Origin of the sequence: Acutalibacter sp. LFL-21 (genome assembly GCF_025630755.1) — a bacterium.
GTDB classification, from domain to species: domain Bacteria; phylum Bacillota; class Clostridia; order Oscillospirales; family Acutalibacteraceae; genus Acutalibacter; species Acutalibacter stercoravium.
The window spans coordinates 1-55832 of record NZ_JAOTNT010000012.1 but is presented as its reverse complement, the minus strand read 5'-3'; the positions used below and the strand labels follow the sequence as shown (position 1 = coordinate 55832).

The following is a 55832-nucleotide window of genomic DNA, read 5'->3' as shown; positions in this document are numbered from 1 at the left end:
ACCGGGTTACAAGGTCATAGAATACCTGTAAACTCGGCTGTTGTCCCTTGTTCTCGATATTCGCAAGGTAGCGCGGGGAAATATATAACTCGTCGCTTACCTTTTTGCGGCTCTCGCCGTATTCATTTCTCGCGGCTTTTATAGCTGCCCCGAAAGCCTTAAAGTCGTACAATGGTACGGGTCTTTTTGCCATTTTCATTCACCCTGTTACATTTTACAGTTCACCTTTCTTTTTGGATATGTCCACACAATTCATATCATTAGGTTAAATACTTCCTGTTGTGTATTGACAGTAGACTGATTTTCTGATAAAATAAAATTTATGTAAAAGGAGGCGGCGTTTATGTTGCATAGCATGCGTATTAGATAAGCATTGAAAAAAAGGATTTTCCCATTTTCAACATGGGCTTTTTTGTCATGCTTATTTTGCGGATGCTATACAAAAAACTAACGACGTATAGATATAGTATAGACATAGTGCAAGCTATGCCTTAGTTTTGTTGTACTGCTCTGTGCATTATAAATGCAGGTCAATGCTCATGTTGAGGATTGACCTGCATTTTTTTGTGTAAAAAGGACGAGTGAAATATAATGCTTAAAAAATATTGGATAAAATGTCCGATTTGTAACGGAAAGACGAGAGTTCAAGTATTTCATAATACTGTATTAAAAGATTTTCCTCTTTTCTGCCCTAAATGCAAATTGACGCATATCATTGATGTAGAAAAATTAGAGATTGTAATCAAAAATACAGAAAAACAAACTTTTATTATTTAGAAGAAAGGATATAAAAATGAAACGTTTACCTAAATATACGCCTGCGGAAGTACGGAATGATCCATACGGATTTACTTACAAAGAAATGTCGGAAGTTATTGGCGAGAATGAAGCAAAAGCCTTATATGAAGAATTATATAAGCAATTACCACGCAAAAAAAATCTATCAATGTTGGTAAAAAATATTTGCAAAAGCAGTGATACTGAAAAGTATGTTTACGAACTGAAAGACAACAAATACATTGAAACGGTTTTTATCAAGCGGCGAGATGGTGGAACTGTTTGCGTGAGCACACAAGTCGGTTGTCCTGTTGGTTGTATTTTTTGTGAGTCCGGGCGAAATGGCTTTGTTCGTAATCTAACATCGTCAGAAATCGTACAACAGATTATATTGTTGCGTCGAAAAGTAAACCGTATCGTTTTTATGGGTATGGGAGAGCCTTTATTCAATTATGACAACTTGATAAAAGCAATCCATATTCTCCGAGATAGATATGGGCTCAACTTTCCAACCGACGGCATTACCATATCAACAGTTGGTCCGGTCGATCAATTAAAAAAATTGCGCGAGGAACATCTTAAAATTCAGTTGACAATATCTTTACACGCAGCAACACAATCTGCAAGAAATCGTATTATTCCTCACATGCGCATATATGCTATTGAAGATGTTGTTAAGCAAGCCTTATCCTATTCTGAAAGGCATAATCGCAAAATTGTCTTTGCGTATTTGCTTTTACCGGGTATAAATGACCGGCCCTCAGATGTAAGACAACTTGCAAAATGGTTTCGGGGCAAAAAAGTTATGATTAACGTGTTACAATACAACCCAACAAGCAATTCAAGAATTAAAGCACCACAGAAACGGGAAATAGTTGCATTCAAACATCAATTAGAGCAAGCAGGACTTGAAGTTACTATGAGAGTTTCTCATGGCAGAGAGATTAACGCGGCTTGTGGACAGTTAGCTAACACATATAATAAATTCAAAAAAAAATGATTAAAAGTGCCAGACGCATAGACGCAGAGCCGATAACGCATTAGGTCAAAAAACCTATGTGTTATCGGCTTTTTTATTTAATATTGCGCAAAAGCCGCTGTTCCCTATTATAGAATGGATTGCGGGTAGTGTATTAAAGTCGCCCTTTTTTAAGGATACGGCGGTATCGGGGAGGTATCGCCGTGTCCATTTTTATTTACTGTAACCCGCCTAATGCTTTGCGGTCAAAAAAAGCTATGCTCCGCAAGCGGGATATTCCGGCTATGAATGTGAACTGTCAATACATTTAGCTACTGCTTACATTTCCTTTGCGCCCGTCCGCGTCTTGCGGACGGGCGCATTTTGCTTTTTTCAACTTTTTTCTGAAAAGCGCACTCAAGAGCCATCTCCCGAACGGGTACGGAGCGAAAGGGGCAGAGAGGACAAGCCCTTAACTCCCGTCCTCTACTCCACGCGGGAAGGAGGTGAACTCTATGGAGCTATCTTCTTCCGACAAGGAAAGAATACAACATCAGTACGACGCATTAGCAAAGAAAACTTTGGTCGGCGAAGCGAAAAGCCACCGCCGCACTCTTGCGAAACGCGCAGCACGCGAAGTTACTTTTTCGGATTTGAGCGAAAGCGAACTCGCGCAGCTTTTCACAACGGACGAATACGAAAGCGATTATTTCCGTTTTCAAGTGTCCGGCTTTGATGTACTCGTCAAAAATGAACTGCTTGCCGAAGCCCTTAACGCTTTGCCCGAAAGGAAACGCGACATTATCCTTTTGTCCTACTTCTTGGATATGAGCGACGCGGAAATTGGCGAACTGCTGAATGTTGTACGCACGACGGTTTTCCGGCACAGGAAATCCGCGCTTGCGAAAATCAAACAGTATTTGGAGGGAAAAGCAGATGATGAATACCGTTAGGAAGTCTGAAAATCTGTTGCCGTTCCCTGTCATTTCCGCAGCGGCAAACGGCGACACAACCGCCATGTGCGCGATCTTGAAGCACTACGAGGGTTACATAGCGAAACTTTGTACCCGCACGCTGAAAGACGACGCGGGCAATACCTATTCCTATGTGGACGAGGAAATGCGTAACAGGCTGCAAGTGCGCCTTATTACCCGCACCCTTGCTTTTCATGTAGGATAATCTTTTAGCCCATGCGGGGAGCGTGTCCCCTTTCCACGCTTCCCGTTATGGGCTATTTGTCGTTCCGCAAAAGCATATCCGCTGTTGATGTGCTTTTGCAGGCCGACAAAGCCTATTGTTATTTGACAAAGAAAGCGGCCTTTGGTGCGCAGCATAACAGGCAAACGGGTACATTCCGTCTGTACCGAGCCAGTCGGCGGGTACGCCATGACAGCTTTTCCCCATAGGGGAAAAGCCGAGCGAGAACTACCGCGCCGTAAAACAGGTTTAGCAGCTTGTGGGCGACGACATACAAGGCGGCACAATGATACTCCCGCGTTGAACACCCTCAAAGTATTGCGCGGCGCACCCATAAGCATGGGCCGGGGTGAAACTCCCGTGAGGTTGCAGCTAACAACCGCCCGTTTTTGCCTTTTGACGAATATAGTTTATCCATACAGGAAAAGGAGGTTTTTCTAATGGATAAAAAACAGACAATTACAACCGAACGCAAAATAGGGAAAATCACCTATCTTGTTCAAGCGTTGCCGAGTGAAAAGGCAACCGATACAATCCATAAAAAGATTGAGAAACTCATTGTAAAGGATTTGCAGAAAAAGCCCGGAAATCCGGGATTTTTAGCGTCCGAGTAGTGCATTAGGCGGCGGGATATGGTATAATGATAGCAACACATTATACCTGTTTATTCGGCTGTCGGAAAGGAGGACTAATGTTACAGTCGAATAAAATCACCGCCCTTTACTGCCGTTTAAGTCAAGAGGATATGCAAGCCGGAGAAAGCGGAAGCATACAGCACCAAAAAATGATACTTCAACGCTATGCGGACGAACACCATTTTTTGAACACAAAGTTTTTTGTGGACGACGGATTTTCCGGCGTGAGTTTTGAGCGCGAGGGGCTGCAAGCGATGTTGCAGGAAGTGGAAGCCGGACGAGTGGCGACGGTCATTACCAAAGACCTTTCCCGTCTTGGCAGAAACTATCTGAAAACGGGCGAACTCATAGAGATTGTATTTCCCGAAAACGGAGTACGCTATATCGCGATCAACGACGGAGTTGACACAGCGCGGGAGGATAACGAGTTTACCCCCTTGCGGAACTGGTTTAACGAGTTTTACGCCCGCGACACAAGCAAGAAAATCCGCGCAGTTAAACAGGCACAGGCGCAAAAAGGCGAGCGCGTCAACGGGGAATATCCATACGGCTATATCCCAGACCCGAACAACCGCCACCACCTTATACCCGACCCGGAAACCGCGCCGATTGTCAAACAGGTTTTCGCTATGTTTGTTAGCGGCGTGCGTATGTGCGAAATCCAAAAATGGCTTGCGGAAAACAAAGTCTTGACGATTGGAGCGTTGCGCTATCAGCGTACAGGACAGGCGCGGTATCAGCGGGCAATGATCGCCCCCTATACTTGGCCGGACAAAACGCTCTATGACATATTAGCAAGGCAGGAATATTTAGGGCATACCATAACCGCGAAAACTCACAAGGTATCCTACAAGTCGAAAAAGACCCGGAAGAACGAAGAAGAACAACGCTATTTCTTCCCAAACACCCATGAGCCGCTTGTTGACGAGGAAACCTTTGAACTTGCGCAAAAGCGGATTGCTACCCGCCACCGCCCGACAAAAGCAGCGGAGATTGATATTTTTTCCGGCTTGCTGTTTTGCGCTGGTTGCAGACATAAGATGTATTACCAACAGGGCGTAAATATCGAGCCGCGCAAGTTTTCCTATTCTTGCGGCGCATGGCGCAACAGGGCAAGGACAGGCAGCGAGTGTACCTCTCATTATATCCGCAAAAACGTACTTCTTGATTTAGTGCTGGAAGATATGCGGCGGGTTTTGCGGTATGTTAAGGAACACGAACAGGACTTTATCTGTAAAGCTACCGAGTACGGCGACATGGAAGCGAGAAAGGCATTAGCGCAGCAGCAAAAGGAACTTTTCAAAGCACAGGCGCGTATGACCGAACTTGACACGCTTTTCCGCAAGCTGTATGAGGACAACGCATTAGGCAGACTGACAGATGAACGGTTTGTGTTTCTAACTTCCGGCTATGAGGACGAAAAGAAATCCCTTGCCGCAAGGATAGACGAGTTACAACAGCAGATCGCAACCGTTACCGAGCGAAAAAGGGATATATCAAGGTTTATTCAGATTGTCGGGAAATACAGCGACATACAGGAATTGACCTATGAAAACGTCCATGAGTTTATCGACCGTATTTTGATACATGAATTAGACCGGGAAACCAACACCCGGAAAATCGAAATCCATTATAGCTTTGTCGGACAGGTTGATACCGAGCAGGAGCCGACGCAAGTTGTCAACCATGACCGCCGCAACATGGTAGATGTAAAAAGTATCGCTATCTAACCCCAGCAAAATTAGTGCCGCTCCAACCATCATCGCAGTAGCAATCCACAATCTCCATGTGGTGTTCTTGACAGTACTGGGTGAGAAGTGCCTTCTGCGTCTGGATGCTGCCGGAATCTCCCAGGCTACCATCATCCTGGCTAAGCCTGCAGTAAATGGCGGCCTGTGTTTTCTCCATGGGAACCGCCTCCTTTCCTTCACACACCATACTCCTACTCCTCCTTTTTATCCATACCGTAACCCAACGAATGTTCTTCCTCATCTTTGTGGAAATGGGACAGAGACTCGTCCCCGATGATGAGTTCTCCCACCTTTTCAAATACGCTTTTCTCCCCGTGGAAGGAGCTCAGTGTGATGTACCGCACACCTCGAATCACCGTGTTGTGGCTGGTATACATCGTTGGCATGAAATAGTCCGTAGTGTCCTCCTTTCTCCGCTACATTCCCATGGAAAAACCATGAGTCTGTTCATATTCTTCTTCCTCGTCCACTGTGTACTGGGCGTGATCCAGTTTACCGCCCCGGGCTAGGATATGTTCCAGCTCTTCCCGGCTGTGGTGAACCGTCTCCAAGTGGTACCCAGCTTCCTCTTCTTCAAAATCCTGCAGAAGAGAAGAAAGATTCCACACCGCATCGTCCAAGCCCAGCTCGCTTTCCGCCGAAGGCATCTGATAGGTATCCAAATATGCCGCCCCGCCCATGGTAAAGTAGAGCTCCATATTCTCCCGGAGTAGGGTGGAGTCAAAGAGCTTGCTGTCCCGGCAGCGAACATTGTCCTCTGTGGTGTAAGTGATATATTTCTGCCCAGGCTCCCATTTCACCCGGTACCCCATGGTTTCCATCTTGCGGATGAATTCCTCTCGGGTACGGGAGTTTTCCATAGCAAAACGGATATCCTGCCGCAGTTTTCGCTTCCATCGTGGAATGCGGAAGGGGTCTGCTTTCACCTCTGTGACGGAGAGCCCGTGCTCCCTGCACAGCTGGTTGGAATATTCCTTGGCCTGGCGCATCTCCCCAGCACTCTGGTGGAACTTCTTTCCCGTCTCAAAACTCACCGAGTTGAGAATGATATGGTTGTGGATATGAGCTGTATTTTGGTGGGTGGCCACCAGGCATTGATACCCCTGAAAGTACTGGGCAAAGGCCACACCAATCTCATGGGCTGTGGCAAAATCCAGGGGGTCATCGGGAGAGAAGGCCTGAACGATGTGGTAGTAACTCCTGCCCTCTGTCTTATGAAAACGCAGCTTCACCGCCTGAAATTCCTCCACAACGGTCTGGGGCAGGCAGTTCACCCCGGAAATCAGGGACTCGTTTGTTTTCTCTCGGTTGGTCACATAGTCCACGATGCCTCTCAGCCCACGCGAGACAGCAACGAATTTAACGCTTGCCATGTCCTTTGGTACACCTCCAGGAACGGTCGTAGATCCACTAGCCGGATGCGGCCCTGCCGGGCCATCACCGTCAGCTGGTTCAGATTGTTGCCCTGGTAGCGGAGCTCCCGAACCAGCTCGTCCACTCCGGGAAGGATGGTCACGTCCTTATCCATAGCAGCCCGGCGGACGAATTCGCTCTCTGAAATGCCCGCCTCCTTCACCTTTGAATCGATGAAATGTTTCTCCCAATCCGCCACACGGGCGCGGACAAAGAGGTTCCGAGCCACGGTTATTCCTCCTCCCTATTGGGGTAACATTGCTCCAAAAACTCATCCAAGGAGCGGACAATCCCTGCCTGTTTCATCATCTTATAGCGGAGAAGATCTGAGGTCACCCGGACGTTGATCTCGTTCCACTCCAGCAGCTTATCCATAAGAACCAGCTGCTGAAGGTCTGTCAGCCGCGTCTCTCCATCCGGGTCATCCAGGAAAGAAATTACCGCTTCGGCGGCAGGCATCTGCTCTCCCAAGGTCCTCTCCATCTCGGTTAAAATGTAATCCAGTGTCTCCTGTCTTGCTTGGAATACGGAAAAATCCTCCATGTTTCTTTTCTCTCCTTTTCTGAAAATAGGGGTGCGGGCCTAGCCCGCTCTGCCGCAGAGTGGGCGGGGCAGGGCCCCGGCCGTACCACAGCGGCGAAACTTGCCATGCCCTAACGGGCATTTTTTACTGGGGCCTCATTTTCGCTCTTCTCCTGTGACAGCTGCGACGGCTGTGACAAGAAATCTGACACAGAGGCTGTAGAACTTTTCCCGTCATTGCCGTCACTCCCGTCACAGCAGAGGGACAAACGGATACGGCGGGCCTCTCTTGTCCGGCTGGTTTCTAAATGGACACCCTGTTCCTCCACCTGATTTCTATGTCGAATCAAGCGCTTCATCAGTACGTTGGGCAGGATTGTCTCCCCTGTGAAGGGCTCCAGCGCCTGGGAAAGCTCTGTGGCCGTCCCGATAAACTCCCCCTTGGTTCGGAGAAATTCCGCAAGGTGAATCACTAAGGGGGCTGTGGGGACAGGTTCTTCTTGGGTGTCATCGGCCAGCAGCAACCAGAGGTGAGCCTGGGAATCGAAGGAGAGCTTCAGCTCCCGATAGGCGATGTCCCTCCCGGTACAGTAGAGAGTGGCGGTCTGAGAGCTGCGCTTGTCCTTGCGAAGAACAAAGTTGGAATCGGTGGCCCCACTGATTCCCATGGTGCCGGAAATCATATTCATGGGGTCCTCATCCTCCCGCTTCCGAAGGTGATGAATCAGCAGGATGGCCAGGTGATTGCCATCGGCCAAGGCCTTCAATGCTTCCAAATCCCGGTAATCGTTGGCGTAGGCATTAGTGTCCCCGCCTGCTCCCCGAACCCGCTGAAGAGTGTCTATTACCACCAGCACGGTGTGGGGATGCCCTGCAAGGAACTGCTGGATCTGCTGCTCCAACCCGCACCGCAGCTTCTCAGATGCCGTGGCAAAGTGCAGATTTCCCGGGGCGGTATCGGCAATGTCCAGTAGGCGGCTCTGGATACGGGAGTAGTTATCCTCCAAACAGAGGTAGAGCACATCCCCGCTCCGGGAAGGGAAATTCCAGACCTTCTCCCCCTTAGCCACCTGCAAGCACAGCCAAAGAGCCAGCCATGACTTGCCGATCTTGGATGCCCCTGCCAGCAGATGCAATCCCTGGGGAAGGAAGTCCTCCACCACAAACCGCACCGGCGGCAGCAGAGTGGTGGTCAGCGTTTCGCCGTCTACCGTAAACAATGGCTTCTGCTTCATGGTTTACCTCCTTTCTCAAGTTTTTTGGGGCTCTTTTAAAGCCCCTCATCTATAAGGACACTTGGAAAGGATTTGTAAACCCAAAATTGAAAGAACGCAAAAAAAGAGAAGCCGGGAGTGGCTTCTCTTAAAAAGAGGGGATTCAACATTGAGGAAAATATCACGAACAAAAAGGCAAACTAGCTTCCATGTTACAACGCATACTGCTTGTTAAGTATCTCTTTTCTTTCTTTCCAATCCGGCATCATCATCGTTAAGAAATCATAGAAGTGTTTGGAGTGGTTGGGGTGGATAAAATGGCATAATTCATGAGTCACCACATATTCAATACAGCTTCTGGGAACTTCTATAAGTCGTTTGTTCAGAGTAATCAGGCCGCGCTGATAAGAACAGGACCCCCAGCGGGTTTCCATACTTCGGATCGACAATTTCGGCGAGGACACTCCGTATTTTTGAAACCGTGGATAGAGCTCGGAAAGAATTTCAGAAAAGACCCTCCTACATTGCTCTTCCATAAAACGGGTCACTATGCGTCTCTTTTGCTCAGTATCGCTGGGGTCTTTTACCCGGAGCAACAAAAACACCCCATCAGAAGTGACCCCATTTGTCTTTCCCATCTCTACCTTTAATCGAAGCCCATGACCTAGATAAGCAAAAGACTCCCCACTTATGTACCGCTTGGGCCGAGGCATATAAAGAGCCATCCGAGAAAAGTCTCTTTGCGCGGAAAGGATAAATGCCCCTTTCCTACATACGAAAGCATCCACCTCTTCCAAAGGAACCAGCGGATCAGCAGAGACAAACACATTTCCGTCTTTATGTACACGGAGATTCAGGTTCTTGACCTCTTTCTGCTCCAAGGTGAAATCAATGGTTTTCCCTTCGAAGACAACAGAACGGTGATGTGCTTCCATACTCAAAACCTCCGCAGGGCGACAGTTTTGACGTTCTCGATGACTTTATCGATGGTGTCAAAGGAAAGCTTTAGCCCCTGTTCTTTCTCGTATCGATAAAAGAGATCGTCAATATCCTGTGCAATCCTGTCGTGGATTGTTTGGTTATTGGACCAATCCACCTGGCTATGCGCAGCAATGATATTCTTGATTTCCAGAGAGATCTCTGCGGCGAAGTCCGGGGACACTTCCGCTTCTGGAGCGCTGCTGAAAACAGCGGAGAGCACCCCATAAAATGCCTGGGCATGAACATCCTCTTGAATGGCCTTTGGATAAGTGACTGTGCTTTTCCCCGTATGGTAATCTTCCATGATTTCCCGCATTTTACTCAGATACTCAGATTCAGAAATAACCCGTTCTTTATACTGATCCAGAGCTGCCCGAATCCGCTGAGAGAAGCTGTCATAATAGGCCGGATTCTCTCGATACTTCTCGCTGATGCTTTTTGTCAGCTTGCTGTTGATAGCATCCGCCTTGGCCCGGAGGGAACCCAACTCCTCCAGTTCTCTCTCGAAGTCGTCCTTATTGAGAATATCCACGGGGCTAGTAATCTGTTTCAATTCCGCCACTGATAAATGGGTATCCAGCAAATTCTGCATCAGCGGTTCATATTCCCTGTTATCTATGGCATCGCAATATCGGATCTTCACACTGCGGCGCACCTTGGAAAAGAAAACAAAGGCGCTTTGATATTTTTCGCGCTCCGATTTGGCTAAAACATCGTAGGCCGGCTCCGCATTGAGAACCACGTTCAAAGCCTTTCCAAAAGCACAGAGAAGATTATAAAACGATTCCCTGCGCTTAGGATCCGCCAGAAAAACCTCCACCTCTTCCGCATCGTTGGGATGGCTCACCGGCTGCAAAAGGTCCACCAGGCGAGAGTAGGCGTCCCGCAGATGGCCCAGAACAGACATCACGTCCACCACAACACCCTTGAGATCACGACCCTCAAAGTTTTCTAAGCCAGCACCGCTGTAAATATCCATAGCGGTGTCCAGCTTTTCAATCAATCCTCGATAGTCAACAATAAGACCGTAGTCTTTTCCTTCGGACAGACGATTGGTGCGGGCAATGGCCTGCAAAAGCCCATGTTCTTTCAATTCTTTGTCAATGTAGAGAACTTGGCAGATCGGTGCATCAAAGCCCGTTAGAAATTTGCTGCAGACAATCAAAATGTCGATGTCGCCCGCTTTGAACTGGCTCTTCATGGTTTCCTCGTAGGTATCCGCATCTCCGTATTGGCTCATCATACGGTTCCAATAGGCAACCACCTTGTCATCCGTTCCCTCATCGCGGTCGTCAACACTTTCCCGCAAGTCGGGCGGAGAGATCACCACAGCGCAATTTAGGTCGCCAAACTGTTCAAAACATTCCAGATAACGCACGGCGTCCCGTTTATAGTTCGTTGCCAACATAGCTTTGAATCCTGTATGCTGGAAGCCCTCCACAAAATGGTTGTTGATGTCCAGTGCGATACGCTTAATACGAGCATCGGTGGAAGTCAAACGGCGGATGCTGCTCCACTTTCGAGAAAGGTCATTTCGTTGAGCATCCGTAAGCCGCTTCGTGGTCTGTTGAAACCATAGGTCAATATTATTCTCATCTACATTCTGCTCCACAAACCGTCCCTCGTAAATCAGAGGAACAATAGCGCCATCGGCAACGCCATCCGCAATGGTATATTTGTGGATCAGCTTGCCAAACTTTGCCATAGTATTCTTCTCTTTCTTCATGAGAGGAGTTCCGGTGAACCCAATATAGCAGGCGTTGGGAAATACTGCCCGCATTTTTGTGGCCAATAAACCATAATTGGAACGGTGGCTTTCATCCACCAACAAAAAAACATCTCGGGAAAGATCCTTATGCTCCAATTTTTCTGCTGTGTTGAACTTATTGATGATCGTAGTGACCACATCGGCCTTGCCGCTTTGGAGAAGTTTTACCAGATTCCGTCCACTGGAAGCTGTAGCAGGATTCAATCTGGTGTGGGCGAATGTGGTGGAAATCTGCCGGTCCAGCTCTTTTCGGTCAGTGACAACAACAACTTTCGGGTTGCAGGGGGCCAGCTCCATCAGGAGATATTTCGCCAGCATCACCATGGTCAAGCTTTTGCCGCTGCCCTGGGTGTGCCAGATTACACCGCTCTGGCGATTCCCTCGTTCATCCGCTTTCTGGACGGTCTTACTAATCTCTTTGATGGCAAAATATTGCTGGTAACGGCAAATCTTCTTCACATTGGCGTCAAAGAGGATAAAATAGCGAATCAGCTCCAAAACTCGGCTGGGATGGAAGAGAGAGACCATGCAGCGATCCTGCTCGGTGGGTGTTTTCCCAAACAGATAACGCTCCAGCGCCTGCCCAAGGAAAGCGGTATCCTGCTCTTTCCAAACTGTCCAGAACTTCTTTGGCGTGCCGGTGGTGGCGTATTTTACGGCGTTCTTATTGGTGGCCATCACGATTTGAGCAAACTTGTAAAGCTGGGGAATATAGTCCCGTTGCTGGTTGCGCACGGTCTGTTCTACAGCCTGCTCCACACTGATCTGGGGCGCTTTACATTCGATTACTCCAAAGGGGATGCCGTTGAGGAACACAACCAGGTCCGGTCGAGCGTTGTGGAGTTTATCCCGGCTTTCTACAGGGAATTCCTCCGTCACATGGAAAACATTGTTCTCCGGGTGATCCCAATCCACATACTTTAGGTTGAAACTGAGGACTTTCCCCTCCCCCACTGTTTCGGGGTAGCTCCTGCCCAGAAGCAAGGCATCGTAGATCTTTTCGCTGGCGTGGATCAGCCCTTCGGCCAAAGGTTCGTCCAGGTCCTCCATGGCCCGCTCGATGTTGGCGGCGGAGAACTCGTTTTCCGCTCCGGAAAAGCTATAACGGTTGAGCCGCCGTAGCTGCCCGCGGAGAATATCCTTTAGCAGCACCTGATAACGGCTCCCCCGCTGGGCTGCGCAGTCCGCCGGCGCTATGTAGGTATATCCCATGGCTTGCAGTAGCTCTAGGGCTGGCTGCTGGCTGATATTCTTTTCTAAGTACAGGGATTTGTCCATGGTTGCCTCCTTTCGGAAATATCAGTAAAAGCAGGAATAGCGGGGCGGGAAATCCCGCCTCGCTCTCCTGTCTATGGATTTACTTTTCTTTGCGGACACCCTTAAACTTTCCACCGGTAGTCTTAACATCCATGAACTGCCCGTTTTCGGTGTTCCGTTTTGTATACAGACCGGTTTTGGGGTTTAGAATTTGGGAACGGCCTTTTACTGCTCCGTTTCTATGTCCGTCGCCACTGGGGGGATTGGTTGCCATGCGTTTTCACCTCCTTTCAATACCACGTGTGCATGGCAAAATAGGCAAGGGTTGCCTCACAAATCTCCTCAGGAGACTTGCCGTGGTCAATAATTTCTTTCAGGTCAGACTTCATCTTTTCCGTGTAATTCTGCCCATTGTCCACAACCTTCTTTAGCAGTTCTTTGAAGGTATGTTCCTGCATTTCTTTTTCCGTCATGTTTTTACCCTCACAATGCCCGTCAGCAACAACTGCATCAGGGCTTTTTTCTTTTGTTTTTCTTGCTCAATGTCCCGCTGGAGCAGGTCAATTTCATGGTCAGTAGTGGAAAAAACTTTAACAATAGCGGTTTGTTCCTCAATAGGCGGCACCAATATATGTGTCTTCACAATATTACCTTTAGATATTGACATTACTTTAACTCCAGCTATATATGGAACAAGCTGCTTGTGATAGGTTTCAGAATTCATATAATAGCCTAACCACCCTGGCGCAAAACAACCTTTTATAGGTTTACACAACATAGTATGCAGTCCAGCTGCAACCTTTTTCCCATGCGTTTCCTGTACCTCAACTACTTTACCAGCAGTCAAATCTTCAGCGGTATCAGCAATAACAACATCTCCATCATCAACAAAGGTGGTAATTTTTGCACCGATATCCGAAAGCAATGACGGTATTTCTTGTTCAGACAGTTTGAGAACTTCTCCATATCTTACAAGTATATCACCATAATGTATATTTTTTACCCCTGTACTATCTTCGCACATACATTCTCTTGAAAATGTGTTTGTGGCACCAAATGTAAAAACCTGATTAAACCCTTTTATCTCCCATTGTCCACTAAACCCCGGCAGGCGCTTTTTCCCGGTCAAAAGTTGCTGCATAAGATACTTTTTTTGCCGCTGCTTTTCGGCCAGGAGCCTTTCTTTCAACTCAATCACCTTGTCCTGTGTGGTGAGGATAGCGGCGATTTTTTGTTGTTCCTCAATGGGGGGAAGTACGACCATACTTTTCGAAAAGCGATCCTGACCAAGTGTTTTGTTGCGCCCCGCTCCACCAGGAGAGGCCGCCTCTAAAACATCGGTTCCTCGTTTTGTTAGAAAAAAGGCAATCAGATAGTTTATGTCTACCTTGTTATCAATGGGACGATACATCGGAAATCGGTGAGAAGCAATCATGCCCACCTCTGCCTGGGTAGTCTTACCAATGGCTTGTTCCCACGCAAACACGATATTGACAATAAAGCAATCTGGCTCGATCCAAAAGACGGATTTATTTCCCAGTGCTGCACCTGTAACGGGTTCTTTATAGAAAAGTCCTTTTCCGTGGGAACGGATGCCAATTTGGGTATACAGTTGATTTGGCTGAATTTTTACTGGCATTCCCACACGTTGGAGACACTCACCGACTCTCAAAACCGTCCATTCGTTCGGGAGCACCCCATGCTTTGTCTTTTTGTACCCTTCTGGCACCTCTTCCCGGCGAATTTGTTCGATTCGTTGTTTGATTTCTGGTGTCATTTTTTTCCTCCTTGGGCTTTAGAAAGCTCAATCATGGCTTCCAGGCTTTCAGGATTTTTAATCAGTTCAGGCAAGACAGATGCCATCAACTGTTAATTAAATTGCTCACTTGAAGGAACATTCTTCTGTGATTCGTTATCATGTAATCCGGCTGCAACATTTTGAATTTGCATTTTCCTTAATACATTTTCTTCTTCTATTTTCTGGGCTAGTCCCTCTGGATAATATGTGTGCTTAATTTGATCCCATTGGATGTCTTTAAGCTTTAAGGCCTTAGACATCACCTCTAGCAGTTTTAGGTGCTTATCTTCAATGCTCTGCGGAACCGGTGGTTTTTTATCTGTTTCATTGAGAAAATTTTGGTATGCTACACGCACATCTTTATCCTTGTAAAACACAACATCAATCGAATTTAAGGCACGAACGCTTTCCTCAGAGGAAACCATAAAACGCGTTGCCATTATCGTCTCAAAGATACGCATTTTCCTGTTATAGATGTTATTCCTTCTTTGCCACCAAATTGTTAACAGAGTAGCCAATAATCCAGAAATTAAGGCAGTAACGACAACCAAGATAATTTCCTGCATTTTCTAAGACCCCCTCACAATCCCAACTCTTCCAAATACTTTTGCATCTGCGCCTGAACCTGAGCCAACTCCGTCTCGATGTCAGCGATATTCTGCTTTACCTGGTCGATATCCACCAGCTCCTCTTCCTCGAAGGTGTCCACGTACCGGGGGATATTTAGGTTAAAGTCGTTTTCTTTAATCTCATCGAAGCTGGCATCGTAGGCATACTTGTCCACATTTTCCCGGGCGCGGTAAACCTGGACAATCTTTTCGATGTCGCAATCCCGAAGGAGATTCTGGTTTTTCCCCTTTTCGTAGTTGCCCTCAGCGGAAGCGTCGATAAAGAGCACGTCACGGCGAGTGCGATTTTTCTGAAAGACAAGAATACAAGCCGGGATGCCCGTTCCGTAAAACAGGTTGGCGGGCAATCCAATGACAGCATCCAGGTAATTGAGCTCTACCAACTGGCGGCGGATTTTTCCTTCGCTAGCGCCCCGGAACAGAACACCGTGAGGCAACACAATGGCCATGCGCCCATTCTCCCCATCCAGACTGGAAAGCATGTGGAGGACAAAAGCATAATCTCCCTTAGAGGCCGGAGGGATCCCCAAATCGAACCGATGATAGGGATCTAGATCGGCAGTCATCTTCTTTTTCCCTTTGCTGTCGGCCTCCGCTTCCGAAAGGAAACCGCTGTCCCACTTGTCCAAGCTAAACGGCGGATTGGCCACCACCTTCTGAAATTTCATCAGCTGGTCGCCCTCCAGATTTTGGGGATGGGATAAAGTATCACCTTGCCAGATACGGGCATCGTCTACTCCATGGAGAAACATATTCATGGTGCAAAGAGCCCATGTCTGGGCGTTAAGCTCTTGACCGTAGATGGCTACCTTTCCGCTGGGAACTTTCTTATACGCTTTCAGCAGCAGACCGCCGCTTCCACAGGTAGGGTCGTAGATGCGGTCGTTTTCCTGGGGATCCACCAGTCGGGCAATCAGCTCCGATACCTGGCTGGGCGTGAAGAATTCCCCGCCTTTCTTTCCTGCATCCGAGGCAAACATGGCGATCATGTATTCATAGGCATCACCAATGATGTCATTGGCATCTAGCTGACTGGGACGAAGATTTAGGCCATGAAAGTCCTCAAGCAAATTGCGGAGAGTGGCATTTTTCTCCCGCACCTCTCCAAAATCCACCTGAGAATTGAAGTCGATTGCGCGAAACACATTGCGCAGCTTACTACTGTTTCTCTCCTCGATGTGACTAAGCGCCACATTGATTTTTTGACCGATTTCCGGATCATTCCGGTTCTGATAAAGGTAGTCGAACGTGGAGTCCTCATCCATAGCAAACCGCTCCCGGTTCATAGCTCGCTCCACACGGCGCATATCTCCCTCGTATTGTTTGATATAATTTTCTTTCTTTTCCTGAGCCACATCGCTGAGATATTTTACAAACAACATGGATAAAATATAATCTTTATAGCGAGAGCTGTCAATTTTCCCGCGGAAGCTGTCACAAGCTTTCCAAAGCACCTGCTCAATATCTCTTTTCGTAGTCATGACAAATTCCTCCTGGTTCTATCGTTCATCTGCTCTAAAATGTCCTCATAATACTTTTTCTTCTGCTCTGCCAAGGAGAATAGCAAAGCGCTTTCTTTCCGTGCTAATAAAAACACCTGGCCAATTCGATACTGATCTTCCAAAGAAGGCAGAGAGAGAGACATTTTCCTGAACAATGCGGATTTTGCAGCCCCTAACATATTGCTGGAGCTATCCTTGTAGATTTTCCGCTTAATCCAGGATCTGTTCAAATACCAAGCTAAGTACTCTGGCACAACCCTTTGGGCATCCACTCGAATGATTACAAAATTGGAGGACACCACAATGTTTTCCCATTTGCTTTCAATCAACACAGCTGTGTAAGGAGCGCTCAGCCGGACAATAATGTCTCCTAGACGAGTCAAATACTCTTCTTTCAACAGCTCTGCCGCATGAAACACGTCCAACTCTTCTTCAAGTATTTCTCCCTCACCACTCATGGCCCGCAATGAAAGCAAGGAATATCGGAATGGCGAAGGACTTTTTGCCGCCTTTCTGGACAAAACCAAACCGCTCCGAACTAATGCGACTTCTCCAAGTTTCATCTTCCAACCTCTTTCGTCATGTCTAAAAAATAACTTTATAGGTATAGTATAACGTTCAGTGCAGAGTTTGTCAATCTTTTTCTGTCATGTCCAGAAAATGACTTAGCAACCCCATAAAAGGGCGAAAAGCCCTGTCACACGACAGAGCTTTTCAGGGTTTGGTGAAGTTTTTTCAGTCGCTTTGAGACTGCCATTTTGGAGACACCGAGGAGTTTCCCCATCTCCTCCATGGTCAGCTCGCTGTCGTAGCGGAGGGAGATGAGCTTTTGGTCCTCCTCCTGCAGGGCCTTGACAGCGTCCCGCAGATTTTCAAGCTGGAGGCTCCGGAGCACGGTCTCCTCCACAGACACACAGCTGGTCACACAGGACAGCACCGTTTCAAACTCACTTTTACTAAGATGCCTCTCGTCCCGTTTGTCCTGGGCTGCCGCCCGTTTCCGATCCTGCTCCAGGAAGTCTGCAACCTCCTTTGGCACTGATACTACCTCACCGTTGTAGAAGATTTCTACTTGGTTCAAGTTTTTTCCTTTCCGCATCGCGGAAGGGCCACACCACGCTGCCGGCACAGCGCCAAATACTGTGGACGTTCATGGAATCCACCCGCAGTGGAATGATTGTTGATTCGGGGGGCTCATGAATGCCTGAGGTCACACAGAGTGTGAACCTCACCGGAATGCTATGGTATTGGCTTTCGCCATTTTTATTGTATCATCCAGTGCCACGCAAGATATGTCGAAATTAGAAACACGCTTTGAACAAGCCGAGAATTTTTGGTTTTTGGGACTTTCTTCTCGTCTGCGGGTCCGAGCCCCAGCTGGCGTCCCCACCCGCCTTCCTGGGCCGCACAGGGCCCGGAGGGGCCTTTTGCGGAGCTTTTTTCTGCACGGGGGGGCACCTTTTGTCCCCTTCTTTCCCTGCTTTTCGGACAGAAAGAAGAATAATCCGGGAACGCAAAAAAGCCTGGGAACCACACGGGTACCCAGGCTTTTTCATGGAGCTGGAAACGTGACTTGAACACGCGACCTGCTGATTACGAATCAGCTGCTCTACCAACTGAGCTATTCCAGCATATTCCTATTTCCGTTACTTTCTACCCTTTAAGGCTGCAACCGGAGGCCCAATGTGTTCCTGCCCGGTTGTTCACCCTTAGCAACAACCAGCGACCTGCTGATTACGAATCAGCTGCTCTACCGACTGAGCCACACCAGCATATTCATATTTTCGTTACTTTCTACCCATCGAGACTGCAACCGAAGGCCCAACGTGTTCCTTCCTGGTTGTTCACCCTTAGCGACAACCAGCGACCTGCTCATTACGAGTGAGCTGCTCTGCCATTGAGCCACAGTAGCACAAACCGCCCCACTTAGAACGCTAAGATATTATACAGGAAAAAAGGAGGGGAGTCAAGATGAATTTGCGCTTTTTTCCGGAAGGATTCTGTGGTATACTATGTTTTTAAAGGAAAGGGGCAGGCTGCCTCTTGAGAGAAAGGGGAAACCATGGAATACACACTACATATGGGGCCTTGGAGCAGCGTATTCGCTGTGCCCACCGCCCTGGTGGACCGCTATATAAAACTGGCTGGCAAGGAGCAGCTGCAGGTCTTGCTGTGGATGCTGCGCCACGGAGGGGAGGCCGTTCAGCCGGACCTGCTGGCCCAAGCCCTGGGCATGAGTTTGGACAGCGCCTTGGACGCGCTGGATTACTGGGTGCAGGAGGGGCTGCTTGCCGGCCAGGAAAGCGAGCTCTCCCCTGCCCGGTGGGTCCAGGCCGCGCAGCCAGAGGATAGGCCTGCCCCGCTGCCAGAGGCAGGCGGCGGAACAGCTGCCAGCCTGCCCCCCAAGCGGCGCCTGCTAAAGCCGGACACACAGCATCTTGCCGCCCGGATGGGGGAATCAGAGGGGATTCGCTTTCTTATGCAAGAGGCGGAAAACACCCTGGGCAAAACCCTCTCTCCTGCCATGGCCTCCACCCTGCTGACCATTTGCGATGACTATGGCCTGCCTGTGGAGGTAGTGGTAATGCTGCTGCATTACGCCAAAAACGTGGGCCGCACCGGCACTGCCTACATTGACTCTGTGGCCCGGGACTGGGCCGCCAACGGAGTTTTTACCTTGGAGGCCGCCGAGCAGAAGCTGCGGGAGCTGGACGAGCACCAGCAGGCCTGGGCCAAGGTGCAGTCCGCAGCGGGAATGCCCCGGCGCTCTCCCTCTAAAAAGGAGGAGGAGGCCGCCTACCGCTGGGTGTACCAGTGGAAGTTCACCGTAGAAATGCTCACCGCCGCCTATGAACGGTGCGTGGACAACACCGGGAAATTCAGCGCTGGATATATCAATAAAATCCTCGAGGGCTGGCACCGCAGCGGCGTGCGCAACCTGCGGGAGCTGGAGCAGCTGGAAGCCCGGAAACGGGAGGACCGGGGCTCTGGCAAGAGCTACGATATCGAGGAGCTGGAGCGCATGAGCTTTTTTGACCTGCCAGAGGAGCTGTGAGATATGGGATATGGAGTAAAAATCTACCAGGCGGCCTGCAAAGAGCTGGAGGACCGCCGCCGCCGGGCCGAGGAAAAGGCCGCCGCCTGCCGGGAGCGCTTTTTTGAGGACTGCCCCCGGGCCGCGCAAATCCGGGAGGAGATGGCCCGCAACGCCTCTGGGGCAGCGCGGGCAGTGCTCTCCGGCGGGGACGTGCGCCAGGAACTGACCCGCATGAAGGAAAGGGGTATGGCCCTGCGGGAGGAGTACAACGGCCTGCTGGCGCAAAACGGGCTGAGCCAGGAGGACGTAACCCCGCAGTATCAGTGTTCCAACTGCCGGGACAGCGGCTTTGTGGACGGCCGCATGTGCCAGTGCTTAAAATCCTTGCAGCGGCGCATGGCCTATGAGCGCCTGAGCATGGACGCCCCATTGGAGAGCTGCACCTTCGAGAGCTTCTCTTTGGAGTATTACCAGGAGGATGAACGGGTTTACCGGCAGATGGAAAAGGTCTTTCGGGCCTGCCAAAGCTATGGGGAAAAACTGCGGCCCGACTCTCCCAGCATGCTGTTCCGCGGCGGAACCGGCCTGGGAAAAACCCACCTGTCTCTGGCCATTGCGGGAAAGGCCATTGAAAAGGGCATGGGGGTGATATACGGCTCTGCCCAAAGCTTTGCTGTGGCCCTGGAAAAGGAACGCTTTGACCGGGAACCCCCGGAAGAGGGCGACACCAACACCCAGCTGACCGAGTGCGATTTGCTGATTCTGGATGACCTGGGCACTGAATTTCCCTCTGCCTATGTAAACGCCGCCCTCTACAATATCATCAACAGCCGGATGCTGGCGGAGCGGCCCACCATTATCAGCACCAATCTGACCCTGAAGGAATTGGAAAGCCGGTACAGCGAGCGGTTTGCCTCCCGCATTGCAGGCTATTACGGCAAGCTGGAATTCTTGGGCAACGATGTGCGGGTGCAGAAACGCCTGCAAAAAAGCCGCAAGCACCCTTAAAGAGCCAACACGGCTGGAACAGAAAAGCCGTCTCTCCCATGGGCAAGGGAGGGGCGGCTTTTCCGCGGCTCATTTTCTTTGCTGTGGGGGCTCCTTTCCAGAAGCGGGGAAGTGCCGGTTCACCCACCGGGCGATGGGGCCGGACAGGAAACAGACCAGCAGGAACAGCGCCCCTGCCAGCAGCCCAGGCAGCAGCGAAGTGGTCCGGCCGCTCTGAAGGACCAGCCCGTCGGAGCCGCCTTCTGTGCTGGAAGGGGACGGCGTTCCCCCTTCCTCCTCTATGACGGGCACGGGCTCCAACGCGGGGGCTGCAGACGCCTCCTCCGCAGGGGCGCTTTGCACAGGGGCCGGGGTCTCCTCCCGGGCGGGCCCGGCTGTGGATGAAGAGGATGGGCGGGAGGTTCCGGCGGAACCCACTGAAACCGGCGGGGGCGTTCTCGTGGGCGACGGGCTGGCAGCGGCCGCCTTCTCCTGCCGGTAAACCGTCACCTGATAGACGCGTTTCGCCGTGCCGTCCTCCGCGGTAACTGTGAGGGTGAAAAGGGTGCTGCTTCCCCCAGCCCCCAAGTTTTTCCGGTTCACCCGGTAGGATGCCCCTTCTGCAGGCTGGGCAGCAAAAGTCATAGTGGTCACTTCAAAAGGCACCGTAAGCCGGTACTCCAAAACCTCCGGATCAAAGGCCGGGGAAAGCTGCCCTTGCTCTGGGGTAAGAGACAACAGCCGGGCATCCTGGCTGAGGGTTGGCTTTTCCTCTTCCTCCTTCTCCTGCCGGTGGACAGTCACCTGGTAAACCCGCTTGGATTCCCCATCCTCGGCTGTGACAGTGAGCAGGAACAGGGTGGCACTGCCGCCAGCCCCCAGGTTTTTCCGGTTCACCCGGCAGGACGCCCCCTCCGCCGGCTGGGCGGAAAAGGTCATGGCGGTGACCTCATAGGGGACGGTGAGGCTGTATTCCAGAATTCCCGGTTCAAATTCCGGGACAAGCTGCCCCGTCTCTGGAAGGAGGGAAAGCAGCCGAGTGTCCTGGCTGAGCTCCGGCTCTTCCTCCTTTTCCTGGCGGTGAACCGTCACCTGATATACCCGCTGGGATTCCCCGTCCTCCGCCGTGACGGTAATGCGAAACAACGTGTCGCTCCCGCCAGCGCCCAGGCTTTCCCGGTTCACCCGGCAGGAAGCGCCTGTTGCGGGCTGGGCGGCAAAGGTCATGGACGTGACTTCAAAGGGAACTGAGAGGCGGTACTCCAGAACCTCTGGATGGAAAGCAGGGGTAAGCTGGCCCGTCTCCGGCACAAGGGACAGCAGCCGGGCGTCTGTGCTGGGCGGCGGGAGCACCTGGAGGGCCAATTCTGTTTCCATCCCCTCCTGGACAGGTTCGGAATTTCCATCCACCACCTGGAATACGGAGGCGCGCAAAAGGGTCTTCTCCAGCGGCGCGTCCCCGCGGACCAGAAAGCTGCACACCAGCAAATCCCCAATGTCCAGAGAGGTTTCCTCCCCAGGCAGGGTAACCACCGTTGAGAGGACCCCATCCTCATTCTTTGTGGCGGCCTCTCCCTTTTCCAGCTGGTCCCCATACTGTACCTCCTGGAAGCGCAGAACCTCTGGGTCATATTCCAGCCGGATCCGCAGGGCCGCCACACCGGAGAGGGTTCCATTATAAAAGAACCGAGCCTCCACCGGGGTTCCAGGACGCCCCTCCTCCACGCTGAGGCTGGCGGAAAAGCTGGCCGCCCGGACGCTTCCGCCCCACAAAAGCGCCAAGGCCAAGACAAAAAGGAAGGTTGAGAGCTTCTGAACATGCCCCATGGCCGCACCCTCCTCTCCAAAATTCACCCCAGTTTTTTCCATTGTAGCACAGCAGTGGGCAATAAGAAAGAAAAAAAGACAAAATTCGACAAATATTCCAAAAAGGACAGCAAAGGCCCCGGCGCAAAACTGGCAGGAAGGAAAACTTTCCCTTCGGGCGGTTGACAGAGCGGGCCAGTTCGATTACCATAGATAAGATAAGAGCTTTTGCGGAAAAGAGGGCGTTCATGGGCGAAGAAACCAGTATTTTAGAGCTTTCCTTTCAAATGGGAGAGACTCTCTTGCGCAGCGGGGCGGAAATCTCCCGGGTGCAGGAGACTATGGAGCGGGTGGCCGCGGCCTATCACGCGGAAAAATTCAACGTCTATGTGCTGACAAACGCCATCTTTGCCGTGGGCACGGAAAAGGGCGTCGAGCACTCAGTAGAGCTCAAGCACATTCCCAGCACCACCACCCATTTAGGCCGCATCAGCGCCGTAAACCAGCTCTCCCGGGAGATTGCCGAGGGGCGTCACACGGTGGAGGAGTCCTTCCGGATTTTAAAGCAGATCCAGAAAACGCCCTATTTTCCCCTGCCCCTGGCCACCTTGGCCTGTGGCGTTGGAAGCGCCTGCTTCAGCTATCTGTTCGGCGGGGACGGTTTTGACGCTCTCACCGCCTTTCTCTGCGGCCTGGCGCTAGAGCCTTACCTCCGCTGGGTAGAGGGCCATGGCATGTCCAAGTTTTTGACCAACCTCTCCGCCAGCGCCCTGGTGACGCTGTGCGGCGCCCTGCTGCTGTTCTTCGGCGTAGGCCACAGCATGGATAAAATCATCATCGGTTCCATCATCCGGCTGGTGCCCGGCGTGGCCCTGACCACCTCCATCCGGGATTTCTTCCACGGGGACTACTTGAGCGGGGCCATCCGCATGCTGGACGCCGTGCTGGTAGGGGGTTGCATCGCCATGGGCGTAGGTGTGGTAGTCAAGGTGCTTTCCCTTTTGACAGGAGGTGCCCTGCTGTGATAGATCTTCCCACCCTTTTCAACTGGCTGTTCCAAACGGCCGTGGCTTTTGTCTCTACCATTGCCTTTGCCATCATCTTCCACACCCCCAAAAAGGAATGGCTTTGCTGCGGCTTTACCGGGGGCGTGGGCTGGCTGGTGTATCTCGTCTGCATGCATCTGAACACTGGGGTGGTGGCGGCCTCTTTCTTTGCCACAGTGGCCCTGGCCTGGTTCTCCCGCGTGTTCGCTTTTTGGCGCAGGGCCCCGGTGACCATCTTCCTGATTACGGGCATCTTCCCCCTGGTGCCGGGGGCCGGCATCTATTACACCGGTTACCACTTGTTCATGAGCGACAACTCCCTGGCCCTGGACAAAGGCCTGGAGACCATAAAGATCGCCATTGCCATTGCCCTGGGCATTGGCATTGTGCTGTCGCTTCCCACCTTTTTCTTCACCCTGCGCCGGGCTGCCCCCAAAAACCGCGGGAGCAAGCCCTGAAAGGAGCGTTCTATGCCCAGAGTGGAAGTGACCATTGGAAAAAATGACGGGGGCCAGCGGCTGGACAAGTTCCTGACCAAGACCTACCCCAACCTGCCCCAATCCATGCTGTACAAGGCTGTCCGCAAGAAGGATGTCAAGGTGAACGGCAAACGCTGTGAAAGCTCCCAGCGGCTGCAGGAGGGGGATGTGGTCTCCCTGTTTTTAAAGGACGACTTCCTGCAAAAGGAGGAGCGCCCGGAGGATTTTTTAAAGGCCCCCAAAAAGCTCTCCATCCTCTACGAGGACGGGAACGTGATGCTGCTGGACAAGAAGCCGGGGCTCATCGTCCATCCGGACGAGAACTACCACTTTGACTCCCTGATCGCCCGGGTACAGCACTACCTCTATGACAAGGGGGAGTACGATCCCAAGGCGGAGAACGCCTTTGCCCCGGCCCTGGTCAACCGTATCGACCGGAACACGGGGGGCATCGTCATGGCGGCGAAAAACGCCGAGGCCCTGCGCATCTTGAACCAGAAGGTGAAGGACCGGGAGCTGCACAAGTTCTACCTGTGCGTGGTGTGCGGCCATCTCAAGGAGAGGGAGGCCACCCTCTCCGGCTATTTGGAGAAGAACGAGGCCCAAAACCGGGTGTACATCTCCCAGCGGCCCAAAGAAGGGGCCAAGACCATCCGCACCCGCTACCGGGTGCTGGAGGAACGGCGGGACTTCTCCCTGGTGGAGGTGGAGCTCTTAACCGGCCGCACCCACCAGATCCGGGCCCACTTTGCCTCCATTGGGCACCCCCTGGCCGGGGACGGCAAGTACGGCAAAAACGCGGTAAACAAGAAGAGCGGCTTCCCCTATCAGGCACTGTACTCCTATAAGCTGCGGTTTGACTTTCAAACGGACGGGGGTCTGCTCCAATACCTGGACGGGCGGGAGTTCACCGCCGGGGACGTGTGGTTCCTGCCGGAATTTGCCGCCATGCCGGGGCAGTAACGCCCCCGGCGGGTTCTTTGGGATAAACTATTCTTTGTAAAAAAGGGACGTGACTTCATGCGTGTGATCCACCTGATTGGCGGCGGCGACACTGGCGGTGCCAAGACCCACGTTTTAAACTTGTTAAAAGAGCTGAACCAGTCCATCGACGCCCAGCTGTTCTGCTTCCGCAAGGGGGATTTCTCTGAGGACGCGGCGAAAATGGGCATTCCCATTGAAGTGATCGAGTCTGGAAACCCGGTGGTGGGCCTGCGGGAGCTGAAGCGCCGCCTGGCCGGGCAGAAGGTGGACATCATCCACTGCCACGGCGCCCGGGGCAACCTGATGGGCAACCTGGTGAAAAAGCACCTGGGGGCCCCGGTGGTCACCACGGTGCACAGCGACTACCGCCTGGATTACCTGGGCCGGCCGGTGGCAAGGCTCTCTTACGGCACCACCAACATGGTGGCCCTGCGGCGGGTGAACTTTTACATCGGCGTCTCCGACCCCATGACGGACATCCTCATTGAGCGGGGGTTCCCGGCGGACCGCATTTACACCATTTACAACGGCATCGACTTCAAAACCCCCATCCACCCCGTGCCCAAGGAGGAGTTCCTGCAAAGCGTGGGCATGGAGTGGGAGCCTGGGGATGTCATCGCGGGCATTGCGGTGCGGCTCTCCCCGGTGAAGGACGTGCCCACCCTGCTGCGGGCCATGAAGATTGCCAGCGAAAAGGACCCCCACCTGAAGCTGCTCATCGGCGGAGACGGGGAGGACCGGCAGAAGCTGGAAAACATGGCCAAAGACCTGGGCCTTGCGGGCAAGGTGTGCTTTGCCGGATGGCTGGACGATGTAAACTCGTTTTACAACGCCATCGACATCAACCTGCTCACCTCCATTTCGGAGACCTTCCCCTATTCCCTCACGGAGGGCACCCGGATGCACAAGGCCACCATCGCCTCTAAGGTAGGGGGCGTGCCGGTGCTCATTGACGACGGGGTCAACGGCCTGACTTTTGAGCCGGGGGACGAGAAGCAGCTGGCCCAGCACTTGCTGGCCCTCTCTCAAAACAGAGAGCTGCGGGAGACCTTTGGAGAGCGTATCTACGAAAAGGCCAGCCGGGAGTTCTCCATTGACCGGATGGTGGAGCACCAGCTGGAGATCTATGAGAGCATCTTGAAGCGGGACGCCCGGCAGAAGTCCCGCAAGCGGGATGGGGCGGTAATCTGCGGGGCCTACGGCTACGGCAACGCCGGAGACGATGCCATTTTGAAATCCATCATCCGCTCTGTGCAGGAGCTGGACAACGCCATGCCCATCACCGTGCTGGCCAAGAACACCCAAAGCATTAAGAAGCGGTACCGGGTGGGTTCCATCTACACCTTTAACCTGCCCAAGATGGTGGCCGCCATGCGTAAGTCTGTGCTGTATATCAATGGCGGCGGCACCCTCATCCAGAACGCCACCAGCTGGCGCAGCCTTTGGTACTACCTGTTCACCCTGCGGCTGGCCAAGCTGCTGGGGAACAAGGTGGATATGTACGGCTGCGGCATCGGCCCGGTGACGGGGAAGAAGAACATCCGCCTGGTAAAAAGGGTGCTGGACCGTTCAGTGGACACCATCACCCTGCGGGAGACGGACTCTATGAAGGAGCTGGAAAGCTTTGGGGTGCGGCGGCCAGAGATCCTCCTCAGCTCTGACCCAGCCCTGGTGCTGCCCCCCTCCCCCGATTTGGATGTGGACGCCTACCTCAGCCGCCACGGCCTGGAGAAAGGCGCCCCCACCATCTGCTTTATGCTGCGCACCTGGTACGGCTTTGAGGAGAAAGCCGCTGCCTTTGCCGCCTGCGCTGACTACGCCTACCAGCGGTATGGGCTGACGCCGGTGTTCCTCTCCTTGAACATCTTCCATGACAGCAGTGCCGCCCAAAAAGTGGTTCCATACATGAAAGCTCCCTACCACATTTTGGATGACGGAGCAGAACCCGAGCTGCTCATCGGGGTGCTGGGGCGCATGGATGTGGTGGTCTCCATGCGGCTGCACGGGCTGATCTTCTCCTCTTTAAGCGGGGCGCCCCTGGTGGGGGTGAGCTACGACCCCAAGATCGGTTCCTTCCTGAAGTACCTGGAGGCCGGAACCTGCATTGACCTGAAGGACGTGACCGCCCAGGACTTGGAGCAGGCGGTGGACCAGGCCGTGGCCTCCCTGCCTCAGCGAGAGGCGCTGCGCCAAAAGGCCCAGCGCCTGAAGGACGTGGAGCGGCGGAACATCCAGGCGGTGGCCAAGCTGCTGGAGCGGGAGCCCTGATCTTTCTGCCATTCCTAAAGTGAAAAGCTCTTCCTGCCCATTGCGGGCGGGAAGAGCTTTTTTCACGCTTCCTCCCCCTGAAGGCGCTGCTTCATCAAATCCAGGAACAGGGCCATCAGGGTGGTGACGTACTTGTTCCGATGGTATACCAGCTGGCTCCACATGAGGATGGGCGGGCATTGGGGGTGCAGCACCACCAGCTCCCCCTTCTCCAGATGCTCCCGCACCACGAACTCCGGCAGCAGGGAGATGCCCTCACCCTCCAGCAGGAACCGGGTGATGACATCAGTGCCGCCCACCTCCCAGAAGGGGCGCAGCTCCCGCCCCTGTTCCGCCAAGAACTGCTCCACGGCGTACCGGTAGCTGATGCCCTTCTCCGTCAGGTACAGGGGTTCTTGCAGCAGGCGCTCCAGGGGGATGGATTCCATCCCCGCCAAGGGGGAGGCGGAGGAAGCCACAAAGTGGATGGGTTCTGGCCGCTGGGCCACCTTCACCCACTCGGGGTAATAGAGCTGCTGGTCTAAGAAAAGCAGCAGATCCACGTCGTTTTGCCGCAGCATTTGCAGCAAATCCGGCATCAGGGCAGTGCAGGTGGTCACCTCCGCCTGGGGGCTCAGGCGGCTCAGCTCCCGCATCACCGGGGGCAGCAGGCCGCTGACCAGGGACTGGCAGGTGCCGATGCGCAGCCTGCCCCCCGGCCGCTCTGGCTCTTGGGCCACCTGCTGGGCCCGGCCCACAGCCTCCAACACCTCCAGCGCCCGGGGCAGGAACCGCTCCCCCGCCTGGGTGAGCTTGACCCGCTTGCCGATGCGCTCGAACAAGGGGATACCCAGCTCCTCCTCCAGCTGCTTAAGCTGCATGGTGACAGCGGACTGGGAATAGCCTAGCTGCTCGGCTGTTTTGGAAAAGCTCTGCAGCTCTGCCGCCCGGATAAATGAGATAAGATTTCGCAGTTCCATGGGACCACCCTTCAAAAAAATTGAACGCATTTATGAAATCTATGAATTTTACAATTCCAATTTTTTATGGTAGCATGACAGTCGAAGAAAGTCAAGGAGGCGGCTCTCATGCGTGAGACAATCGAAGAACAGAACCAGCACATTGGCCGGCTGATGGAGGACTTTGTCCGCCGGGCGGTGGAATTTTCCAACACCCTGCCGGACCGGCCCATCCGCCAGCCCGATCCCCAAGAGGTGATGGACTACTGGCCCTGGCGGCCCAGGAACGGCTGGAGGGCAACCCAGAGTGGCAGGTGGTCTCTCCCGCCCACTTTGGCATTGTCAACTTCCGGTTCGCCCCCAGCAAGGAGGCGCCGGATGCCACCTGGGACCAGATAAACCAGGAGATGGCCAGAGAAGTGACGGCCACCGGCTTTGCCCAGGTATACACCACCCAGCTGCGGGGCCGCACCGTGCTGCGGCTATGCGCCATCAATCCCCGCACCACTCCGGAAGATGTGCTGCTGGAGAGCACCCAAGCGGCGGAGCGGGGACGCCGCCTGGCAGAGGAGAAGGGCCTGCAGGTGGGATGAGGCAGCAAAAAACGGCACAGCGTCCGCCATGCCGTTTCCCGTTCTAGAGGGTATGAGTCCAAGCGTCCCAGAAGGGACGCTTGTTTTGTTACAGCCACTGAAGGAAGGCCGTCTTTACGTCTGAGCGGTAGCCCGCCCTTTCGTAGAAGCGCAGGGTGGATTGCCGCTTGCTGCCGGTCATCAGCATCAGCTTGTAGCAGCCCTGCTCCCGGGCCAGCTGCCGGGCAAGATTCAGGCAGCCGGTGGCCAGGCCCTTGCCCCGGTGAGCCGGGTGAGTCACCACGTTCTCAATCAGACCGTAGGGCCGGCCCAGGTGGGTCAAGTTGGGGACGATGAGCAGGGTACAGGTGGAAACCAGCTCTCCCTCCTCTTCCGCCACCACAATGTGATAGTCCGGAACGGCCTGGATGGCCTGCCAAATCTTCTGGGCGTCAGGGCCCTCCTCCAGCCAGCCCTCCGGGTGGAGGTAGCGGTACAGGGCCAGCAGCTGGGGCAGCTCGTCCCTTTGGATTTCACGGACCTGCACAGCGCTCCCTCACTTTCTATTCTTCGCCACGATCAGGAAACGGTGCTCCAAATTGGGCACAAAGCCCAGGCGCTCCACCTGCTCCTGCATCTGGAACAGAGCCTCTTGGCTGTTTTCCACAGAAAAACCCGGAAACTCCCAGGGGCACACGCTGGCTTGGAACACCACGGCGCCCACGTCCCGGAACCGGCTTTCCAGATAGGCCTGATTGCTGCGCATTACCCGGAAGCCCGCCTGGCGGAACCGGGGCAGCTCATTTTCCAGGTTGAAGCCCACAAATCCTCCAGGGAAGCCGGGGCACAGCCGGCGCACCAAGGGCAGGTCGTTTTCGCCCCCCACCTGCTGGGTGACGAAAAAGCCGTTTTTCTTCAGCACCCGGCGGACCTCTGAAAGGTCGTAGCTCTCGTGGCGGTTGATGACCAGGTCGAAGCTGTCGCCCGAGAAGGGCATGGGCTGGCCCTTCTCGCTGTCGTACTCCCGGACAGTGACGCCCAGGGGCTCCAGGCGCTTTTTGCACAGGACCAGGTTGGGGGCCCAGCCCTCTGTGACGCTGGTGAGGGCGTAAGGGTGGCCCAGAGTGAGGAGAAATTCCCCGCCCCCGGTGCCCATATCCAGCAGGCGCACCCCAGGCCGCAGAAACTCCTTCACCACTTGGGAGTAGTCCCAAGGCAGGGGTTCCACGGTGTACCGGCCTTCAATGTGGGAGAAATCCCAGCCAGTCATGCCTCGGCCTTCCTCTTCTTTCCACTGGGCCAAAAGCTGCTCGCGGTCCATAAGCGCCCCCTCAGGTGTTCTTGTCCACTTGGTGGAACTGCTTTAAATTGCCCTGCTTCTGGTGGCGGCGGGCCAGTTCCTGTTCCACGGCCTCAAAGGGGATGCCCTCGTTGACCATGAGCACCGTCAGGTGGTACAGCAAATCGGCAAGCTCGCCCACGGTGTCCTCCTGCTTGCCGTTTTTGGCTGCGATGATGACCTCGCTGCACTCCTCGCCGCACTTTTTCAAAATTTTGTCCAGGCCCTTCTCAAAGAGGTAGCAGGTGTAAGACCCCTCCTGCTTCTCCTGGCGGCGGCCTTCCACCGTCTGGTACAGCTCGTGCAAAATATCCATGGTTTACTCCCCTTTCGGTGTGTCCTCGCCCCGCAGGCGCTTGAAGAAACAGCTGTGGCTGCCGGTGTGGCAGGCAGGGCCCTTCTGCTTTACCCGGATGAGCAGGGTGTCATCGTCGCAGTCGGAAAAGACGCTGACGATTTTCTGGGTGTGGCCCGAGGTCTCCCCTTTATTCCACAGGGTCTTGCGGCTGCGGCTGTAAAACCAGGTATAGCCCGTCTCTAGGGACTTGCGGAAAGACTCCCGGTTCATGTAGGCCAGCATCAGCACCTCATTGGTATCGTCATCCTGGATGATGGCGGGGATCAAGTCCGACTTGGTAAAGTACAGGTCCAGCTCATCATCGGGCATATCCCCCGCCGCCCATTTCCCGGAAATTTTGTGGCAGGCGATGATGGCGGTGCGCAGATCCAGGGCGCCGGTGTACAGGGACTTTCCGGCAATGGCGCCATACAGCCCCAGGTCATAGAGGCTGACAATATCCAGCAGGCTGGAGACCCCGCCGCTGGCAATGATGTGGCAGTGCACCGCCCGGTTCAATCTGTCCAGCATCACCAGGTTGGGGCCATTCATGGTGCCATCCTGGTGGATATCCGTGCAGATCAGGTACTGCACCCCCAGGGATTCCATCTCCCTGGCAAAGTCCACATAGTCCACCTGGCTCTGCTCCAGCCACCCTTCGGCAGCCACCTTGCCGTCCAAGGCGTCGATCCCTACGGCGATGTGTTTGCCGTGGCGCTTCACCGCCTCCCGGACGAACTCGGGGTCCCGCAGTGCGGCAGAGCCCAGGATCACCCGGCTGACGCCCCGCTCCAGATAATATTCCACGGTGCCCATGTCACGGATTCCCCCGCCCACTTCCACCAGGAGGTCCGTGTTCTCCACCACATCGAAAATCAGCTGCTGGTTCTGGGGCTTGCCATCCTTGGCGCCGTCCAGGTCTACCATGTGAAGCCAGCGGGCCCCCTGCTCCTGAAAGTGCAGGGCCGTGGTCAGCGGATCGGGCGCCACCACCTCGGCGGTGCCATAATCTCCCCGGAACAGGCGGACGCATTTTCCCTCATGCAGGTCGATGGCAGGCAGTAAGATCATACATTTTCTCCCCTCTCGCTTGGCGTAAACCGCAAACAAGCCCCCGGTCCGGGAGCTTGCAGGCTCGAACTTCTTTTTTTATTATAGCACACCCCGGCGGGGCCGTCCAGGGCTTTACAGCACTCCCTTGGAGGAGAGCAGCACATCTCCCTCCTCCTGGGCCGCGGCATCCCGCAGGGCGTGAGCCGCCGCCTTGAACAGGGCCTCGATCATGTGGTGGGAATTCTTCCCGTATTCGCACTTCAAGTGCAGGGTGATGCCGGCGTTTGTAGCGAAAGCCCGAAAGAACTCCTCGGTCATGCAGGTGTCAAAGTCCCCCACCCGCTCCTGGGGGAACTCCCCAGAAAACACCAGGAAGGGCCGGCCGCTGATGTCCACCGCAGCAAAGGCCATGGCCTCATCCATGGGGATAAAAGAGTGCCCGAACCGTTTGATGCCCCGCTTGGTGGGCAGGGCGTCGGCAAAGGCCTTGCCCAGCACAATGCCCGTGTCCTCCACGGTGTGGTGGCAGTCCACCTCCCAGTCGCCCACAGTCTTCACCTTCAGGCCAAAGCCCCCGTGGACAGCGAAGGCAGTGAGCATGTGGTCAAAAAAGCCCACACCGGTAGAGACGCTGCGCTCCCCTCCATCCAGGCAGAGCTCTAGGGTGACTTCGGTCTCGTTGGTCTTTCGGTGCATGGAAGCGTAGCGTTCCATCATCTTCCCTCCTCAGCCGCCGGGGCGGCGGCGAAATAGCTGGCTATCTCCCCCAGGACAGCCCGGTTTTCCTCCGGCGTCCCACAAGTGATGCGCACCAGCCCGGCGGTATACCGCACCGAGATGCCCTGCTCCTCCAAAAAGCGGCGAAGGGCCTCCCCGTCGGGCAGGCGCAGGCTGGCAAAGTTCGTGGCGCTGGGCAGCAGGGTGAACCGGCTGGGAAACTCCTTTAACAGGGCCTCCAGCCCCTCTACCAGCTGCTTCTTAGAGGCCAGAATGGTCTCCAGGGCCTCCCCCAGCAGAGGAGGATGCTCCAGCACCAGAGTTCCCAGGGCCTGGGACAGGCGGTTTACATTGTAAGGGGACTTGACGGCCTTCACCGCGTCCACCAGCTCTTTCCGGCCCACGGCAAATCCCAGCCGCAGCCCCGCCATGCCAAAGGCCTTGGAGCAGGTGCGCAGGATAAGCAGATTGCCGTACTCTTGGAACTCCGGCAGCAGGCTTTGATCGGAGAAATCCATGTAGGCCTCATCCAGCACCACCAGGGTATCTGGCAGGCCCCGGATGAGACGGCGCACCTCCTCCCGGGGACAGACGATGGAGGTGGGGTTGCCCGGGTTGCTGAAAATGAGCAGCTTTACCCCCTCCCGCTGGCAGGTTTCCACGGTGGAATCCACGTCGATGGCGTAGTCCTCCCCCTTGGGGATGGGGACGTGGCGGGCCTCCTGCAAATAGCCGTTGAAGGCGTACATGGAAAAGTCCGGCTCCAGGGTGGCGAAGGCCTCCCCCCGTTGAAGAAACCCGGTGAACAGCACGGTGATCAGTTCGTCGGAACCATTACCCGCGGCCACGTTCTCCGCCGGGACGCCGTAATAGGCGGCAAAGGCCTGGCACAGCTTCCGGGCGGCGGGGTCCGGGTAGCGGTTGAAGGCCACCTGGGGCAGAGCAGCCGCCAGCTCCGCCAAAAGGGAGGCGGGCAGGGGCAGGAAGGACTCGTTGGCATCCAGGTGGACAGGGGTGTCCCCCATCTCCGGGTCATAGGGCTTTAAGTCCTTGATTTTATCGTTTAGCAGAAACATGGGCGCCTCCTCAGTCCTCCACCCGCACTTGGATGGAATTGGCGTGGGCGGTCAGCTCCTCGGTCTGGGCCAGGCGGATGATGTCTGGGGCGGCCTTCTGCAGCTCCTCCTTGGGGTAGTAGATGAAGCTGGACTTCTTGATAAAGTCATCCACGGAAAGGGGAGAGAAAAACCGGGCGGTGCCCCCGGTGGGCAGCACATGGTTGGGCCCGGCAAAATAGTCCCCCAGGGGCTCGGGAGAATAGTGCCCCAGGAATACCGAACCGGCGTTATCCAGCCGGCCAATGTAGGAGAAGGGGTTGTCCACGCAGATTTCCAGGTGCTCGGGGGCCAGCTCGTTGGCGAAGTCCACGGCCTCCTCCATGCTCTCGCAGACAATGACCCCGCCAAACCGGTCCAACGACTCCTGGATGATGTCCTTGCGGGAGAGGTACTCCATCTGCCGGTACAGCTCCTCCACCGTCTGTCCGGCAAGCTCCCGGCTGGGGGTGATGAGGATGGCCGAGGCCATGCGGTCGTGCTCGGCCTGGCTCATCAGGTCCGCGGCCAAAAACTTGGGGCTGGCGCTTTCATCCGCCACAATGAGGATCTCGCTGGGGCCGGCGATCATGTCGATATCCACCACGCCGTACAGCTGCTTTTTGGCCGTGGCTACAAAGATGTTCCCCGGCCCCACAATCTTGTCCACCTGGGGCACGCTCTCCGTGCCCAGGGCCAGGGCGGCCACTGCCTGGGCCCCGCCCATGAGGAACACCCGGTCCACCCCGGCCACATAGGCGGCGGCCAGGATATTGGGGTCCGGCCTGCCGGTGCGGCCCGGCGGGGTGGCCATGACTATCTCCCCCACCTGGGCCACCTGGGCGGGGATGACGTTCATCAGCACGGAGGAGGGGTAGCCCGCCGTGCCGCCGGGGACGTAGACCCCCACCCGGTGCAGGCCCCGCACCCGCTGCCCGGTGATAACCCCGTTTGGCAGGGGGTCAATGCGGCTCTGCTGCTTCTGCCGCTGGTGAAAGGCCCGGATGTTCTCCGTCGCTTTCCTCAGGGAGGCGATGAACTGAGGGTCGCACTCCTCTACAGCCGCCTCCAATTCCCCGCGGGAGAGCTCCAGGCTCTCGGGGGTCCAGCCGTCAAATTTTTTGGAGAATTCCTTCACTGCCCGGTCCCCACCGGTGCGGACGGCTTCGATAATCTCCCGCACGGACTGCTCGATCTCCGGGGAGGTCTGCCCCACCCGGCTCTTCAAATCCTCCACAAAAGACTGGCAGGTCTGCCGGTCCCCCTGTACCACTTTGATCATGTCACTGCTCCCCCTTCTTTATCTCTCGCTCCAGCCGGGCGGCCAGGGCCTCAATCTCCCGTTTGCGCAGCTTCAGGCTGGCGGCGTTGACGATGAGCCGGGCAGACACATCCGCCACCCGCTCGATGACCTCCAGGCCGTTTTCCCGTAGGGTGGCCCCGGTCTCCACTATGTCCACAATGCCGTCGGAAAGGCCCAGCAGGGGCGCCAGCTCCACCGAGCCCTCGATCTTGATGATGCGCACATCCATCTGCTTGCCCTCGAAAAAACGGCGGGCCACGTTGGGATATTTGGTGGCCACGGTCTTCACCCGGTAGCCGCCGTAAAAATCCGAGCCCTTGGGGGCGGCCAGGGCAAAGCCGCACCGGCCAAAGCCCAAATCCAAAATCTCAAAAAAACGGCTGCCGTTCTCCATGATGGTGTCCTTGCCCACCACCCCCATGTCGCACACGCCGTGCTCCACATAGGTGATGACGTCGGCGGCCTTGGCCAGCACCGCCTGGAGGGAGCCGTCCCCCACCGGCAGGATGAGCCGGCGGCCCTTATCCCGCAGCTGGGAGCAATCCATGCCGGTCTGCTCCAGCAGGGCCACAGTGGACTTCTCCAGCCGGCCCTTGGTCAACGCGATGCGAAGCGGCTGCATCAGGCCTTCCCCCCTTCTGAAAGTAAGATTTCCTCTGTCTCTGCACCCACCCGCAGCACCTTGGGGATGCCCGCGGCCTGAGCGTAACGGAGGGTCTCCTCCAGGCTCTCAAAAACGGAGGCCTCGCACAAGACCCCCTGGTTCGCCAGGGAGCCTGCCAGCTTTTGGGCCTGCATCTCGCAGCCTGGCTCCCCGTAGACCAGCGCCTGGGCGGGGGCCTCCCCCTCCAGGGCTGCGGCGTTTAGATCCGCCACAGCGTCCAAATCCAGGGAGAAGCCCACGGCGGGCATGGGGTCCCCAAAGTTCTGGCACAGGCTGTCGTACCGGCCGCCCATGAGCACCGCGTCCCCGTGCTGGTGGACGTAGGCAGAGAACACCACGCCGGTGTAATAGTCGTTGCGCTGCACCAGGCCCAAGTCCACCATGAGCCGGTCCCCCAGCCCCAGCTGGCCCAAGGCCTGGTACAGCCCTTTCAGGTATTCCAAAGTTTCCCGGGCCTCCCCATCCTGGAACCACTCCTCCGCCTGGGAAAGGGCCTCCTCCCCGCCGAACAGCCGGGGCAGCTGGGCCATGGCCTTGGCGGCGGGCAGGTCCCCCAGGGGGTCCAGCAGCTCAGAAAGGGCGGCATAGTTTTTGGACTCGATGGTGGCCCGCAGCTCCTCTTGGGCGGCGGCGGACAGAGGCAGCTGGTCCGCCAGCACCTGGAAGAACCGGGCGTGGCCGATCTCCATGCGGAAGTCCGGCGCACAGGCAGAGAGGGCCTCTACCGCAAGGGCAATGACCTCCAGGTCCGCCCGCAGCCCTCCTGCCCCCATGAGTTCAATGCCCATCTGCGCGGATTCATCGCTGCGGCCGGACAAATCGGGCCGGTTTCGGTAGATGGTCTGGCTGTAAAAGAACCGCAGGGGCTTCCGGTGGCCCTGCAGGCGGGAGGCCGCCATGCGGGCAATGGGCAGGGTGCTGTCCGGACGGAACACAATGAGCCGGCCGTGGTTGTCCGTGCACTTGTACATCTCCTGCTGGGGGATGGCCGTGCCCGGCAGGTTAAACACGTCGAAATACTCCAGCCCGGGGGTGATGACCTCCCGGTAGCCCCGCAGGCCGAACACCCGGGAGAGCTTTTCTTGCACCTCCCGGCGGGCGCGGCACTCCTCAAAAAGCAGGTCCCGGGCGCCCTCCGGTGTAATTTTGCTGTATGTCTTCATCCAAGCAGACGGCCCGCTCCTCCCCTGGACGGGAAGAGCGGGCCTCCCCCTTTCTTCACTTTAGCGTGCTACTATGATAATGTATAAATAAACTTTTGTCAAGCCTTAAAACAAGGTGGTCTGGCTGCTCTCCGGCAGGCCGGAAAGCGAGCCCGCCTCCCGCAGGGTGTCGATGACGGCGCTGGAAACCTTGGCCCTGGCCTGCACATCGTCGATGGAGATGTACTCTCCCCCCTCGTCCCGGGCCTCTCGCAGGCTGAAGGCGGCGGATTCTCCCACGCCCGCCAAAGAGGAGAAGGGCAGGCGGATCTGGCCGTCCTCCACCACAAACCTTTTGGCCTCGGACTTATACAGGTCCACAGGGCGCAGGGCGATGCCCCGGGCCAACATCTCGTTGATGATCTGCAGGGTGCCGAACTCGCCCTCCTCTTTGGGAGAGGCCTCCCGGTTCTTGATCTTCACATCCAGATCTTTCATTTTGCGAAAGACGGCTTCTTTGCCTTTGATGGCGGTGGCGCCGTCGAAGTCATCGCTGCGCACAGTGAAGTAAGCGGCGTAGTACTCCAGGGGCCGGTGCACTTTGTACCAGCCCAGCCGCAGGGCGGAAATCATGTAGGCAGCCGCGTGGGCCTTGGGGAACATGTACTTGATTTTAAAGCAGGAGTCGATGTACCACTGGGGCACGTCGTGCTCCTTCATGGCCTGGATATGTTCCTGCGTCAGCAGTTTGGTGGCCTTGCCCTTTCGGACGATCTCCATGATCTTAAAGGCCATTTTAGGCTGCAGGCCCTTGTTCATCAGGTAGGTCATAATACTGTCCCGGGTACCAATCACTTCGGAAATGGTGCAGGTGCCCGCCTGGATCAGCTCCTGGGCGTTGCCCAGCCACACGTCTGTGCCGTGGGACAGGCCGGAAATCTGCAGCAGGTCGGAAAACTTGGTGGGGTGGGACTCCTCCAGCATGCCACGGACAAAGTTGGTGCCCAGCTCTGGCAGGGACAAGGTGCCTGTGCGGATGCCGCCCAGGTCCTCCTCGGTAACCCCCAAAGCAGCCGGAGAGTTGAACAGGCTCATCACCTCCGGGTCGCTCATAGAGACATCCATCACCGGGATACCGGTGTAGTCCTCCAGATAGCGGTAGATGGTGGGCACATCGTGTCCCAGCTCGTCCAGCTTACACACGTTGTCGTGGATGGAGTGGAAGTCAAAGTGGGTGGTGATGTTGCTGTTTTTCTGGTCGTTGGCAGGGTGCTGCACGGGGCAGAAATCGTAGACCTCCATGCCCCGGGGAATGACGATCATGCCGCCGGGGTGCTGGCCAGTGGTGCGCTTGATGCCCGTGCATCCCAGAGCCAGCCGCTTTTCCTCTGCCTTGTGCAGGGTGATGCCCTTCTGCTCCGCGTACTTGCGCACATAGCCAATAGCCGTCTTATCCGCCACGGTGCCGATGGTGCCCGCCTTGAACACGTTGTCCCGGCCGAAGAGCACCTCGGTGTACCGGTGGGCGCCGGACTGGTACTCGCCGGAGAAGTTCAGGTCGATATCGGGCACCTTGTCGCCGTCGAAGCCCAGGAAGGTCTCGAAGGGGATGGTGTGGCCGTCCCGGTCCATGGGAGTGCCGCAGTCCGGGCAGTCCTTGGGGGGCAGGTCAAAGCCGGAGTCGATGGTGCCATCGGTGAAAAACTCGCTGTGACAGCACTTGGGGCACACATAATGGGGCGCCAAGGGGTTCACCTCGGAGATGCCGGACATGCTGGCCACCAGGGAGGAACCCACGGACCCTCGGGAGCCCACCAGATAGCCGTGGGCCTCGCTGTCGGCCACCAGCTTCTGGGCGGTCATATACAGCACGGAGAAGCCGTGCTTCACAATGGAATTCAGCTCCTTCTCCAGCCGCTGCTGGACGATCTGGGGCAGGGGGTCGCCGTATTTTTTCTTGGCCCGCTCCCAGGTGATGGACACCAGCTGCTCCTCAGCCCCCTCGATGAAAGGCGGGAAGTTGCCCATAGGCACCGGGCGGATGGAGTCGATCATATCGGCGATCTTGTTGGGGTTCTTCACCACCACCTCATAGGCTTTCTCCTCTCCCAGGTAAGCAAACTCCTTGAGCATTTCCGGAGTAGTGCGCATGTACAGGGGCGCCTGCTGGTCCGCGTCGTCGAAGCCCCGGCTGCCCATAATGACCCGCCGGTAATCCGCGTCCTTGGGGTCTTTGAAGTGGACGTCACAGGTGGCCACCACCGGCTTGTTCAGCTTCTCGCCAATCTTGACGATAGTGCGGTTATATTCCCGCAGGCCCTCCACGTCGGTCTCCCCATTGCGGACCATGAACATGTTGTTGCCAATGGGCTGGATCTCCAGATAATCGTAGTAAGAGGCGATCTTGCACAGGGTCTCAAAGGACTCGCCCTTCACCACGGCCCGGAACAGCTCGCCGGCCTCGCAGGCGCTGCCCACCAGCAGGCCCTCCCGGTACTTGTTCAGCAGACTCTTGGGGGTGCGGGGCGTGCGGTAGAAGTACTCCAGGTGCCCGGCGGAGACGAGCCGGTACAGGTTCTTCAGGCCCGTGTGGTTCTTCACCAGCAGGATCATGTGGTAGGGCCGCAGCTTCTTCGGATCGCCGCCGGCCAGGGCCCCGTTGATCTCGTCCACCCGCTGGATGCCGTGGCTGTTTTTCAGCCGCTCCAGGAAGTTGAGGAAGATCTCCCCCAGCACCGCGGCATCGTCCTCGGCCCGGTGATGGTGGAAAGGCTTGAGCTTTAAGTAGTTGGCCACGGAATCCAAGGTGGCCTTCTTCAGGTCTGCCAGCAGGGACCGGGCCATGGTCACCGTGTCGATGTAGGTGTTCGCAAAGGGCTTTCCCTGGCGCTTCAGGGCAGCCCGGACGAAGCTGGCGTCAAAGGAGGCGTTGTGGGCCACCAGCACCGCGTCCTCCCCGCAGAACTGGAAGAACTGCTCCAGGGCCTGGGCCTCCTTGGGGGCGCCCTTCACCATCTCGTCGGTGATGGAGGTGAGCTGGGTGATCTTCTCCGGGATGGGGCGCTCCGGGTCCACAAAGGTGTCGAACCGGTCGGTGATCTCCCCGTTGTGGATGCGCACCGCGCCGATTTCCGTGATGCGGTCGTTCTGGGGGCTCAGGCCGGTGGTCTCCAGGTCGAAGCAGATAAAGTCCCCGGTCAAGGGGTGCTGGCTCTCCCCTGTGACGGCGGGCACCAGGTCGTTGACGAAGTAGGCCTCCGTGCCGTAGAGGATTTTGAAATCGGGGTCCTCCTTCTGGATATCCAAGGCGGTGTTCATAGCCTCGGGGAATGCCTGGGCCACGCCGTGATCTGTGATAGCCACGGCCTTCTGCCCCCACTTGTGGGCCTGCTTGATGAGGGAGGCGGCGGAGCTCATGCCGTCCATGTCGGACATGGTGGTGTGCAGGTGGAGCTCCACCCGTTTCTCCAGGGCGTCGTCCACCACCTGCACCTGATCCACCGTGGCAATGGACCGGGGTCGCATGACATTTTCCCGGTCATATTTGTCGTACTCCAGGGCCCCCCGTACCAGCAGGGTGGCGCCGGCCTTCAGCTTATCCAGGGCCTGGCAATCGTGGGCGTCCTGGATGACCTTCAAGGTGGTGGAGCCGGTGTAATCCGTGATGTCGATGGAGTAGATCTTCCGGGACTTGTCCCGGGTCTCTTTGCTCTCGATGGCGAAGATCTCTCCCCACACCACGATGTTGCCCATGTCCAGGGTGGCCTCCCGCAGGGGGACTGGCTTTCCCCGGGGCACGGAGCCCAGCACCGGCTTGGCGGTCTCTGGAATGATGGAGGGCAGCAGGTGCTCCTCATCCCGGACACTGACCTTCCGGCGGCTGGCCTGCTCCTTCATGGCCTCCTCATACTCCTCCATCTCCTGAAGGACGGCCTCCCGCTGGCGCCGGATCTGCTCATCCTTGGCCTTTTCCACCAGAACCCCTTCCCCTGCCTTCACTGTAAGCCGGCCTGTGAACTCCACCTGGCAGGAACGGCCAAACCAGCTCTGGATCAGGCCCTGCAGCTTCTCATCCGTATGACGGATGGAGAGCAGCTCATAGCCGCCATGGGCCAGCCGGATGGTGAGCCTCCCCTCCTGATAGGAGGCCTCTGCCTGGTTGAAAGTGCCATTGAGGGTGGCGTCCCGCTCCTTTAGCGCCGCCACCAGAGAGGGCATGCAGTCCACGGAAAAAGCCTCCGCCGGGAAATGGGGATGGAGACGCACAGAGGGCAGGCCAAACGCTGGGCCTTCTAGCAGGGCCTCTAACTTTTTCAGCTCTCCATACTCCACAAAACGGGGGAAATCCACCACCAGCACAGCGGAACGCTCCTTGCGGTTCACTGTGACCTGGCGCAGTTCCCCAGCTTGCAGCGCCTGGGAGAAGCTCTCCCCGTTCATCTCGTTTTTGAAAAAATCACCTAGAATGCTCAAAACGCGCCTACCCTTTCGCTTTCGCTCACAGCTTGTCCACTTCCTCCAGAAGGGCAGCCAGCAGCTGGTCCTCCGGAACCTTTTTCACGATCTTCCCTTTCTTAAACAGGAGCCCTTCCCCCTCGCCGCCGGCAATGCCCACATCCGCTTCCCGGGCCTCCCCCGGGCCGTTGACCGCGCAGCCCATCACCGCCACGGTGATGTCCTTTTGGCATGCTTTCAGGGCCTCTTCCACCTGATGGGCCAGGCCTATCAAGTCGATGCGGGTGCGGCCGCAGGTGGGGCAAGAAACCAGCCGCACCCCTTGCTTTAGATCCAGGGCCCGCAGGATGTCCTCCCCGGCCTTCACTTCCTCCACGGGGTCGGCGGTGAGGGACACCCGGATGGTGTCCCCAATGCCCCGCTGGAGCAAGCTGCCAATGCCGATGGCGGATTTCACCAGGCCCATCCGGGCGGTGCCCGCCTCTGTCACCCCCAAGTGCAGGGGGTACGGGCACTGCTGGGCCATGAGCTCGTAGGCGCGGACGGTCAAATCCACCGAGGAGGCCTTCAGGGAGATGACGATGTCCGTAAAGTCGAACTTCTCCAGCAGGGAGACGTGGTACAGGGCGCTTTCCACCAGGGCCTCCGGGGTGGGGGCGCCGTATTTTGCCAGGATGTGCTTTTCCAAGGAGCCGGAGTTGACCCCAATGCGGATGGGGATATTCTTCTGGCGGCAGGCATCGGCTACGGCCTTCACCCGGCTGTCGTCCCCGATGTTGCCGGGGTTGATGCGGATTTTGTCGATGCCAGCGGCCACGCTTTCCAAGGCCAGCTTGTAATCAAAGTGGATATCCGCCACCAGGGGGATGGAAACCCGCTCTTTGATAGCGGGGATCAGGGCCACAGCCTCCTTGTTGGGAATGGCAGCCCGGAGGATCTGGCAGCCCGCCTGCTCCAAGCGCAGGGCCTGCTCCACACTGCCCGCTATATCCGTAGAGGGGACGTTTAACATGGACTGCACTGTAATGGGCGCGCCGCCGCCAATGGCCACGCCCCCGGCCACCACTTGTTTTGAACTTCTCCGTTGCATATAGTTTCCCCTTTCCCAGTCTTTCAAAAAGGGAGGCCCGGCTGCCGGGCCCCCTGGTTTGTTTGCTATCCTTGGACAATGCGGAAAATATCGTGAAAGGCGATGACCACCATCAACCCGATGAGCAGGATGAAGCCAGCCGCATGGACATAACCCTCGTACTTAGCGGGAACTGGATGGCGGGTGACACCCTCCCAGACGAGGAACAGCAGCCGTCCTCCGTCCAGAGCGGGCAGGGGCAGCAGGTTCACAATGCCCAAGTTCACGGTAATCATCACAATCATCAGCAGAATGTTCAGCACCGCCTGGCCAAAGCCCTGGGCAAGCCCCGCGCTGGCTGCCTGCCCAATGGCCTGAGCCGTGCCGATGGGCCCTGCCACATCGTTGAGGCCAAAGCGCCCGGTGAACAGCCCCTTCAGGGTCTCCACCACCATGCGGGCCATGGAGAAGGTATCTGTGGCGGAACGGCGCACCAGGCCCAGAAAGGTGACGGCCTCCGGCTCCACATAGAAATCGAGGGAAACCATTTTGGTGCCGTCCTCCAAAACCTGGGACTGCATGGCAAAGGTGCCTAGGTCTACCCGCTGGCCCTCCCGCTTTACCACCATGGAGACGGCGTCCGGGTCCGCCAGGGCCAGGGCAAAGGAAAGGTCCCGGTCAGTGTAGATGGCATAGCCGTCCACCTCCACAATGGTATCCCCCACCTGGGCACCAGCGGCCTGGAGGGCCGAGCCCTCGGTGAACTGAGAGATCTGGGTGGTGACAAACACCTCTTGCTGGCCCAAAACAATCATCATCAGGAAAAAGCCCAGAACAATGTTAAAGACAGATCCGGCAGCGACCACTAAAAAGCGTTTCCACACGGGCTTGTTGCCAAAAGCGCGGACATCCTGACTCTCCTCGTCCTCCCCCTCCATGGCACAGTAGCCGCCAATGGGCAGCAGGCGCAGAGAATACTGCGTCTCTCCCCGCTGGAACCCCCACAGCTTGGGCCCCATGCCCAGGGCGAATTCATTCACCCGGATACCCGCGGCCTTGGCCAGCAGGAAATGCCCCAGCTCGTGAAAGAAAATGATAAAGCCAAAAAGCAAAACGCCAATGAGAATCAGCAAAGCCGCCGTCAGAATCTGCAAAGAACCATCTCCTTTAAATCAGTGTGCCGCGCCTGCCACGAAAGCCCGTGCCTCTCGATCCGCTTCCAGAACCGCTTCCAAGGTGACCACGCCGGGATCCTGACGGTCCATGGCGGCCTCCACCAGCCGGGGGATATCCAAAAAGCCAATCTTCCCCTCTAAAAACAGGGCCACAGCCTGCTCGTTGGCACCGTTGGCCGCGGCAGGCACCAGGCCGCCCCGGCGCAAAGCCTCCCGGCAGAGCTCCAGGCAGGGGAACGCTTCCCGATCCGGCGGATAAAAGGTGAGTTTTCCCAGGGCGCACAGGTCCAGCTCTCCCGCGGGGGAAGGCATCCGCCGGGGATAGGTGAGGGCGTATTGGATGGGCACCGCCATGTCCGGCACCCCCAGCTGGGCCACCGCCGCGTTGTCCTGATACTCCACCATGGAGTGGATGACGCTCTCCCGGTGGACCACCACCTCAATGCGGTGCTCCGGCAGATCAAAGAGCCAGGACGCCTCCATAACCTCTAAGCCCTTGTTCATCATGGTGGCGGAGTCGATGGTGATTTTGGCCCCCATGTCCCAATTGGGGTGGCGCAGGGCCTGCTCCCGGGTGACCCCCGCAAGCTCCTGGCGGCTCCTGCCGAAGAAGGGCCCACCCGAGGCGGTGAGCACCAGTTTCTTCAGGGCGCCCCGCTCCGGGCACCCCTGCAAGCACTGGAAAATGGCGGAGTGCTCGCTGTCCACCGGGAGGATGGGAAGGTTCCTCTTCCGGGCAGCCTCCATAACGATGGCGCCACCCGCCACCAAGGTCTCTTTGTTGGCCAGGGCCAGGGCCTTCCCCGCCTGCAGGGCCGCAAGGGTGGGCTGCAGGCCCACCATGCCCACCACCGCGTTCAGGGTGAGGTCCGCTCCCGGCCAGGCGGCAGCTTCACACAGGCCCTCCATGCCGGAGAGCACCTGGATGTCCGTATCCCGCAGGCTCTGCCGCAGGGAAAGGGCCGCCCCCTCGTCGAAGACGGCCACCACTTCTGGATGGAACTTGCGGGCCTGCTCCTCCAGCCGATTGACGCTGGAGCGGGCGGCCAGGGCTGCAACCTCCCACTTCTCTCCCTGCTCCCGCAGGTTTTGCACCACTTGAAGGGCCTGGGTGCCGATAGAGCCAGTAGAACCCAGCAGCGATAATTTTTTCATAGTGCGCCCCCTCTTATGCTTATGCGCCTGCCAGGGGGAGAAATCCCACCAAAAGGTACACAAACGGCGCGGTAAAGATCACACTGTCAAAGCGGTCCAAAATGCCGCCGTGGCCGGGGATGACCTGGCCAAAATCCTTGATGTGGCAGCTGCGCTTGATGATGGAAAAGCTCAGGTCCCCCAGGATGGACAGCACCGCCCCGAACAGGCCGATCAAAAACAGCACCCCATAGTCCGCATGGGCTGTTCCCTGATAATAGAACTCGGAAAAGAGCAGGCCGCACAGCAGCATGACGGCCACGTTCACCACCACGCCGCCAATGGCCCCCTCCACGGTCTTTTTGGGGCTGATCTCTGGGCAGAGCTTGTGCTTGCCAAAGAGCGTGCCCGCGAAATAGGCGCCGGCATCCGCCACCCAGGCGGCGAGCACCGCAATAAGCACATAGAACATGCCGTGATCTGGGCTCAGGTCCCGCAGGGAAACCAAGCACTGCAGGGCGCTGGGGATCAGCACCACCATGCTGTAAAGCACCCCAACCTCTTTAAAGGTGGTTTCTTTGTGATAGACAATCATGGCGGAAAACACCAGCAGAGTGAACAGGCAGTAAGCCAAAAATTCCGTTTCCTCATTGCAGAAGGGGATCACAGCGGCGGCCAGCAGCGCCGGGCCGCAGAGAAACCACTTCCGGGTGAGGTCCATGGCCTTCACCAGCTCAAACACGCCCGCGGCGGAGACCAGGGCCACAACAATGTTCAGCGCCAGAGGAAAAGAGTGGTTGAACACCACAATGGCCGCCACAAAAAGCACCAGGCAGGCCCCGGATACGATCCGCTGTTTCATAGCAACATCCCTTTACAGGTTTTTCTTCTCTGAAAATAAAATTCCCAATTCATTCCCAAAAAAAGCCTATGGCAGATCATTTCTTGAAAAAATTCTGCTAGGCTGTAGGGGGGAGTTACACGCCCCCAAAGCGGCGCTGGCGGGTGGAATAGATCCGAATGGCCTCATCCAGGTCGCTGGTTTTAAAGTCCGGCCAGAGAATATCGAAGTAGACAAACTCCGCATAAGCCCCCTGCCACAGCAGGAAATTAGACTGGCGCTCTTCCCCGCTGGGGCGGATAATCAGGTCCGGGTCGGGCTGGCCGCCGGTGTAGAGATACTGGGCGAACCCCTCTTCGGTCAAGTCCTCCGGGCGGCGCCTTCCCGCGGCCACCTCCTGGGCAAAGGCCCGGGCCGCCCGGGTGATCTCCGCCCGGCCGCCGTAGTTCATGGCCAGGTTCAGCACCATGCCGGTCTTTACAGAGGAAGCCTCTTCCACCTCGTGGATGAGCTGTCGCAGCTCCTCTGGAAAGGCGGAGACATCCCCGATAAAGCGCACCCGGATATTTTCATCCATAAAGTCCCGCAGGGCCTCCTCCAGATACTCTTTGAACAGGCGCAGCAAAGCCCCCACCTCGTCGGCAGGGCGGTTCCAGTTCTCGGTGGAGAAGGCGTACACGGTCAGATACTTAATGCCGATTTGTGAACAATAGCGGGTGATGGTGCGAAAATTGGACGCACCTGCCCGATGGCCGGCGGAGCGGGGCAGAAAGCGTCTTTTAGCCCATCTGCCGTTGCCGTCCATGATGATGCCGATGTGAACGGGCAGCCGCAAAGCCGCCCGCTCCCCATCCTCTTTCGATTGAAAGGCCAAGGCCTCTTCCCCCTTTCAGGCTCAGATGGCCATGATCTCCTTTTCTTTGCGCTGGGCGCACTCGTCCACGTTCTTCACATACTTGTCGGTCAAATCCTGGGTCTTTTTCTCGGCCTGCTTCAGGTCGTCCTCCGTGATATCCCCGGACTTCTTCATTTCCTTCAGCTTTTCAATGGCGTCCCGGCGAATGGAACGGATGGCCACTTTAGCCTCCTCGCCCAGCTTGGAGACCTCCTTGGAAAGGTCTCTGCGGCGCTCTTCGTTGAGGGGCGGGAACACCAGGCGGATCACCTTGCCGTCGTTCTGGGGGTTGACGCCCAGGTCGGAGGTCTGGATGGCCTTTTCAATGCCCCGCAGCACGCTCATGTCCCAGGGCTGGATGACCAGCACCCGGGCCTCTGCCACGGAAACCGCCGCCAGCTGGTTGATGGGGGTGGGGGTGTCGTAATAGTTGACCATGATGTGGTCCAGCACCGCGGGATTGGCCCGGCCCGCGCGGATGGAGTCGAACTCCTCCATCAGATGGTCAATGCTCTTCTTCATTTTGCTTTCTGCCTTGGCGAAAACGTCTTTCATCTCTGCCATGTTGGTTACCAGCCTTTCAAAAAATCTCTGTGTTAGGGAGCTTACTGCACCAAGGTGCCCACCTTTTCGCCGGAAACCGCCCGGACGATGTTGTGGGGATCCTCAATGCTGAACACCAGGAAGGGGATATTCCGGTCCTTACAGAAGGAGGCAGCGGTCATATCCATCACACCCAAGTTCTGGTTGAGCACGTCCATGTAGCTGAGGGTGTCATACTTCTTGGCATCGGGGTTCTTTTTGGGGTCGCTGTCATAGACGCCGTCCACCATGGTGGCCTTCAGGATCACATCGGCCTCGATCTCCGCCGCCCGCAGGGCCGCGCCGGTGTCCGTGGAGAAGAAGGGGTTGCCCGTGCCGCAGCCGAACACCACCACTCTCCCCTTTTCCAGATGGCGCACCGCCCGGTTGCGGATGTAGGGCTCGGCCACTTCCTGCATGGCGATGGCGGTCTGCACCCGCACATCCAGGCCCAGCTGCTCCAGGCCGTCGGCCACGCCCAGGGCGTTGATGACCGTGGCCAGCATGCCCATGTGGTCGGCCCGGGTGCGGTCCATCTTGCCGCTGGAGCGGCCCCGCCAGAAGTTGCCGCCGCCCACCACGATGGCCACCTCTGCGCCCATGTCCACGATCTCCTTGATGGGCTTACAGATCTCCAGGACCGTGTCGAAGTCGATGCCGTGCCCGGCCTTCCCCGCCAGGGACTCGCCGCTGAGTTTGAGCAGGACCCGCTTGTATTTCAGTGCCATAGTATCTCTCCCCGCTTTACAGATTATATTCGCACTTATTGTACATGAAAAACCCCCGGTTGTAAAGCGCAAAGAAATCCTTTTCCGGGGGGAAGGCCCGCTTCTTTCCTTTAGAATAGGGAAAAACGGCTGGGGCGTTACAAAAAATTTACATCTTACGGGCGGCTGTTCACGGTTTTTTGAAAATGTTACTCCCCGTTGCTTGTGGCAACAGGCGGTGCGGCCTATAATGAGGTTGAAGCTAGAAAGAAAGGAGGCCGCCCCATGCTCAGTGAAAACATCAAGTCGGTTCGGAAATCTAAGGGGCTTTCCCAGCAGGAGCTTGCGGTAAAGCTGAACGTGGTACGTCAGACGGTTTCCAAATGGGAACAGGGGCTGTCGGTCCCCGATTCCGACCTGTTGATCGCTCTGTCGGAAGCGCTGGAAACGCCTGTCAGCACATTGTTGGGAGAGACGATCGTTGAAACCGACGCAGACCACTTGACTGCCATTTCTGAAAAATTGGAGGTGATCAATTTGCAGCTGGCACAGATAAAATGCAGCAGAAGGAAAGTCATCCACTGGCTCTTTATCGCGTTCAGCGCGGCGGTTGTGGCAATGCTCGCTCTCCTGCTCCTGCTGAACAGCCCCTACCAGCACTGGGATTACAGCGACCCGGAAACCGCTGTGTTGGGGACTATCTACCATTCCTTTGAATGGCTGTTCGCCCGGGTGTGGCCCTTTCTCCTGGCAGGGGGAGTTACCGGCGCTGTTTTGACACGGAAGCGAAATTGACTATGCTGGGAAAGGAAGCCGTGGAACCGCTGCCTCTTTCCGCACCCAGCTGACAAGCCGGTTCCCATAAAGAAAAAAAGAGCGGGCTCCATTTCTGGAACTCGCTCTTTTGCTGTGCTTTGGGAAAACTTACTTCACCATGCCGGCCACTTCGGCAGCGAAGTCATCCTGGCGCTTCTCCAGGCCCTCGCCCTTCTCAAAGCGGGTGTAGGCAGCGATCTTGATGTCGCCGCCCAGCTCCTTGGCAACGGACTCGGTGTACTGCTTCACGGTCATGGAGCTGTCCTGCACATAGACCTGGTCCACCAGGCAGATCTCCTTGAAGAACTTGTTCAGACGGCCGGCCACGATCTTCTCGGCGATGTTGGCGGGCTTGCCCTCGTCCACGATCTGCTGGGTCAGGATCTCCTTCTCCTTCTCCACGCGCTCGGCGGGGACGGAGGCCTCGTCCAGGTACTCGGCGTTCATGGCGGCAATCTGCATGGCCACGTTGTGGGCATAGGCCTTAAAGCCCTCGGTAGCGGCGATGTCGTCGGTGGTGTCGAACTTCACGATAACGCCGATGCGGCCGCCAGCGTGGACGTAAGAGGTGACAGCGCCCTCATAGCGGGCGAAGCGGCGGATCTTGATGTTCTCGCCGATGGTGAGGATCTTCTCCTTCAGCAGGGCGTCCACAGTCTCCTCGGTGCCGGCAGCCTTGCAAGCCAGCAGGGCTTCCACGTCGGCGGGGTTCTGCTCGATGACAGTGTCGGCGCAGGTCTTAACAAAGGCCTGGAAGTCAGCGTTCTTGGCCACGAAGTCGGTCTCGGCGTTGACCTCGATGACCACGCCCACCTTGCCGTCCTCGCTGACGGTGGCGAAAGCCACGCCCTCAGCGGCGATGCGGCCAGCCTTCTTCACGGAAGCGGCCAGGCCCTTCTCCCGCAGGAAGTCAATGGCCTTTTCCATATCGCCCTCAGAAGCAGTGAGGGCCTTCTTGCAATCCATCATGCCGCAGCCGGTCTTCTCACGAAGGGCGGCAACGTCTTTAGCGGTAAAATTCATTTGCAAACATCCTTTCTCTTCGCGCCCCCGGGGCGCTCCCCGCCGGGGCAGCCTTCTCAGCTACTCTTATACGAAAAACGACGAAAACAGAGAGACGCTTACTCTTCCACGCTGATGTCGCCAGCCTCTTCAGCATCGGCCTCAGCCTCGGCCTCTTCCTTGGCAGCGGCGCCCATCTGGCCCTCGCGGCCCTCGATGATGGCGTCGGCCATGGCGCCGGCGATCAACTTGACAGCGCGGATAGCGTCGTCGTTGCCGGGGATAACGTAGTCGATCTCATCGGGATCGCAGTTGGTGTCCACGATAGCCACGATCGGAATGCCCAGCTTGCGGGCCTCGGAAACGGCGATGCGCTCCTTGCGGGGGTCCACGATGAACAGGGCGCCGGGGAAGGTCTTCATGTCCTTAATGCCGCCCAGGAACTTCTCCAGCTTCTCGATCTCCAGCTGCAGCTTGCTGACTTCCTTCTTGGGCAGCAGGTCGAAGGTGCCGTCCTCTTCCATCTTCCGCAGCTGCGCCAGGCGCTGGATGCGGGTGCGGATGGTGGCGAAGTTGGTGAGCATGCCGCCCAGCCAGCGGGCGTTTACATAGAAAGCGCCGGCGCGGGTGGCCTCCTCGCGGATGGACTCCTGAGCCTGCTTCTTGGTGCCCACGAACAGAACGCTCTTGCCCTCGGTGGACAGGTCGCGCACAAAGTTATAGGCCTCTTCCAGCTTGCGGACGGTCTTCTGCAGGTCGATGATGTAGATGCCGTTGCGCTCGGTGAAGATGTAAGGGGCCATCTTGGGGTTCCAGCGGCGGGTCTGGTGGCCGAAATGCACGCCGGCCTCCAAAAGCTGTTTCATAGATACGACTGCCATTTTACAAATACCTCCTTGGTTTTGAAAGCCCGGCTGTTGTTAGATTTTTTCGCGGGCTTTGCCTCCGCCGCGCGGTCTTTTCGGGGCAGACCCGGGGCTCTCCCGGGCACCAAACCGAGGCGCGGCGTGTGTTTTGCTGAAATATTATAGCACAAGCCCCCGGGAGAAGCAAGGCTTTTTTTGCTGGAAAACCGGGGGCTCCCGGCGAAAAACGGCCTTTAGAAGCCGATTTTTTCCAGCAGCTTGCTGAATGTCCCCGGGTGCTGGCTTTGGGCAGGGGGCTGCCAGCGCACCAGCACCGTGTCTTCCCCGATGAGGACGATATCCCCCCAGGGGATGACGAAGTCCGCCTCCCGGCCCAGCAGGCCGAACAGCCGCAGCTTTCCGTAGACCACCACGGCGGTGAGGCGGGCTTCTTGGGTGTCCACCTCCACGTCGCACACAAAGCCGATGCGGCCCCCGTCCTTGACATTGATGACCTCCTTGTCCCGCAGGGAATCCATCCTGCAAACCATAGGCGCCACCTCCTCCCTGTATTCTATGCGGAGAGAAGGCGTTCCATCCCTTCCCTTTTGGGAGAGGGCATGGTATAATAGCTTTACAGAACCTTCTTTTGGAAAGGACGGAGCTTTATGAACATCTGGCACGACATTTCCCCCAAACGCATCAAGGCGGATGACTTCTTCGCCGTCATTGAAATCACCAAGGGCGGCAAGGCCAAGTACGAGATGGACAAGGAGACCGGCCTGCTGCGGCTGGACCGGGTGCTGTACACCTCCACCCACTACCCTGCCAACTACGGCTTTATTCCCCGCACCTACGCCAACGACGGCGACCCCCTGGACGTGCTGGTGCTCTGCTCGGAGAATATCATCCCCATGTCCCTGGTGCGGTGCTACCCCATCGGCGTCATCATCATGGACGACGGCGGCAGCGAGGATGAGAAGATTATCGCCATCCCCTTTGACGACCCCACCTACAACAGCTATCAGGACATCACCGAACTGCCCCGGCACATCTTCGACGAGATGCAGCACTTCTTCACCGTGTACAAGCAGCTGGAGGACTCCTCTCACACCCAGATCGGCGAGGTGCGGGACCACGAGGCCGCCAAGGCCATCATCTCCTCCTGCCTGGAGCGGTATTTGAACGACTTCTGCCGGTAAGACTTAAAAACAGAAAAATGTCCCCCAGTTCTTCCGGGGGACATTTTTTGTTGTAACGGTCACAGCCCCAAAAGCTGCTTTTTCTTCTTGTCAAACTCCTCCTGGGTGATAACGCCGCTGTCCAGAAGCTCCTTGTACTTTTTCAGCTCGTCGGCAGCATCCTGAGGCGGGGTGGCGGGGGCCACTGGGGCGGGCTGCGGGGAGAGGGCCAGTTTCCGCTGCATGATGGCGGCCCGCAGGGCGGGGCCGTTCTTCAAGAACAGCGTGGAGAACTTGACGCTGGGCCCCATGATGGATAGGCCGCCCAACCCAGAGGTCTTTACGCTGATAATGTCACGGTACAGCAACTGCATGGCGTGGCCTTTCTTTTTCTGGCAAGTCACCCCGTTCTGCCCCACTGTGACGGAGCCCTTCCGGTTTGCCAAGTAGATGAGGGTAAACACCAAGGCCACCACCATCACCAGGTAGAAAGCCAGTATGGGGAGAGCGTCAATCTCTAAGAAGAGATAGCTGGTTAAGTAGCTGGAAAAGTTCCTATACTTAAAGTAATAGGGCACATAGCCCACATCGTAGCCCAGGTCTTCCAGAAGAGCCTCCAGGCTGTCCCGCAGGTCGCCGGTGACATCGGAGACCGACTCCCCCAAGAACGTGGTACGGGTCAAATCCATGTAGATGTCCGCGATAACCTCTTCCCGGTCCTCCGAGTCATACTCGGAAGAGGCCGCCTGCATCAGGGCAATGCCCGCATCCTGCACCTCCCGGTAACCCGCGTAGTTGACCCCGATAAAACCAAAGAAGGCCGCAAAAATCACCACCCAAAGAGCGATAAACACAACGCCCAATTTGACTTTCTTGCTTTCCAATGATGCCACAGCTTCCATACTCATCAAAAACCTCCATTACATCATAAATCTGTTTTAGCGGCGCGCCCGAAAAAACAGTTCCGGCATCTCCCATTTCGCATCCGCTTAAATACAATTATATGTATATCTTTTATATTGTCAATATATTTTGTGCACTTTTAATTCATTCTTCAAAAGAGGGGAGACCCAGCTACATCCCCCGGCGGAGAGTGGCGGCGCACCGGTTTTGGGGCAAAGCAAAAGACCAGAAGCAAATGCTTCTGGTCTTTTTTGGTGGAGATAAGCGGGATCACACTACAGCCTTTCAGTCGTCCCAGAACCTGTTGCGGACGAGTTCATCGACGCGTCTTATAAAAAGTTCTACGAGGTAGCAAAACACTGCGGAGCGGTCCTTGTCACCGGAAATCTCAAGCATTACCCAGCGGACTCCCAGGTGTCACTGCCGCAACCTTCTTAGGGATGATACCGCATTAAAATCGCTGCCCCATTTTGAGGAGGCCCCTGTTTTGAAACAGGGGTTTCTTTGTCCGCAAAAGCCAATGCAGCAGTCCTTCCGGGACGCCACTCCTTCCCTGCTCTCCGTTTCGCTGCCGGGAAGCCCGGGACACATAGCGGTGCTTTCTTTTTTTAACTGTAGGTTGTATTCCTCCTAGTTTTGCGTATAATTGAGATGGAAGGAGCGTGATTGCCATGATGGTCAACACAGACGCCATGGTCTCCATGACGGAGGCCAATCAGAACTTTTCCAAGGTTGCCCGGCTGGTGGATGAGCGCGGCGCAGCGGTCATCCTGAAAAACAATGTCCCCCGGTACCTGGTGATGGAATTCAGCCAGGCCGAACAGACGCAGGCCGCGCCGGACGAGGACATCCTGGAGGTCTCCGCCCGGCTGATCCGGCAGAACCGCGCCGCCTATGAGGAACTGGCCAAATGAAGATTCTGGACAAGCGGCAGGTGCAGCTGCTCCATCAGCAGCTGATTGAGGCCTCCGGCGGCAGCCCCGGGCTGCGGGACGAAGGGCTTCTGGAGTCCGCCCTCAGCGCGCCCTTTCAGAGTTTTGCGGGAACCAGTGCCTATCCTTCCCTGCAGCAGAAGGCCGCCCGTCTCGGATACGGCCTGGTGAAAAACCACCCGTTCGTAGACGGCAACAAGCGAACCGGCGCCCACGTGATGCTGGTGTTTCTGGCCGTCAACGGCGTGGAGCCGCGCTACACCCAGCAGGAACTGGTGGATATCATTCTGCGGACGGCCTCTGGAGAAAGCCGGTACGAGGACCTGCTGGCCTGGCTCCTGGCCCACTCCCTGTAAGACGGCCCTGGCGGGAGGCCAAGCCAGCCAGATGACAAACCACGTCGAGGTTGTCGCCGGCTTCCATGTGATTTTGCCCGATGTGACCAAGCAAAAACGCCTCTCAGTGTGAGAGGCGTTTTCTTCTAGGCATTTAAGCTCTGCTCATCCAAAAGAAATGGGATAACACCCATATACAAGATACCATGGTCGTCCATGTGGGGTTTCGAATTCCCAGATGTTACGAGGATTTTTTTGAAGAAATCTCCACTTTTGAGCAGCGGAGTTATTTCTTGTTTCCGTTTTTCTGGGTCATCCACACGAAACGCGGATTGGATATACACTTTCTTCATCCCCATATTGACAATATCGTGTGCAATTAAAGATTATCAACCAAAGAGTGGATTTGGAAGAAGACGAATCTACACACACTATTGCATTAAAACATCCCAAAGCATTGTCTTGAGGAGGCTACTTACTCGGATACCGAACGTACCTGATTCCCATTCACATCAAAACTCCACGGAAGATGCATCTGTACCGTCTCATTCCCCTTCGGTACTTCAAAAATTGGTAACCGCAAATCCAGGTTCATTATACACAACCAGATAAAATCAAGCAACACAATGAGGCAAAGAACGCCAAGTTGTATTAGGAATGCCACAAAGAATCTCGGCGTTTTCAATCCGCAACTTTCCCCACCACAAACTTTGCGCGGTCCACGGGGTAGGGGGCGGTGTCGCGGCGGTGCTTCTGGATGGACACCACCTCCGCTGGGGTGGGGCCGTCTCTGCCGGGGACCAGCACCTGGTCGCCTACGGACAGGGTCTCATCGTCGGTGCGGTAGTAGTACACACGCTTCCACCCGGGGAACCGCACCCCGCAGAAGGTGTACACGGTCTTGTCCGTGACCGCCAGCGGGTCGGCGTACTGGGGCGGCTGGGGCGCCGGCCTGGGCCGCCTCCACTGGATGCGCTGGGCCACCTCTTCTTTCCACTGGGGAAGCAGGCGCTGGGTGCGCTTGTCGGGGAGGCCCTCCAGGATGGGGAACACCGTCCGCTCCAGAGCCTCCCAGGGCTCCGGGTCCCGCCCCTCTATCATATGGGACATCATATCCTTTACCAGTTCCTCATACAGGACGCCCTTGCCGTGGGGGTTCTTCAAAGCGGACTGCAGCAAGGTGGCCGCCTGGTCCTCCCGCCCATGGGACAGAGCGTAGGCGATGTACCCGCCCGCGTCGGGAAACTCCGGGCTCGTCTCCAGCAGACCGCGGCGGAAGTCACTGTTTTGGCAAAGTTCCTCCAGGGCGATTTCCCGGAACTCTGGCGGGAACCGGAACGTCAGGTACAAGAGGCCGTTGAAGGGCATCCAGACCCCGTCCATGTACTGGGGGTAGGGCCCGAACTCCCGGATGATCCACGCCCAGACCCGCACCGCCAGGGCCGGGTCCTCCTCCGCCAAATCCAGGAACAGATCATCCAGGGAGGTGACAGGCCGCTCGTCCTCGTCGGGGACTTCGATGGGCAGCGGGAAGTTTTCCTTCACCGCCTGGGCGTATAAGAAGCCGTCGTGGAGGGTCAGGTACCGGGCGGCCACGCAGCCGCCCTCCACCAAAAACCGCCGCCGGTCGATTTCCCGCTGGCGGGTGCTGTCCGAGGGGACATAGCCCTTGCCGTTTTGCAAGTCTATCAGGCCGCAGGCGGCGTCATAGGCCCGCTGGGTGGGGTAGTCCTCCCGGCGGGCGCCCTGCTTCGCGAACCGGTCCTCTCGGCTTTCCACGGAGAACGTCAGGTAGGCCACGGGCCCCTCCGCCTCCTCCTGGGAATCGTCCCACACATCCTCATCTTCCTCCAGGTCGTCCCAGATGGCGGCGTCCCCCTCGGAATCTTCCTCTAAAAAGTCCGGGGAGTGAAGTCCCAAATCTTGGTCAATGAGGGAATTGATGTCCCCCTCGTCTATCTCATCGGAGAGCCCGTCGTCTAAGCCATCCAGGCCGTCGTTTTCCGTCTCATCACAGGAGGCAGACTCCTCCCCCGGCAGGGCGTCCTCAAAGACTTTCATGGCCAGCAGCTCCTCGGTAAAGTCCATCTGGCCGTTGCCGTTCCTATCAAAGAAATTGGTGAATGGGAATTTTGCCATAGGGTGCCGCCTCCCTGCAAATACTCACCATAACTCTATCACACTTTGTGGGAAAGCACAAGAAATTGTCGGGCCGCCGGCTGCGGAAAAGCGACAAAGGGAAGAGTTGGAAGCCCGCGGGCTCTGGCTCTCCCTTTTCCCTGTCCTGCTCGGCGGGATTGCGGAGGCGGGGCGGGGGTGGTGTTCTTTTGGGCCCAAAGACAGGGGCGGGGCCTTTCTCAACACCAATTTCGGAAAAATGTGTTTTTTTCGTCCTGTTTTTTCAGAAAAATGTGTTTTGTTCCCGTTGTAAACCCTGGAAAAACGTGTTATACTGCTTTCATCCAGAGAAGAAGGTGGTGAAGTGGGTGAAACGAAACGCGTTTTCGCAGCTTGTAACATGGAAAAACGACCCGGAGCGAAAGCCGCTCATCATTCGCGGCGCCCGCCAGGTGGGAAAGACCTGGCTCATGAAAGAGTTCGGCCAGAGCTGCTATGAAAGCTATGTTTATTTTAACTTCGACGAGGAAGACGCGCTGAAATCCATCTTCGAGGCAAACAAAAACCCCCAGCGGATCATAGAACTGCTTTCCATGATCGCCGGAGAAAAGATTCTGCCTGGGGAGACCCTCGTCATTTTCGATGAGGTACAGGAGTGCCCCGAGGCCCTCAAC

58 protein-coding genes and 1 tRNA gene (1 of these 59 running past the window's edge) are annotated in these 55832 nt (G+C 56.3%); 18 read left to right on the top strand and 41 right to left on the bottom strand.

Features of this window, described 5'->3' with window-relative positions; all coding sequences use genetic code 11:
• A protein-coding gene (locus ODJ80_RS12480) for a helix-turn-helix transcriptional regulator (RefSeq protein WP_002584957.1) crosses the window boundary here: on the bottom strand, positions 1–193 show its 5' portion. Its footprint begins 164 nt before the window's first position; the window shows 193 of its 357 coding nt (coding positions 1–193); it begins with the start codon at positions 191–193; its stop codon lies off the left edge, out of view.
• Between the two features lie 398 nt (positions 194–591).
• On the opposite strand from ODJ80_RS12480, the gene ODJ80_RS12475 reads away from it, so the two are divergent.
• From ODJ80_RS12475 to ODJ80_RS12450, 6 genes are all read left to right on the top strand, one after another.
• Positions 592–777: a cysteine-rich KTR domain-containing protein gene (locus tag ODJ80_RS12475; protein ID WP_003431289.1), complete on the top strand. Its 186-nt coding sequence runs from the start codon at positions 592–594 to the stop codon at positions 775–777.
• A 16-nt stretch (positions 778–793) separates the two neighbouring features.
• Positions 794–1777, top strand: a complete 984-nt coding sequence (rlmN, locus tag ODJ80_RS12470; protein ID WP_002584956.1) for a 23S rRNA (adenine(2503)-C(2))-methyltransferase RlmN — start codon at positions 794–796, stop codon at positions 1775–1777.
• A 473-nt stretch (positions 1778–2250) separates the two neighbouring features.
• Positions 2251–2688, top strand: a complete 438-nt coding sequence (locus tag ODJ80_RS12465; RefSeq protein ID WP_002604474.1) for a sigma-70 family RNA polymerase sigma factor — start codon at positions 2251–2253, stop codon at positions 2686–2688.
• On the top strand, positions 2672–2914 hold the full coding sequence (locus ODJ80_RS12460) for a helix-turn-helix domain-containing protein (protein WP_002604473.1): 243 nt from the start codon (positions 2672–2674) through the stop codon (positions 2912–2914). Before ODJ80_RS12465 ends, ODJ80_RS12460 begins: the two co-directional genes overlap by 17 nt.
• A gap of 458 nt (positions 2915–3372) precedes the next feature.
• Positions 3373–3546: a transposon-encoded TnpW family protein gene (locus ODJ80_RS12455; RefSeq protein WP_002604472.1), complete on the top strand. Its 174-nt coding sequence runs from the start codon at positions 3373–3375 to the stop codon at positions 3544–3546.
• Between the two features lie 77 nt (positions 3547–3623).
• Positions 3624–5297, top strand: coding sequence for a recombinase family protein (locus tag ODJ80_RS12450; protein WP_002604471.1), 1674 nt, complete (start codon positions 3624–3626; stop codon positions 5295–5297).
• On the opposite strand, the gene ODJ80_RS12445 is transcribed toward ODJ80_RS12450, so the two are convergent.
• The 16 genes from ODJ80_RS12445 to ODJ80_RS12370 form a co-directional block, all read right to left on the bottom strand.
• On the bottom strand, positions 5290–5505 hold the full coding sequence (locus ODJ80_RS12445; RefSeq protein ID WP_263042360.1) for a recombinase family protein: 216 nt from the start codon (positions 5503–5505) through the stop codon (positions 5290–5292). The two genes, ODJ80_RS12450 and ODJ80_RS12445, sit on opposite strands and share 8 nt — an antisense overlap.
• Positions 5506–5509: 4 nt before the next feature.
• Positions 5510–5704 (bottom strand): hypothetical protein, encoded by a 195-nt coding sequence (locus ODJ80_RS12440; RefSeq protein WP_263042359.1) that lies wholly within the window; start codon positions 5702–5704, stop codon positions 5510–5512.
• Between the two features lie 30 nt (positions 5705–5734).
• Positions 5735–6691, bottom strand: a complete 957-nt coding sequence (locus tag ODJ80_RS12435; protein WP_263042358.1) for a relaxase/mobilization nuclease domain-containing protein — start codon at positions 6689–6691, stop codon at positions 5735–5737.
• The gene (locus ODJ80_RS12430) at positions 6652–6960 is read right to left on the bottom strand and encodes a plasmid mobilization protein (RefSeq protein ID WP_263042357.1); all 309 of its coding nucleotides are present in this window, start codon (positions 6958–6960) and stop codon (positions 6652–6654) included. The genes ODJ80_RS12435 and ODJ80_RS12430 overlap by 40 nt, the downstream gene beginning before the upstream one ends.
• A gap of 2 nt (positions 6961–6962) precedes the next feature.
• Positions 6963–7274 (bottom strand): hypothetical protein, encoded by a 312-nt coding sequence (locus ODJ80_RS12425; RefSeq protein WP_263042356.1) that lies wholly within the window; start codon positions 7272–7274, stop codon positions 6963–6965.
• 110 nt (positions 7275–7384) lie between these two features.
• Positions 7385–8488 carry an AAA family ATPase gene (locus tag ODJ80_RS12420; RefSeq protein WP_263042355.1) on the bottom strand — a complete coding sequence of 368 codons (1104 nt, stop codon included), beginning with the start codon at positions 8486–8488 and terminating at the stop codon, positions 7385–7387.
• Between the two features lie 191 nt (positions 8489–8679).
• A complete protein-coding gene (locus ODJ80_RS12415; RefSeq protein ID WP_263042354.1) occupies positions 8680–9402 on the bottom strand; it encodes a M48 family metallopeptidase in 723 nt (240 codons plus the stop codon).
• A gap of 2 nt (positions 9403–9404) precedes the next feature.
• Positions 9405–12494, bottom strand: a complete 3090-nt coding sequence (locus ODJ80_RS12410) for a type I restriction endonuclease subunit R (protein ID WP_263042353.1) — start codon at positions 12492–12494, stop codon at positions 9405–9407.
• A gap of 79 nt (positions 12495–12573) precedes the next feature.
• Positions 12574–12747 (bottom strand): hypothetical protein, encoded by a 174-nt coding sequence (locus ODJ80_RS12405; protein WP_263042352.1) that lies wholly within the window; start codon positions 12745–12747, stop codon positions 12574–12576.
• Between the two features lie 16 nt (positions 12748–12763).
• On the bottom strand, positions 12764–12946 hold the full coding sequence (locus ODJ80_RS12400) for a hypothetical protein (RefSeq protein WP_263042351.1): 183 nt from the start codon (positions 12944–12946) through the stop codon (positions 12764–12766).
• A complete protein-coding gene (locus ODJ80_RS12395; RefSeq protein WP_263042350.1) occupies positions 12943–14250 on the bottom strand; it encodes a restriction endonuclease subunit S in 1308 nt (435 codons plus the stop codon). Before ODJ80_RS12395 ends, ODJ80_RS12400 begins: the two co-directional genes overlap by 4 nt.
• Before the next feature lie 92 nt (positions 14251–14342).
• Positions 14343–14837 (bottom strand): DUF6680 family protein, encoded by a 495-nt coding sequence (locus tag ODJ80_RS12390; RefSeq protein ID WP_263042349.1) that lies wholly within the window; start codon positions 14835–14837, stop codon positions 14343–14345.
• A gap of 14 nt (positions 14838–14851) precedes the next feature.
• The gene (locus tag ODJ80_RS12385; protein WP_263042348.1) at positions 14852–16381 is read right to left on the bottom strand and encodes a type I restriction-modification system subunit M; all 1530 of its coding nucleotides are present in this window, start codon (positions 16379–16381) and stop codon (positions 14852–14854) included.
• A complete protein-coding gene (locus ODJ80_RS12380; protein WP_263042347.1) occupies positions 16378–16965 on the bottom strand; it encodes a restriction endonuclease subunit S in 588 nt (195 codons plus the stop codon). The genes ODJ80_RS12385 and ODJ80_RS12380 overlap by 4 nt, the downstream gene beginning before the upstream one ends.
• A gap of 134 nt (positions 16966–17099) precedes the next feature.
• Positions 17100–17483, bottom strand: a complete 384-nt coding sequence (locus tag ODJ80_RS12375) for a sigma-70 family RNA polymerase sigma factor (protein ID WP_263042346.1) — start codon at positions 17481–17483, stop codon at positions 17100–17102.
• Positions 17484–17957: 474 nt separating this feature from the next.
• Positions 17958–18033 (bottom strand) — tRNA-Thr (locus ODJ80_RS12370).
• 431 nt (positions 18034–18464) lie between these two features.
• Between ODJ80_RS12370 and ODJ80_RS12365 the strand changes: the two genes are divergently transcribed.
• Together ODJ80_RS12365 and ODJ80_RS12360 are read left to right on the top strand one after the other, a co-directional pair.
• Positions 18465–19457, top strand: a complete 993-nt coding sequence (locus ODJ80_RS12365) for a DnaD domain protein (protein WP_263042345.1) — start codon at positions 18465–18467, stop codon at positions 19455–19457.
• 3 nt (positions 19458–19460) lie between these two features.
• Complete coding sequence (locus ODJ80_RS12360) at positions 19461–20447, top strand: ATP-binding protein (RefSeq protein WP_263042344.1); 987 nt, start codon at positions 19461–19463, stop codon at positions 20445–20447.
• A 69-nt stretch (positions 20448–20516) separates the two neighbouring features.
• Here ODJ80_RS12360 and ODJ80_RS12355 read toward each other — a convergent pair whose 3' ends face one another.
• On the bottom strand, positions 20517–22253 hold the full coding sequence (locus ODJ80_RS12355; protein WP_263042343.1) for a cadherin-like beta sandwich domain-containing protein: 1737 nt from the start codon (positions 22251–22253) through the stop codon (positions 20517–20519).
• Positions 22254–22480: 227 nt separating this feature from the next.
• Here ODJ80_RS12355 and ODJ80_RS12350 point away from each other — a divergent pair, with 227 nt between their 5' ends.
• Genes ODJ80_RS12350 through csaB form a run of 4 tightly spaced genes read left to right on the top strand, consistent with a single transcriptional unit; the run spans position 22481 to position 27009 of the window.
• Positions 22481–23257, top strand: a complete 777-nt coding sequence (locus ODJ80_RS12350; RefSeq protein WP_263042342.1) for a threonine/serine ThrE exporter family protein — start codon at positions 22481–22483, stop codon at positions 23255–23257.
• Positions 23254–23736, top strand: coding sequence for a threonine/serine exporter family protein (locus ODJ80_RS12345; RefSeq protein WP_263042341.1), 483 nt, complete (start codon positions 23254–23256; stop codon positions 23734–23736). Before ODJ80_RS12350 ends, ODJ80_RS12345 begins: the two co-directional genes overlap by 4 nt.
• A 12-nt stretch (positions 23737–23748) precedes the next feature.
• Positions 23749–24720 (top strand): RluA family pseudouridine synthase, encoded by a 972-nt coding sequence (locus ODJ80_RS12340; protein WP_263042340.1) that lies wholly within the window; start codon positions 23749–23751, stop codon positions 24718–24720.
• Positions 24721–24777: 57 nt separating this feature from the next.
• Positions 24778–27009 carry a polysaccharide pyruvyl transferase CsaB gene (gene csaB / locus ODJ80_RS12335; protein ID WP_263042339.1) on the top strand — a complete coding sequence of 744 codons (2232 nt, stop codon included), beginning with the start codon at positions 24778–24780 and terminating at the stop codon, positions 27007–27009.
• 62 nt (positions 27010–27071) lie between these two features.
• Here csaB and ODJ80_RS12330 read toward each other — a convergent pair whose 3' ends face one another.
• Complete coding sequence (locus tag ODJ80_RS12330; protein WP_263042338.1) at positions 27072–27968, bottom strand: LysR family transcriptional regulator; 897 nt, start codon at positions 27966–27968, stop codon at positions 27072–27074.
• A 293-nt stretch (positions 27969–28261) separates the two neighbouring features.
• Between ODJ80_RS12330 and ODJ80_RS12325 the strand changes: the two genes are divergently transcribed.
• On the top strand, positions 28262–28540 hold the full coding sequence (locus ODJ80_RS12325) for a hypothetical protein (RefSeq protein ID WP_263042337.1): 279 nt from the start codon (positions 28262–28264) through the stop codon (positions 28538–28540).
• Between the two features lie 88 nt (positions 28541–28628).
• Here ODJ80_RS12325 and ODJ80_RS12320 read toward each other — a convergent pair whose 3' ends face one another.
• The 17 genes from ODJ80_RS12320 to pyrH form a co-directional block, all read right to left on the bottom strand.
• Complete coding sequence (locus tag ODJ80_RS12320) at positions 28629–29066, bottom strand: GNAT family N-acetyltransferase (RefSeq protein ID WP_263042336.1); 438 nt, start codon at positions 29064–29066, stop codon at positions 28629–28631.
• Positions 29067–29075: 9 nt separating this feature from the next.
• Positions 29076–29840, bottom strand: coding sequence for a class I SAM-dependent methyltransferase (locus ODJ80_RS12315; protein WP_263042335.1), 765 nt, complete (start codon positions 29838–29840; stop codon positions 29076–29078).
• Positions 29841–29850: 10 nt separating this feature from the next.
• Entirely contained in the window at positions 29851–30174 is a 324-nt protein-coding gene (gene hisE, locus ODJ80_RS12310; RefSeq protein ID WP_178864026.1) for a phosphoribosyl-ATP diphosphatase, read from the bottom strand.
• 3 nt (positions 30175–30177) lie between these two features.
• Positions 30178–31266, bottom strand: coding sequence for a 1-(5-phosphoribosyl)-5-[(5-phosphoribosylamino)methylideneamino]imidazole-4-carboxamide isomerase (hisA, locus tag ODJ80_RS14105; protein WP_317619931.1), 1089 nt, complete (start codon positions 31264–31266; stop codon positions 30178–30180).
• Between the two features lie 114 nt (positions 31267–31380).
• On the bottom strand, positions 31381–31962 hold the full coding sequence (gene hisB, locus ODJ80_RS12295) for an imidazoleglycerol-phosphate dehydratase HisB (protein ID WP_263042334.1): 582 nt from the start codon (positions 31960–31962) through the stop codon (positions 31381–31383).
• A complete protein-coding gene (locus tag ODJ80_RS12290) occupies positions 31962–33041 on the bottom strand; it encodes a pyridoxal phosphate-dependent aminotransferase (RefSeq protein WP_263042333.1) in 1080 nt (359 codons plus the stop codon). Before ODJ80_RS12290 ends, hisB begins: the two co-directional genes overlap by 1 nt.
• A 10-nt stretch (positions 33042–33051) precedes the next feature.
• The gene (hisD, locus tag ODJ80_RS12285) at positions 33052–34341 is read right to left on the bottom strand and encodes a histidinol dehydrogenase (RefSeq protein WP_263042332.1); all 1290 of its coding nucleotides are present in this window, start codon (positions 34339–34341) and stop codon (positions 33052–33054) included.
• A 1-nt stretch (position 34342) separates the two neighbouring features.
• The gene (gene hisG / locus ODJ80_RS12280; protein ID WP_178864021.1) at positions 34343–34984 is read right to left on the bottom strand and encodes an ATP phosphoribosyltransferase; all 642 of its coding nucleotides are present in this window, start codon (positions 34982–34984) and stop codon (positions 34343–34345) included.
• Complete coding sequence (gene hisZ / locus ODJ80_RS12275) at positions 34984–36189, bottom strand: ATP phosphoribosyltransferase regulatory subunit (protein WP_178864020.1); 1206 nt, start codon at positions 36187–36189, stop codon at positions 34984–34986. The genes hisG and hisZ overlap by 1 nt, the downstream gene beginning before the upstream one ends.
• A 105-nt stretch (positions 36190–36294) precedes the next feature.
• Positions 36295–40641, bottom strand: a complete 4347-nt coding sequence (locus ODJ80_RS12270) for a PolC-type DNA polymerase III (protein WP_263042331.1) — start codon at positions 40639–40641, stop codon at positions 36295–36297.
• 25 nt (positions 40642–40666) lie between these two features.
• Entirely contained in the window at positions 40667–41713 is a 1047-nt protein-coding gene (gene ispG, locus ODJ80_RS12265) for a flavodoxin-dependent (E)-4-hydroxy-3-methylbut-2-enyl-diphosphate synthase (protein WP_263042330.1), read from the bottom strand.
• 65 nt (positions 41714–41778) lie between these two features.
• Positions 41779–42846, bottom strand: coding sequence for a M50 family metallopeptidase (locus ODJ80_RS12260; RefSeq protein WP_263042329.1), 1068 nt, complete (start codon positions 42844–42846; stop codon positions 41779–41781).
• A gap of 18 nt (positions 42847–42864) precedes the next feature.
• Positions 42865–44022: a 1-deoxy-D-xylulose-5-phosphate reductoisomerase gene (locus ODJ80_RS12255; protein ID WP_263042328.1), complete on the bottom strand. Its 1158-nt coding sequence runs from the start codon at positions 44020–44022 to the stop codon at positions 42865–42867.
• 19 nt (positions 44023–44041) lie between these two features.
• Positions 44042–44863 (bottom strand): phosphatidate cytidylyltransferase, encoded by an 822-nt coding sequence (locus tag ODJ80_RS12250; protein ID WP_263042327.1) that lies wholly within the window; start codon positions 44861–44863, stop codon positions 44042–44044.
• Positions 44864–44978: 115 nt separating this feature from the next.
• Positions 44979–45716 (bottom strand): isoprenyl transferase, encoded by a 738-nt coding sequence (locus tag ODJ80_RS12245; RefSeq protein ID WP_263042326.1) that lies wholly within the window; start codon positions 45714–45716, stop codon positions 44979–44981.
• Between the two features lie 21 nt (positions 45717–45737).
• On the bottom strand, positions 45738–46292 hold the full coding sequence (gene frr, locus ODJ80_RS12240) for a ribosome recycling factor (RefSeq protein WP_178864046.1): 555 nt from the start codon (positions 46290–46292) through the stop codon (positions 45738–45740).
• A 50-nt stretch (positions 46293–46342) separates the two neighbouring features.
• Positions 46343–47047, bottom strand: a complete 705-nt coding sequence (gene pyrH / locus ODJ80_RS12235; RefSeq protein WP_263042325.1) for a UMP kinase — start codon at positions 47045–47047, stop codon at positions 46343–46345.
• Positions 47048–47311: 264 nt separating this feature from the next.
• On the opposite strand from pyrH, the gene ODJ80_RS12230 reads away from it, so the two are divergent.
• Complete coding sequence (locus tag ODJ80_RS12230; RefSeq protein ID WP_263042324.1) at positions 47312–47821, top strand: helix-turn-helix domain-containing protein; 510 nt, start codon at positions 47312–47314, stop codon at positions 47819–47821.
• Between the two features lie 129 nt (positions 47822–47950).
• Here ODJ80_RS12230 and tsf read toward each other — a convergent pair whose 3' ends face one another.
• The 3 genes from tsf to ODJ80_RS12215 form a co-directional block, all read right to left on the bottom strand.
• Complete coding sequence (gene tsf / locus ODJ80_RS12225; RefSeq protein WP_263042323.1) at positions 47951–48865, bottom strand: translation elongation factor Ts; 915 nt, start codon at positions 48863–48865, stop codon at positions 47951–47953.
• A 98-nt stretch (positions 48866–48963) separates the two neighbouring features.
• Positions 48964–49725 (bottom strand): 30S ribosomal protein S2, encoded by a 762-nt coding sequence (rpsB, locus tag ODJ80_RS12220; RefSeq protein WP_263042322.1) that lies wholly within the window; start codon positions 49723–49725, stop codon positions 48964–48966.
• Between the two features lie 218 nt (positions 49726–49943).
• Complete coding sequence (locus tag ODJ80_RS12215; protein WP_178864011.1) at positions 49944–50240, bottom strand: YlmC/YmxH family sporulation protein; 297 nt, start codon at positions 50238–50240, stop codon at positions 49944–49946.
• Between the two features lie 117 nt (positions 50241–50357).
• On the opposite strand from ODJ80_RS12215, the gene ODJ80_RS12210 reads away from it, so the two are divergent.
• Entirely contained in the window at positions 50358–50891 is a 534-nt protein-coding gene (locus ODJ80_RS12210; protein WP_178864010.1) for an inorganic diphosphatase, read from the top strand.
• Between the two features lie 59 nt (positions 50892–50950).
• On the opposite strand, the gene ODJ80_RS12205 is transcribed toward ODJ80_RS12210, so the two are convergent.
• A complete protein-coding gene (locus tag ODJ80_RS12205) occupies positions 50951–51772 on the bottom strand; it encodes an SHOCT domain-containing protein (RefSeq protein ID WP_263042321.1) in 822 nt (273 codons plus the stop codon).
• Positions 51773–52444: 672 nt separating this feature from the next.
• On the opposite strand from ODJ80_RS12205, the gene ODJ80_RS12200 reads away from it, so the two are divergent.
• Together ODJ80_RS12200 and ODJ80_RS12195 are read left to right on the top strand one after the other, a co-directional pair.
• A complete protein-coding gene (locus ODJ80_RS12200; protein ID WP_263042320.1) occupies positions 52445–52687 on the top strand; it encodes a type II toxin-antitoxin system Phd/YefM family antitoxin in 243 nt (80 codons plus the stop codon).
• A complete protein-coding gene (locus ODJ80_RS12195; protein ID WP_263042319.1) occupies positions 52684–53061 on the top strand; it encodes a type II toxin-antitoxin system death-on-curing family toxin in 378 nt (125 codons plus the stop codon). Before ODJ80_RS12200 ends, ODJ80_RS12195 begins: the two co-directional genes overlap by 4 nt.
• 660 nt (positions 53062–53721) lie before the next feature.
• Here the strand turns inward: ODJ80_RS12195 and ODJ80_RS12190 are convergent.
• Entirely contained in the window at positions 53722–55179 is a 1458-nt protein-coding gene (locus ODJ80_RS12190) for a hypothetical protein (RefSeq protein WP_263042318.1), read from the bottom strand.
• 347 nt (positions 55180–55526) lie between these two features.
• On the opposite strand from ODJ80_RS12190, the gene ODJ80_RS12185 reads away from it, so the two are divergent.
• On the top strand, positions 55527–55832 hold a 306-nt coding region (locus ODJ80_RS12185), incomplete at its 3' end, for an AAA family ATPase (protein ID WP_263042317.1).

Bases quoted from the DNA above. Each gene is read 5' to 3' on its own strand.
- hisE (WP_178864026.1), bottom strand. From the start codon at position 30,174: ATGGATATTTTGCACGAGCTGTACCAGACGGTGGAAGGCCGCCGCCAG.
- rpsB (WP_263042322.1), bottom strand. From the start codon at position 49,725: ATGGCAGTCGTATCTATGAAACAGCTTTTGGAGGCCGGCGTGCATTTC.
- ODJ80_RS12455 (WP_002604472.1), top strand. From the start codon at position 3,373: ATGGATAAAAAACAGACAATTACAACCGAACGCAAAATAGGGAAAATC.
- ODJ80_RS12350 (WP_263042342.1), top strand. From the start codon at position 22,481: ATGGGCGAAGAAACCAGTATTTTAGAGCTTTCCTTTCAAATGGGAGAG.
- ODJ80_RS12365 (WP_263042345.1), top strand. From the start codon at position 18,465: ATGGAATACACACTACATATGGGGCCTTGGAGCAGCGTATTCGCTGTG.
- ODJ80_RS12415 (WP_263042354.1), bottom strand. From the start codon at position 9,402: ATGGAAGCACATCACCGTTCTGTTGTCTTCGAAGGGAAAACCATTGAT.
- hisG (WP_178864021.1), bottom strand. From the start codon at position 34,984: ATGCAGCCGCTTCGCATCGCGTTGACCAAGGGCCGGCTGGAGAAGTCC.
- ODJ80_RS12425 (WP_263042356.1), bottom strand. From the start codon at position 7,274: ATGGAGGATTTTTCCGTATTCCAAGCAAGACAGGAGACACTGGATTAC.
- ODJ80_RS12315 (WP_263042335.1), bottom strand. From the start codon at position 29,840: ATGGACCGCGAGCAGCTTTTGGCCCAGTGGAAAGAAGAGGAAGGCCGA.
- ODJ80_RS12445 (WP_263042360.1), bottom strand. From the start codon at position 5,505: ATGGTGTGTGAAGGAAAGGAGGCGGTTCCCATGGAGAAAACACAGGCC.
- ODJ80_RS12290 (WP_263042333.1), bottom strand. From the start codon at position 33,041: ATGTTTCTGCTAAACGATAAAATCAAGGACTTAAAGCCCTATGACCCG.
- hisA (WP_317619931.1), bottom strand. From the start codon at position 31,266: ATGATCTTACTGCCTGCCATCGACCTGCATGAGGGAAAATGCGTCCGC.
- ODJ80_RS12435 (WP_263042358.1), bottom strand. From the start codon at position 6,691: ATGGCAAGCGTTAAATTCGTTGCTGTCTCGCGTGGGCTGAGAGGCATC.
- ODJ80_RS12250 (WP_263042327.1), bottom strand. From the start codon at position 44,863: ATGAAACAGCGGATCGTATCCGGGGCCTGCCTGGTGCTTTTTGTGGCG.
- ODJ80_RS12390 (WP_263042349.1), bottom strand. From the start codon at position 14,837: ATGCAGGAAATTATCTTGGTTGTCGTTACTGCCTTAATTTCTGGATTA.
- ODJ80_RS12420 (WP_263042355.1), bottom strand. From the start codon at position 8,488: ATGAAGCAGAAGCCATTGTTTACGGTAGACGGCGAAACGCTGACCACC.
- ODJ80_RS12190 (WP_263042318.1), bottom strand. From the start codon at position 55,179: ATGGCAAAATTCCCATTCACCAATTTCTTTGATAGGAACGGCAACGGC.
- ODJ80_RS12460 (WP_002604473.1), top strand. From the start codon at position 2,672: ATGATGAATACCGTTAGGAAGTCTGAAAATCTGTTGCCGTTCCCTGTC.
- frr (WP_178864046.1), bottom strand. From the start codon at position 46,292: ATGAAAGACGTTTTCGCCAAGGCAGAAAGCAAAATGAAGAAGAGCATT.
- ODJ80_RS12330 (WP_263042338.1), bottom strand. From the start codon at position 27,968: ATGGAACTGCGAAATCTTATCTCATTTATCCGGGCGGCAGAGCTGCAG.
- ODJ80_RS12205 (WP_263042321.1), bottom strand. From the start codon at position 51,772: ATGGAAGCTGTGGCATCATTGGAAAGCAAGAAAGTCAAATTGGGCGTT.
- ODJ80_RS12385 (WP_263042348.1), bottom strand. From the start codon at position 16,381: ATGACTACGAAAAGAGATATTGAGCAGGTGCTTTGGAAAGCTTGTGAC.
- ODJ80_RS12395 (WP_263042350.1), bottom strand. From the start codon at position 14,250: ATGACACCAGAAATCAAACAACGAATCGAACAAATTCGCCGGGAAGAG.
- ODJ80_RS12195 (WP_263042319.1), top strand. From the start codon at position 52,684: ATGAAGATTCTGGACAAGCGGCAGGTGCAGCTGCTCCATCAGCAGCTG.
- hisZ (WP_178864020.1), bottom strand. From the start codon at position 36,189: ATGAAGACATACAGCAAAATTACACCGGAGGGCGCCCGGGACCTGCTT.
- ODJ80_RS12200 (WP_263042320.1), top strand. From the start codon at position 52,445: ATGATGGTCAACACAGACGCCATGGTCTCCATGACGGAGGCCAATCAG.
- ODJ80_RS12340 (WP_263042340.1), top strand. From the start codon at position 23,749: ATGCCCAGAGTGGAAGTGACCATTGGAAAAAATGACGGGGGCCAGCGG.
- ODJ80_RS12380 (WP_263042347.1), bottom strand. From the start codon at position 16,965: ATGAAACTTGGAGAAGTCGCATTAGTTCGGAGCGGTTTGGTTTTGTCC.
- ODJ80_RS12475 (WP_003431289.1), top strand. From the start codon at position 592: ATGCTTAAAAAATATTGGATAAAATGTCCGATTTGTAACGGAAAGACG.
- ODJ80_RS12410 (WP_263042353.1), bottom strand. From the start codon at position 12,494: ATGGACAAATCCCTGTACTTAGAAAAGAATATCAGCCAGCAGCCAGCC.
- ispG (WP_263042330.1), bottom strand. From the start codon at position 41,713: ATGCAACGGAGAAGTTCAAAACAAGTGGTGGCCGGGGGCGTGGCCATT.
- ODJ80_RS12215 (WP_178864011.1), bottom strand. From the start codon at position 50,240: ATGGTTTGCAGGATGGATTCCCTGCGGGACAAGGAGGTCATCAATGTC.
- ODJ80_RS12230 (WP_263042324.1), top strand. From the start codon at position 47,312: ATGCTCAGTGAAAACATCAAGTCGGTTCGGAAATCTAAGGGGCTTTCC.
- rlmN (WP_002584956.1), top strand. From the start codon at position 794: ATGAAACGTTTACCTAAATATACGCCTGCGGAAGTACGGAATGATCCA.
- ODJ80_RS12405 (WP_263042352.1), bottom strand. From the start codon at position 12,747: ATGGCAACCAATCCCCCCAGTGGCGACGGACATAGAAACGGAGCAGTA.
- ODJ80_RS12255 (WP_263042328.1), bottom strand. From the start codon at position 44,022: ATGAAAAAATTATCGCTGCTGGGTTCTACTGGCTCTATCGGCACCCAG.
- hisD (WP_263042332.1), bottom strand. From the start codon at position 34,341: ATGATCAAAGTGGTACAGGGGGACCGGCAGACCTGCCAGTCTTTTGTG.
- ODJ80_RS12440 (WP_263042359.1), bottom strand. From the start codon at position 5,704: ATGCCAACGATGTATACCAGCCACAACACGGTGATTCGAGGTGTGCGG.
- ODJ80_RS12210 (WP_178864010.1), top strand. From the start codon at position 50,358: ATGAACATCTGGCACGACATTTCCCCCAAACGCATCAAGGCGGATGAC.
- ODJ80_RS12360 (WP_263042344.1), top strand. From the start codon at position 19,461: ATGGGATATGGAGTAAAAATCTACCAGGCGGCCTGCAAAGAGCTGGAG.
- ODJ80_RS12355 (WP_263042343.1), bottom strand. From the start codon at position 22,253: ATGGGGCATGTTCAGAAGCTCTCAACCTTCCTTTTTGTCTTGGCCTTG.
- tsf (WP_263042323.1), bottom strand. From the start codon at position 48,865: ATGAATTTTACCGCTAAAGACGTTGCCGCCCTTCGTGAGAAGACCGGC.
- ODJ80_RS12465 (WP_002604474.1), top strand. From the start codon at position 2,251: ATGGAGCTATCTTCTTCCGACAAGGAAAGAATACAACATCAGTACGAC.
- hisB (WP_263042334.1), bottom strand. From the start codon at position 31,962: ATGGAACGCTACGCTTCCATGCACCGAAAGACCAACGAGACCGAAGTC.
- pyrH (WP_263042325.1), bottom strand. From the start codon at position 47,047: ATGGCACTGAAATACAAGCGGGTCCTGCTCAAACTCAGCGGCGAGTCC.
- ODJ80_RS12450 (WP_002604471.1), top strand. From the start codon at position 3,624: ATGTTACAGTCGAATAAAATCACCGCCCTTTACTGCCGTTTAAGTCAA.
- ODJ80_RS12400 (WP_263042351.1), bottom strand. From the start codon at position 12,946: ATGACGGAAAAAGAAATGCAGGAACATACCTTCAAAGAACTGCTAAAG.
- csaB (WP_263042339.1), top strand. From the start codon at position 24,778: ATGCGTGTGATCCACCTGATTGGCGGCGGCGACACTGGCGGTGCCAAG.